Annotated in this window: 61 protein-coding genes (2 of these 61 only partly in view); 38 read left to right on the top strand and 23 right to left on the bottom strand. The window is 59.5% G+C overall.

All coding sequences use genetic code 11. From position 1 onward, the window contains the following. Both ACOZJV_RS11255 and ACOZJV_RS11260 read right to left on the bottom strand, forming a co-directional pair. A protein-coding gene (locus ACOZJV_RS11255; protein ID WP_421547652.1) for a phage integrase crosses the window boundary here: on the bottom strand, positions 1-992 show its 5' portion. 64 nt of this gene lie to the left of the window's left edge; 992 of the gene's 1056 nt are visible here — the first part of the coding sequence; the start codon lies at positions 990-992; the stop codon falls past the left edge of the window. 2 nt (positions 993-994) lie between these two features. Beyond that, positions 995-1231, bottom strand: a complete 237-nt coding sequence (locus ACOZJV_RS11260) for a helix-turn-helix domain-containing protein (protein WP_194237439.1) — start codon at positions 1229-1231, stop codon at positions 995-997. A 92-nt stretch (positions 1232-1323) separates the two neighbouring features. On the opposite strand from ACOZJV_RS11260, the gene ACOZJV_RS11265 reads away from it, so the two are divergent. From ACOZJV_RS11265 to ACOZJV_RS11300, 8 genes are all read left to right on the top strand, one after another. Continuing rightward, the gene (locus ACOZJV_RS11265; protein ID WP_421547653.1) at positions 1324-1557 is read left to right on the top strand and encodes a hypothetical protein; all 234 of its coding nucleotides are present in this window, start codon (positions 1324-1326) and stop codon (positions 1555-1557) included. 11 nt (positions 1558-1568) lie between these two features. Continuing rightward, positions 1569-4235, top strand: coding sequence for a toprim domain-containing protein (locus ACOZJV_RS11270; RefSeq protein ID WP_421547654.1), 2667 nt, complete (start codon positions 1569-1571; stop codon positions 4233-4235). A gap of 468 nt (positions 4236-4703) precedes the next feature. Then, positions 4704-4997: a hypothetical protein gene (locus tag ACOZJV_RS11275; protein WP_161758447.1), complete on the top strand. Its 294-nt coding sequence runs from the start codon at positions 4704-4706 to the stop codon at positions 4995-4997. An 11-nt stretch (positions 4998-5008) separates the two neighbouring features. Next, positions 5009-5260: a hypothetical protein gene (locus ACOZJV_RS11280; RefSeq protein WP_161758448.1), complete on the top strand. Its 252-nt coding sequence runs from the start codon at positions 5009-5011 to the stop codon at positions 5258-5260. 62 nt (positions 5261-5322) lie between these two features. Beyond that, positions 5323-5604, top strand: a complete 282-nt coding sequence (locus ACOZJV_RS11285; protein ID WP_161758449.1) for a hypothetical protein — start codon at positions 5323-5325, stop codon at positions 5602-5604. After that, entirely contained in the window at positions 5597-6013 is a 417-nt protein-coding gene (locus tag ACOZJV_RS11290) for a DUF2528 family protein (RefSeq protein WP_161758450.1), read from the top strand. Before ACOZJV_RS11285 ends, ACOZJV_RS11290 begins: the two co-directional genes overlap by 8 nt. Beyond that, positions 6010-6240, top strand: a complete 231-nt coding sequence (locus tag ACOZJV_RS11295; protein WP_161758451.1) for an Arc family DNA-binding protein — start codon at positions 6010-6012, stop codon at positions 6238-6240. Before ACOZJV_RS11290 ends, ACOZJV_RS11295 begins: the two co-directional genes overlap by 4 nt. Continuing rightward, positions 6234-6482 carry a hypothetical protein gene (locus tag ACOZJV_RS11300; RefSeq protein ID WP_421547655.1) on the top strand — a complete coding sequence of 83 codons (249 nt, stop codon included), beginning with the start codon at positions 6234-6236 and terminating at the stop codon, positions 6480-6482. Before ACOZJV_RS11295 ends, ACOZJV_RS11300 begins: the two co-directional genes overlap by 7 nt. A gap of 593 nt (positions 6483-7075) precedes the next feature. On the opposite strand, the gene ACOZJV_RS11305 is transcribed toward ACOZJV_RS11300, so the two are convergent. The 3 genes from ACOZJV_RS11305 to ACOZJV_RS11315 all read right to left on the bottom strand — a co-directional run bounded on the left by ACOZJV_RS11305 (position 7076) and on the right by ACOZJV_RS11315 (position 10244). After that, entirely contained in the window at positions 7076-7336 is a 261-nt protein-coding gene (locus ACOZJV_RS11305) for an ogr/Delta-like zinc finger family protein (protein ID WP_161758453.1), read from the bottom strand. 78 nt (positions 7337-7414) lie between these two features. Further along, positions 7415-8281 carry a phage portal protein gene (locus ACOZJV_RS11310; RefSeq protein ID WP_161758454.1) on the bottom strand — a complete coding sequence of 289 codons (867 nt, stop codon included), beginning with the start codon at positions 8279-8281 and terminating at the stop codon, positions 7415-7417. Then, the gene (locus tag ACOZJV_RS11315; protein ID WP_421547656.1) at positions 8193-10244 is read right to left on the bottom strand and encodes a terminase large subunit domain-containing protein; all 2052 of its coding nucleotides are present in this window, start codon (positions 10242-10244) and stop codon (positions 8193-8195) included. The genes ACOZJV_RS11310 and ACOZJV_RS11315 overlap by 89 nt, the downstream gene beginning before the upstream one ends. A gap of 163 nt (positions 10245-10407) precedes the next feature. Here ACOZJV_RS11315 and ACOZJV_RS11320 point away from each other — a divergent pair, with 163 nt between their 5' ends. The 24 genes from ACOZJV_RS11320 (at position 10408) to ACOZJV_RS11435 (ending at position 27737) form a co-directional block, all read left to right on the top strand. Beyond that, positions 10408-11313 (top strand): GPO family capsid scaffolding protein, encoded by a 906-nt coding sequence (locus ACOZJV_RS11320; RefSeq protein WP_421547657.1) that lies wholly within the window; start codon positions 10408-10410, stop codon positions 11311-11313. Position 11314: 1 nt separating this feature from the next. Continuing rightward, complete coding sequence (locus ACOZJV_RS11325) at positions 11315-12337, top strand: phage major capsid protein, P2 family (protein WP_421547658.1); 1023 nt, start codon at positions 11315-11317, stop codon at positions 12335-12337. Then, complete coding sequence (gene gpM / locus ACOZJV_RS11330; protein WP_421547659.1) at positions 12334-13044, top strand: phage terminase small subunit; 711 nt, start codon at positions 12334-12336, stop codon at positions 13042-13044. Before ACOZJV_RS11325 ends, gpM begins: the two co-directional genes overlap by 4 nt. 97 nt (positions 13045-13141) lie before the next feature. After that, on the top strand, positions 13142-13603 hold the full coding sequence (locus ACOZJV_RS11335; RefSeq protein WP_421547660.1) for a head completion/stabilization protein: 462 nt from the start codon (positions 13142-13144) through the stop codon (positions 13601-13603). After that, entirely contained in the window at positions 13600-14046 is a 447-nt protein-coding gene (locus ACOZJV_RS11340; RefSeq protein WP_421547661.1) for a phage tail protein, read from the top strand. Before ACOZJV_RS11335 ends, ACOZJV_RS11340 begins: the two co-directional genes overlap by 4 nt. Then, positions 14036-14716, top strand: coding sequence for a phage virion morphogenesis protein (locus ACOZJV_RS11345; RefSeq protein ID WP_161758461.1), 681 nt, complete (start codon positions 14036-14038; stop codon positions 14714-14716). Before ACOZJV_RS11340 ends, ACOZJV_RS11345 begins: the two co-directional genes overlap by 11 nt. A gap of 11 nt (positions 14717-14727) precedes the next feature. Beyond that, entirely contained in the window at positions 14728-15843 is a 1116-nt protein-coding gene (locus tag ACOZJV_RS11350; RefSeq protein WP_421547662.1) for a DUF2586 domain-containing protein, read from the top strand. A gap of 3 nt (positions 15844-15846) precedes the next feature. Further along, on the top strand, positions 15847-16296 hold the full coding sequence (locus ACOZJV_RS11355) for a phage protein (RefSeq protein ID WP_421547663.1): 450 nt from the start codon (positions 15847-15849) through the stop codon (positions 16294-16296). Beyond that, positions 16296-16505, top strand: a complete 210-nt coding sequence (locus ACOZJV_RS11360; RefSeq protein ID WP_421547664.1) for a TraR/DksA family transcriptional regulator — start codon at positions 16296-16298, stop codon at positions 16503-16505. Before ACOZJV_RS11355 ends, ACOZJV_RS11360 begins: the two co-directional genes overlap by 1 nt. Then, complete coding sequence (locus ACOZJV_RS11365) at positions 16505-16807, top strand: hypothetical protein (RefSeq protein ID WP_421547665.1); 303 nt, start codon at positions 16505-16507, stop codon at positions 16805-16807. Before ACOZJV_RS11360 ends, ACOZJV_RS11365 begins: the two co-directional genes overlap by 1 nt. Continuing rightward, a complete protein-coding gene (locus ACOZJV_RS11370; RefSeq protein ID WP_421547666.1) occupies positions 16804-17331 on the top strand; it encodes a lysozyme in 528 nt (175 codons plus the stop codon). Before ACOZJV_RS11365 ends, ACOZJV_RS11370 begins: the two co-directional genes overlap by 4 nt. Then, positions 17328-17795, top strand: a complete 468-nt coding sequence (locus tag ACOZJV_RS11375; RefSeq protein ID WP_421547667.1) for a lysis system i-spanin subunit Rz — start codon at positions 17328-17330, stop codon at positions 17793-17795. Before ACOZJV_RS11370 ends, ACOZJV_RS11375 begins: the two co-directional genes overlap by 4 nt. Positions 17796-17841: 46 nt before the next feature. Further along, a complete protein-coding gene (locus ACOZJV_RS11380; protein ID WP_421547668.1) occupies positions 17842-18132 on the top strand; it encodes a putative phage tail assembly chaperone in 291 nt (96 codons plus the stop codon). Between the two features lie 23 nt (positions 18133-18155). Next, positions 18156-18296, top strand: a complete 141-nt coding sequence (locus ACOZJV_RS11385) for a DUF6890 family protein (protein WP_421547669.1) — start codon at positions 18156-18158, stop codon at positions 18294-18296. Between the two features lie 6 nt (positions 18297-18302). Beyond that, positions 18303-20288, top strand: coding sequence for a phage tail tape measure protein (locus ACOZJV_RS11390; protein ID WP_421547670.1), 1986 nt, complete (start codon positions 18303-18305; stop codon positions 20286-20288). Further along, positions 20285-20602, top strand: a complete 318-nt coding sequence (locus tag ACOZJV_RS11395; protein WP_161758471.1) for a DUF2590 family protein — start codon at positions 20285-20287, stop codon at positions 20600-20602. Before ACOZJV_RS11390 ends, ACOZJV_RS11395 begins: the two co-directional genes overlap by 4 nt. Further along, entirely contained in the window at positions 20599-21774 is a 1176-nt protein-coding gene (locus ACOZJV_RS11400; RefSeq protein WP_421547671.1) for a baseplate J/gp47 family protein, read from the top strand. The genes ACOZJV_RS11395 and ACOZJV_RS11400 overlap by 4 nt, the downstream gene beginning before the upstream one ends. Then, positions 21767-22291 carry a phage tail protein gene (locus ACOZJV_RS11405; protein WP_161758473.1) on the top strand — a complete coding sequence of 175 codons (525 nt, stop codon included), beginning with the start codon at positions 21767-21769 and terminating at the stop codon, positions 22289-22291. The genes ACOZJV_RS11400 and ACOZJV_RS11405 overlap by 8 nt, the downstream gene beginning before the upstream one ends. Positions 22292-22299: 8 nt before the next feature. Beyond that, positions 22300-23910: a phage tail protein gene (locus tag ACOZJV_RS11410; protein ID WP_421547672.1), complete on the top strand. Its 1611-nt coding sequence runs from the start codon at positions 22300-22302 to the stop codon at positions 23908-23910. A 24-nt stretch (positions 23911-23934) separates the two neighbouring features. After that, positions 23935-24627, top strand: a complete 693-nt coding sequence (locus ACOZJV_RS11415; protein WP_421547673.1) for a phage tail protein — start codon at positions 23935-23937, stop codon at positions 24625-24627. A gap of 20 nt (positions 24628-24647) precedes the next feature. Continuing rightward, complete coding sequence (locus ACOZJV_RS11420; protein WP_421548314.1) at positions 24648-25550, top strand: hypothetical protein; 903 nt, start codon at positions 24648-24650, stop codon at positions 25548-25550. After that, positions 25547-26092, top strand: a complete 546-nt coding sequence (locus ACOZJV_RS11425; protein ID WP_421547674.1) for a DNA-binding protein — start codon at positions 25547-25549, stop codon at positions 26090-26092. Before ACOZJV_RS11420 ends, ACOZJV_RS11425 begins: the two co-directional genes overlap by 4 nt. After that, entirely contained in the window at positions 26089-26793 is a 705-nt protein-coding gene (locus ACOZJV_RS11430; RefSeq protein ID WP_421547675.1) for a hypothetical protein, read from the top strand. Before ACOZJV_RS11425 ends, ACOZJV_RS11430 begins: the two co-directional genes overlap by 4 nt. Beyond that, positions 26766-27737, top strand: coding sequence for a hypothetical protein (locus ACOZJV_RS11435; protein ID WP_421547676.1), 972 nt, complete (start codon positions 26766-26768; stop codon positions 27735-27737). Before ACOZJV_RS11430 ends, ACOZJV_RS11435 begins: the two co-directional genes overlap by 28 nt. 202 nt (positions 27738-27939) lie before the next feature. Here the strand turns inward: ACOZJV_RS11435 and ACOZJV_RS11440 are convergent, their stop codons facing one another. The 8 genes from ACOZJV_RS11440 to ACOZJV_RS11475 form a co-directional block, all read right to left on the bottom strand. Then, on the bottom strand, positions 27940-28740 hold the full coding sequence (locus tag ACOZJV_RS11440; protein WP_421547677.1) for an SIR2 family protein: 801 nt from the start codon (positions 28738-28740) through the stop codon (positions 27940-27942). 78 nt (positions 28741-28818) lie between these two features. Further along, positions 28819-29832, bottom strand: coding sequence for a ParA family protein (locus tag ACOZJV_RS11445; protein ID WP_421547678.1), 1014 nt, complete (start codon positions 29830-29832; stop codon positions 28819-28821). Between the two features lie 42 nt (positions 29833-29874). Beyond that, positions 29875-30780, bottom strand: coding sequence for a hypothetical protein (locus tag ACOZJV_RS11450; RefSeq protein ID WP_421547679.1), 906 nt, complete (start codon positions 30778-30780; stop codon positions 29875-29877). Positions 30781-31902: 1122 nt separating this feature from the next. After that, positions 31903-32670, bottom strand: a complete 768-nt coding sequence (locus ACOZJV_RS11455; RefSeq protein ID WP_421547680.1) for an amino acid ABC transporter ATP-binding protein — start codon at positions 32668-32670, stop codon at positions 31903-31905. Next, positions 32667-33326, bottom strand: coding sequence for an amino acid ABC transporter permease (locus ACOZJV_RS11460; protein ID WP_421547681.1), 660 nt, complete (start codon positions 33324-33326; stop codon positions 32667-32669). Before ACOZJV_RS11460 ends, ACOZJV_RS11455 begins: the two co-directional genes overlap by 4 nt. 9 nt (positions 33327-33335) lie before the next feature. Then, positions 33336-33983, bottom strand: a complete 648-nt coding sequence (locus ACOZJV_RS11465) for an amino acid ABC transporter permease (protein ID WP_078469335.1) — start codon at positions 33981-33983, stop codon at positions 33336-33338. A 63-nt stretch (positions 33984-34046) separates the two neighbouring features. Further along, complete coding sequence (locus ACOZJV_RS11470) at positions 34047-34835, bottom strand: ABC transporter substrate-binding protein (protein ID WP_201129011.1); 789 nt, start codon at positions 34833-34835, stop codon at positions 34047-34049. 260 nt (positions 34836-35095) lie between these two features. Continuing rightward, positions 35096-38143, bottom strand: coding sequence for an aminotransferase class III-fold pyridoxal phosphate-dependent enzyme (locus ACOZJV_RS11475; protein WP_421547682.1), 3048 nt, complete (start codon positions 38141-38143; stop codon positions 35096-35098). Positions 38144-38283: 140 nt separating this feature from the next. On the opposite strand from ACOZJV_RS11475, the gene ACOZJV_RS11480 reads away from it, so the two are divergent. From ACOZJV_RS11480 to ACOZJV_RS11505, 6 genes are all read left to right on the top strand, one after another. Continuing rightward, positions 38284-38721 (top strand): Lrp/AsnC family transcriptional regulator, encoded by a 438-nt coding sequence (locus ACOZJV_RS11480; protein ID WP_020299869.1) that lies wholly within the window; start codon positions 38284-38286, stop codon positions 38719-38721. A gap of 210 nt (positions 38722-38931) precedes the next feature. After that, positions 38932-39432 (top strand): sigma-70 family RNA polymerase sigma factor, encoded by a 501-nt coding sequence (locus ACOZJV_RS11485; RefSeq protein WP_078469332.1) that lies wholly within the window; start codon positions 38932-38934, stop codon positions 39430-39432. Beyond that, positions 39432-40379 carry a FecR domain-containing protein gene (locus ACOZJV_RS11490; RefSeq protein WP_421547683.1) on the top strand — a complete coding sequence of 316 codons (948 nt, stop codon included), beginning with the start codon at positions 39432-39434 and terminating at the stop codon, positions 40377-40379. Before ACOZJV_RS11485 ends, ACOZJV_RS11490 begins: the two co-directional genes overlap by 1 nt. 112 nt (positions 40380-40491) lie before the next feature. Then, on the top strand, positions 40492-42903 hold the full coding sequence (locus tag ACOZJV_RS11495; RefSeq protein WP_421547684.1) for a TonB-dependent siderophore receptor: 2412 nt from the start codon (positions 40492-40494) through the stop codon (positions 42901-42903). Between the two features lie 734 nt (positions 42904-43637). Further along, positions 43638-43952 carry a hypothetical protein gene (locus ACOZJV_RS11500; RefSeq protein ID WP_421547685.1) on the top strand — a complete coding sequence of 105 codons (315 nt, stop codon included), beginning with the start codon at positions 43638-43640 and terminating at the stop codon, positions 43950-43952. After that, on the top strand, positions 43952-44245 hold the full coding sequence (locus ACOZJV_RS11505) for a helix-turn-helix domain-containing protein (RefSeq protein ID WP_421547686.1): 294 nt from the start codon (positions 43952-43954) through the stop codon (positions 44243-44245). The genes ACOZJV_RS11500 and ACOZJV_RS11505 overlap by 1 nt, the downstream gene beginning before the upstream one ends. Before the next feature lie 350 nt (positions 44246-44595). On the opposite strand, the gene ACOZJV_RS11510 is transcribed toward ACOZJV_RS11505, so the two are convergent. The 10 genes from ACOZJV_RS11510 to ACOZJV_RS11555 form a co-directional block, all read right to left on the bottom strand. Further along, complete coding sequence (locus ACOZJV_RS11510) at positions 44596-46413, bottom strand: glycosyl hydrolase family 28 protein (RefSeq protein WP_421547687.1); 1818 nt, start codon at positions 46411-46413, stop codon at positions 44596-44598. A 54-nt stretch (positions 46414-46467) separates the two neighbouring features. After that, a complete protein-coding gene (locus ACOZJV_RS11515) occupies positions 46468-46836 on the bottom strand; it encodes a 5-carboxymethyl-2-hydroxymuconate Delta-isomerase (RefSeq protein WP_421547688.1) in 369 nt (122 codons plus the stop codon). Positions 46837-46866: 30 nt separating this feature from the next. After that, positions 46867-48480 carry a methyl-accepting chemotaxis protein gene (locus ACOZJV_RS11520; RefSeq protein ID WP_421547689.1) on the bottom strand — a complete coding sequence of 538 codons (1614 nt, stop codon included), beginning with the start codon at positions 48478-48480 and terminating at the stop codon, positions 46867-46869. An 85-nt stretch (positions 48481-48565) separates the two neighbouring features. Continuing rightward, positions 48566-49477: a 5-dehydro-4-deoxyglucarate dehydratase gene (kdgD, locus tag ACOZJV_RS11525; RefSeq protein ID WP_078469325.1), complete on the bottom strand. Its 912-nt coding sequence runs from the start codon at positions 49475-49477 to the stop codon at positions 48566-48568. 217 nt (positions 49478-49694) lie between these two features. Beyond that, positions 49695-50471 (bottom strand): ABC transporter ATP-binding protein, encoded by a 777-nt coding sequence (locus ACOZJV_RS11530; protein WP_043230485.1) that lies wholly within the window; start codon positions 50469-50471, stop codon positions 49695-49697. Positions 50472-50481: 10 nt separating this feature from the next. Then, on the bottom strand, positions 50482-51321 hold the full coding sequence (locus tag ACOZJV_RS11535; RefSeq protein WP_078469324.1) for an ABC transporter ATP-binding protein: 840 nt from the start codon (positions 51319-51321) through the stop codon (positions 50482-50484). An 11-nt stretch (positions 51322-51332) separates the two neighbouring features. Next, entirely contained in the window at positions 51333-52250 is a 918-nt protein-coding gene (locus ACOZJV_RS11540; protein ID WP_020299860.1) for an ABC transporter permease, read from the bottom strand. 62 nt (positions 52251-52312) lie between these two features. After that, complete coding sequence (locus ACOZJV_RS11545; protein ID WP_421547690.1) at positions 52313-53923, bottom strand: ABC transporter substrate-binding protein; 1611 nt, start codon at positions 53921-53923, stop codon at positions 52313-52315. Positions 53924-53973: 50 nt separating this feature from the next. After that, positions 53974-55011 (bottom strand): ABC transporter permease, encoded by a 1038-nt coding sequence (locus tag ACOZJV_RS11550; RefSeq protein ID WP_078469322.1) that lies wholly within the window; start codon positions 55009-55011, stop codon positions 53974-53976. Positions 55012-55075: 64 nt separating this feature from the next. Beyond that, positions 55076-55996, bottom strand: partial view of an ABC transporter substrate-binding protein gene (locus tag ACOZJV_RS11555; RefSeq protein WP_201129004.1) — the 3' portion only. 690 nt of this gene lie beyond the right edge of the window; the window shows 921 of its 1611 coding nt (coding positions 691-1611); its start codon lies beyond the right edge, outside the window; its stop codon occupies positions 55076-55078.

A 55996-nucleotide genomic window follows, 5' to 3' on the forward strand; every position in this document is an offset into this window, starting at 1 on the left:
GCAAGATGACCAGGACTGAAGTGTGCGTACTTCATAGTCATGGCCAAGGACGCGTGCCCTAAGACACGTTGCAGCGTAAGAATATCTCCGCCCTTGGTCATGTAGTGGCTGGCGAAGGTGTGCCGCAATACATGCGTCAACTGACCCGCCGGCAGCTCCAACCCCACCGCATCTATCGATTCACCAAACCGCTTATAGCAGTCGCCAAACGGCAGCGTGTCCTTGATCAGCTTCTGTAGTGTTTCAGTGATGGGCACCGTGCGGTTCTTCGAGGACTTGGTCCTGGTGTAGTGAATTAAGCCCCCTCGGACCTGCCGCGCTGTTAGGCCCTCCGCTTCAGACCATCGAGCACCTGTTGCTAGGCAGATCCTCGCAACGACACCTGCAGCTGGCGATCGAGCATCGAGATCATCGAGCAGAGGCTTGATCTGCTCCGGCTCCAGAAAGGCCATCTCGGTTTCGTCAAACTTCAAGCCCCGTACTTTGCCCAGGGGATTCTCACCCTTCCATTCACCCAAGCGGTCCAGCTCATTGAATACAGCGCGTAGATAAGCCAGTTCATGATTCAGCGTATTGGCGCTGACGGGCTTGGCATCTGCCCCCTTCTTTCGGCCACTACCCGCCGTGGCTCGCCCATGCTTGCCCGCCAGGCGCTCGGCTCGATACTGGGAAAAGTGGGTTGTATTGAAGTCCGACGCGCGAGGGTCACCCATGCGTTCAGCCATGGCGATGAGCGCTCGCTGCCGCTCTTCCCCTCGCTTGAGAGTTCGTCCATGGGACTTAAACCAGAGATCGATTAGGTCCGTCAGCTTGCGTTCATCTCGCTTTGTCTTCTTTTCAAACTCTCCCTTCGCCCCATCCCCCATGATCCGATTCTGGTAGTAAAGGGCTTCGCTTTTCGTGCGGAATTTCTTGCGTATGCGTGGGCCATCCCGGCCTTCAGGTCGGCAATCGACCTCGTAACGGCCGTCGTCCAGTTTCTTGATCGACATGCTTACACCGGACTGACTTGGCCGGACTCTGGAGCAACGTCACCAGTTGCAAGCCACAACGCATATTTCTTGAAACGCGGGTGATTTGCGACCTTCAAGAACGGAGCAAGCCCCATCTCCGTTATGCCCGCGTCGTACTTCTTCCAACTGCTGATACTGATCTCCAGTAACTCACAGAACTCAGTCTGAGTAAGGCCTTCCTTAGCTCGTATGGCTTTCATTTTCGCCGGCAGATCCACTGCTTATCACCTCTTGACAGGTTCCAATCTTGGAACCATCATGGTTCCCTACTTGGAACTTTGATCCCCAATATTCAGGAGAGGTTAGCAGAATGCAGATCACCATCGACACGCCCTACGTCACGGTAGGCGAATACGCCAAGCGATCCGGGCAGTCCGATTCCGCCATCCGCCGTGAGATCGATTTGGGCCGCTACATCATCCGGCCAAAGACCGAAGGCTCTAAGTCTGCCGTGCTGATCAATATGGTGCACATCCTGATGGAAGCAGCCGAACAGGCCGAACGCGCTCGAGGCCAGCACAGCAAAAGAGTTGTAAACAAGTAATGGGAACTCGAATGGATTTCGACGCTATCTATCGAAACGACGTGGTCGACGCGCTGCTGAATGATCGTGACCTGGACTTCAGGAAAGAGAACGAGAAGTACCTGTCAGAGGGCGTATGCCCGCGCTGCAGCAAGCGAGAGCTGTTCATCAGCAAGGCCAAGCCTTATCAACTGAAGTGCAGCCGAGAGGGCAAGTGCCAGTTCGACGAGAAGACCCGAGAGCGCTACAGCTACCTGTTTGAAAACCTGAGCCAACGCTTCCCCAAAACCGACGAGAACCCACACGCAACCGCCGACGCCTACCTACAGCGCAACCGCGGATTCGATGTGGCCAAGCTGGCCGGCTGGTACACCCAGGGCCGTCGCAAGATGAAAACTGAGGAGTGGGCCGACACTGTTCGCTTCTCGCTTTCTAACGGCCACTGGGAACGCATCATCGACGAGCGCATGGTGGCCGCGAACGAAGGTGTGAAGGCCGGCATCAAGAGCGGTATGAGCTACACCAACAGCGGCTGGATGCCACCTGGCCAAATCATCGAGCGCAGCGATAGTGTTTTCGTCGTGGAGGGGATCTTCCATGCGATCGCACTGCATCTTGCGGGCTTCAAGGTCATCGCCTCGATCAGCTGCGTCAACTTCCCCTGGGAGATCGTCGAGGCGAACAAGGGCAAGCTCGTTACCTGGGTGATTGCCCTGGACGACGATAGCGCGGGCCACAAGTACATTCCCAAATACCTCAAGATGCTGCGCGGCTTGTCAGAGATCGCCTGGGTAGCGCGCGCCGGCGAGCGCGATTGGGACGACGTGTACCGCGATGGCCACCTGGACAAGGCGTTCATGGACGAGGCCTGCTATCGCGGGCGGCTGTTCACGGCCAGCAGCACCCGGAAACTCGCCTACCTGGTGTACCTGCGGCGCCCTTCTGGCTTTTACCTGCTGGAGTTTGGCAATCAGCTCTACTCTGCGCGCGTTAACCAGGCAGAGCTGAGCAAGGCCCTAGGAGAGGAAAAGGTAGAGGGCAATCGGGAGGTCTTCTACAGCAACCTCCGTATCGATCAGATTTCCAACTGCATTCCCAACCTGGACTATCTGGAAAAGGACATTGTTACCGGGGAACAACGCTACTACTTCGACTTCAAGTTTCCAGACCGCACCCGCAGCTGCCAGGCGCCCCTGCCGTCCAGCGCGATCGCCGAGCCTCGCGGCTTCGTGCGCGCCCTGCTCGACTTCACCCCCGGCGGAAATTTCGAGGGTGGTGCCCGCGAACTGGCGATGCTCAAGCACAAATGGCTGAACGACGAGAGACGCCCTGTGCCAACCGTTCGAAGCCTGCCATTCCTGGGCTACGACGAAGAGAGCGGCACTTACTGCTACCCCAAGTTTGGATTCAACAGCGGCAGCGAGCTGGCGGTGAACACCCACGGTTACATCCAGGTGAAAGGGGCAGGCGTGAAAACCTCCTTGGTGAACACCAGGTTCGAACGCGGCGACGACTTCGACGGGGCGTGGTTTCCGGACTTCCTCGCCGTGCACAACCTGAACGGATTGACTTCGCTTGCCTGGTGGACCGCCTCTCTCTTCGTCCAACAGATCGGCACCGAGCAGGCATCGTTCCCGTTCCTGGAACTCACCGGTGACCCTGGCGCTGGTAAGTCCACCCTGCTCCGTTTCCTGTGGCGTCTCATCGGCCGCGACAACATGGAAGGCATCAAACCTAGCGGTACGGGCGCCAGTGCGGTCGGCCTGTCACGGGCCTTCGCGGAAGTGAGCAACCTGCCGGTCGTACTGATTGAGTCGGACCGTACCTATGTGGACGCCAACGGCCGCACGGTGACCGTTCAGTTCGGCTGGGACGAAGTGAAGACCCTGTTCGACTACCACGCCCCGCTTCGTGTAACGGGCGCGAAGACCACGGGCAACGAAACCAGGGTGAGTATCTGGCGTGGCGCCCTGGCTATCTCTCAGAACGAAACCGTCGACGGTTCGGAGGCAATCTTGTCGCGGATCGTGCACCTGCACTGCACCACAGAACACCACTCCCTCGCGCTCAAGCCGCTGGCCGACCGCTTGAAGGTGCTGAAAGCAAAAGAGCTGGGCGGGTACTTGCGCAAGTGCCTGGCTAACGAGCAGCAGTGGCTGGCCAGATACTTCGAAGCCTTCCCCCGCTATGAGCAGCGTCTCCAGTCAGTCGGTGCGCTTACTGAGGGGCGAATCGTCCAGTGCCATGCGCAGATCATGGCCGCTGCTTATGCCACACAGGGCCTGTTCTCACAGTGGACGGACCGCGATACCGAGAACGTGGCCAAACAGCTTGAGGCACGTGCAATCGATCGGCAGCAACGTTGCCGATCGGAGAACCCCACCGCCGCCAAGTTCTGGCAGATCTATCACTACCTGAATGAAGACGTGGTGACGACCATCGACGGTGATGGCGAGCGAGAAGAGATCCGAGAGACGTTGAACCACAGCATCGATAAGGAGCTGATCGGCATCAACATTGAGCACTTCCAACAGGCCTGCAGAAAGGCTGGCCAGGACGTGATTCCGGATACCCAACTGCGCCGCGCCCTAGCCAGTAGCACCACCCACAAGTTCATCGAAACCCGTAAAGCACGCTCCCGTTTGGAGAAGCGGTCTCTGTGGCTGTGGTTCTTCCACAAGCGCGGGGAGGCCGCTTGAAACGTATGGGTGCGAGGGGGGAAAGGGGTGTTCGTGGGCTGATGACTGCTTTTGTGCGGAGCCCAACAGAGCAGCCGGAACATCCGGAACATTTCTATTTAATCGATATAAAACCTAATAAATACAGGTAGTTAGAACACAAAAAATGTTCCGGCACTGCTGGAACATGCCGGAACGCACCGGAACAAAATCTGTTCCGGCATGTTCCGCCAATGTTCCAGTGGGGACTGACCACCGGAACATGGCTGCAGCCCTTGTATAGCGTGCCCTGTAGCCATTTTTACAAAAACCCGTGTTCCGGCATGTTCCGGTGGCACCGGAACATTTTCGCACCGCTGGAGGCCCCGTAAATCAAGGGGTCCAGCAATTCAACTTTCAGATGTTCCGGATGTTCCGGTCGTATGAAGGGACTACACACGTTTTTATTTGCGCGGGGATTCCGCGTCAGCACCAGAGAGAGGCAACACCATGCAACTACAAGTCATCACCGGCCATATGGGCACAGGCAAAACCACCAAGCTACAGGCGATTCAAACCGAGCTGGCCAGCCAAGGTATCGACGCACCGATCATCGTCGGTGCGAGCTGCACCACTCCGTTCTTTCTGAACCAGATCTCCAGCCGGGCTATGGCCGGTGCCAAACACTTTCTGGCGGACGACTGCACCAGGGCTCAAATCAAAGCGGTGCACGACCTACGTGCACGCGGCATCAATTCAGGATTACCGGAGTACTTGGTGATCCACCTGGTGCAGCAGGCTTAAAGGGGACGTCCATGAACATTCGATACAGCGCCAATGCTCTAAACGGGAGTCTGCAATTACCGAGCTACTACGTGGACCTATGCACACCCGAAGATCTTGCCGAAATAGTGACCATTGCGCACTGGCAGGACCATTCAGAAGAAACCCCAACGATCATCACCGTCGTTCACCTGCTGGAGGTCGACGGTCAAGACTTGGGATTGTTTGAAGTGCGCTGTGAGCAGCGCCCTGTATTCACGGCAAGCCAATTGCGGCAAGCCTGATAAAGACGGTGTCGAGGAGTTCGCACCTCCTCGACACCAACCACCACAAGAGGAGCAACACCATGCAAGCACAGCACCCAAGTAGCAGCGATTCGAAGGCTATCACATCACCGGCCGAAGGCATGCAGAAGGCACGTCACTTGATGGCCATCCGCATCGTTGGAACTGCACTTTTCGACTACCAGGTGCAAAAGACGGCGGCCGCCCGGATCCGCCTCGAGTCACTGGCAACCATGGCCCAAGCCCAGGGCGATTTGACCGACATTGAAGCGCTCGTGGTCGCCCAAGTTCTCGCCACTTCCAATAACCCTATCCAGCAGATGCAGGAGCGAAACCATGTCTGAGCAAACCAACATCAAGCGGTACAACGTCAAAGACACCTGGAAGGGCTATGAGGTGACCCTTGAGGTAAACCTTGACCGCCTGACAGCGGAGCGCGCTGGGCTCATCAATAGTTACTGGACCGGGGCTGAAGATCGTGGGGACGAGGAAGACGGCGACCTCATTCGCAGTGTCGTTCACCTGGCCGGGCTCGAGGTGATCTGTGAAATGCTCGAAGACGGCGGTGCCAACTTTTCCAGTGGCTGCAACGATTATCCCGCTCGTTGCGCGACTAGGACCCTTCAGGAAACAGAGGGCTGGGGAGGAGGCATTGATGGGGACGAATTCGGATGGTGTGGAATCCGCGTTGTCGCCGCTGATGTCCAGCTCCCAGACTTTGAGGACTTGGCGTTGGTCGAGGTGGCCTTATGAGCGATTCTCGTGAGCAAGATAAATTTGTGGTGCGTCTGCCGGATGGCCTACGCCCCGAGATCGCGGCCATAGCTCGAATCAACCATCGCAGCATGAATGGGGAAATCATCATCCGCCTGCAGCGCTCTCTCGTCCTGGAACAACTCCAAGCTAAGCAGGACGAACTCATTACCCAGTTGCTCAAACGCATTGATGCATTGGAATCAAAGGAGGCCTCCTCATGCTGATCGACGGACAATTCATCGCCATAAGTGAGGCGCAGTACGCTCACGCCCGCAAACAGCTGGAGCTGCCTTCAGACTTTCACCTGGTCGAAGCCACTGCCCTCCTCCACCACGACACTGGGAACGGCATTGCTCAAATCCCACTGCCTGCCGGGTTGGTCGTCGCAGCCTTTGAAAATACCGCGGGCCATCGTCAGTATGGCGTCGTGACTCTTCCCCCTTTAAAAATCAATTTTAGAGACTAAAAAATAGACTCCCAATCCATAAAGGGCGCTTCGGCGCCCTTTTTTTCCCTCTAGAACCTCAGTTCAAATCAACTAATAACAACACATCAAACATATATACTGCCTATGCCTTCGATTTCTCCAACAGCAATCGAATACATTTTTAAGCATGAGAAACCACAACAAAACTCATTGTAATTGATCACAAAATTAAAGCCTTCTAGTGAAATAAAGACTGAAATACCAAGCTAAAAATTACTTCCTCAAGTTCTACACCAGAGAGCCGCACGCCTGTAAATGATCGGTACAATATTATTTTACTATCAGTTTACAGTTCAAAAAATGTAGATCTTAGAACACTTGACGAATTAAAAAGCCACCATCTAAACTTCGCCAAATCAAGACCTGCCGAATATGGAGTTTTCAGTTATGAGTTCAGTTGTTGCGTCGAAAGAATTTCGAGAGGAGTTGCAGGATTGCCGAAATTCCGTAGCGTTTGCCCTAGAGTTACTGCCCTCTAACTCCGAGTTTTCCGAACATGCTCAAGCCGGGTTTGCGCAGTTCCGGATTGATTGTTTTAACCAGTTCAATGCCATTGTTTCGAAAGTGTGCAGTCACACTGATGGCAATACACCGAGTTGATCAAACAACTCTCGTTGCTGAGCACGGGGCAGGTCGCGGAGACGATCGAACAACAAACGATCAACCGCCTGCGCTGAAGGGCTCAGGGTGTGAGAAAAGGTGAGATTGGCCACCCAGGTGTGACCACACGAGATATCCCCGCACTGGCAGTAGAGTTTGGCAAATTTCTTCGACAGATCATCCCGTGAAGCAATCCGCCCTTTACTGCCACATTCCGCGCAATACACCCGCATCAACTGCCCTCCCCAGGGTTCCTTATTCGGCACTATTATGCCATATCTGTAGTGGCACCTTCTCTAAAGCCGCCCATATCAACTAGTTACAGTAGGGTCAGGCGCGTCCCTCCAAGCAATACGCCGATCGTCTCTTAGCGTGTCATTGAGCTGGTTGAACAGTTGGCAGATCGGCCTGATCTCGTTGCTGGTGTAAACCCGATCGATCTTTTCGATATCGCCAAAGCCACCGCTGTTTTCCGGAATGATCCCTGCCAGCGCCGGGTTCATACGCCATGCGGCGATTACATCGTTGCGGGTGATGTTCTTGACCTTCTCCAGCTCGTCCTTGGCCTGGAAGTCGCCCACGGGGATGATCTGGATTGCCTTCTCTGTTCCCCCCGGGATGTTCACGAACATCGATCTGAAGTTGCCCACGCCCTTACTGGCGCTGATCTGATCGCGCAGGTTGTCCTCGTCTTCTTCCGACAGGTTCGCGTCGTTGGTATAGAAGATGTAGCCCGCGTGGGCCCCGTTGCTGTAATAGCGCCGGCGGAACAGAGTCGCCGCCTCGTTGAGCAATAGCGACTGCAGGCCACCCAGGTAGTCGGGGATGCCATAGATGTTCTGTTCCACGTCGTAGTTCATGACGTGCTCGATCTCGTCCTGGTCGAATTCCTCTTCTTTGCCGTCTTTGCGCAGCATCACGAACCCACCGTCCACCTTTACCCGCATGTTGATCGCCGGAAGGTGCTCCAGCTCCAGCACCTGCCCGAAGGCGTTGGAGTGGCGCAGTAAATACGCCTCGCCGAACACCACGAAATCCAGGAAGGCACGGCCTGCAGTAGCGACCCCACAACCCTGCGACGGGATGAACTCACGCAGCAATAGGTTTCGCTTGAACCCTGGAATGGCGCCGTGGTGAGCGTTGGCGCGCAGCAGTTTGGCCAGGCCTTGGCGGGACACCGGCGGCGTGTAGATCCGTCCGTTGTCGCTGGCGAAGACGCCCAGGTACTGCCCGATATTCTCGGTCAGTACCTGCTCTGGTGCCCCGAACGAGAAGGCCCGCGTGGGCCGTCGTGCCGGAATTACCTGGTGCTCTTTTTTTGTGTTGGCCATTACCTGATCCGCTGAGTGCATAGCGACTGCGCCGCTGCTTGTTGGTGTTGAGGGGTTCATGGGCCAGGGCATGCATGATTGCCCAGGCCACATCGGCGTGGCCGGTGGCGTCGGTGCGCGATGCGCTATAGGTCACTTGGCCGCTGTTGGTGGTGCCGCGCTTAATTGTCAGGAACGCCTGGGCTATGTCGTTCCAGCCCGCGTCCCACTCAATCCGGCTTCCCATGATCGTGTCCTGGGCTTTGAGCACCAGCGCGTTCTTGGCCTCAAGGCTGTAGTGAATAGCCGTTGCACGCGGGTAGAAGTCGCGCACCAGGTCATACACGCCGTACCCGATACCGGTGGTATCGATGCCGATGTGTTGAACGTTGAAACGTTCGGTGAGCTTCTTGACCTGGGCCGCCTGGTACGTGAACGAATGCCCACGCCAGCTGTGCTTTTCCAAGATCCGGAACTTGGCCCCGGGCTCCAATGGCGGCGCGATGACGACACAGGTGGCGTCGTCACGGGTGCGACTGGGGTCATACCCCAGCCAGACGGGGCTGTTGCCAAAGGGCCGCTCATGGTCGGGGTCGAAGTCGGTCCACAACGACTGATCGGAGTAACAGCGTTCCAGATCCTTGAGGGTGAAGGCGCTCTGAGTGCTGTCGATGAACTTGCACATGAACAGCTGCTGAAATTTGTCCTCGTCATACTCAAGCTGCAGTTGCTCCAGGTTGAACAAATTGCAGCCGCCGGCGAGCGCATCCAGGATGGTGATGATCTTGCGCCACTGCCCATCAGGGCAGGTTGCGCCCGCTGCAATCTGGTCGTCGCTGGGCCATGGTTTTTTGGCGTCCGGGTGCTTGCCGTTGCGGAACTTCTCCCCAGTCCAGAACGGATAAGCCTGGTGCGACACGGCGCTGGGCGTCGAAAAGTAGGTTTTGCGCCATTTGAAGTGGGTGCCCATGGCACTGGCGGTATTGTTCAGCTTCTCGAAATCGCGGATCCAGAAGTATTCGTCGACGTACACATGGCCGTGGTAGCCCTGGGCGGTTGCCCCGTTTGTACTGAGAAAGCGCAGCTCGGCCCAAGGCTTGCCATTCTTGCTGAGCACTATCGGGTTTCCGGTCAGCTCCAGACCGAACCACTCCTGGGCAAAGGCAATGATGTAGCTACGGAAAATCTCAGACTGGGCGCGGCTGGCGGATAGAAAGACCTGGTTGTCCCCGGACAGCACGGCGTCCATGAACGCCTCGCCGGCGAAGTAGTAGGTCAGGCCCACCTGGCGGCTTTTGAGGATGTTCCGGATCCGCATCGTCAGCGGATTCTGTTTGGCCGCGAACAGCTCCTTCTGATAGCCGTACATCTTGCTTATGAACTTGTCGAGAAAGTCGACCTCGGTCAGCTCGCTGACGTCGTTCTTCACCTTCTTTTCGCGCTTCTTGCCACCTTTGTTGCCGCGCTCCCGGCGATCACCACGCGACCGATCGCGGCCGTCCTGTTGCTCTGCAGGTGGCTCACCGGTCGGCGCCGGCACTGGCTTTAGGCATTGCTTAGCCAGGCGCTCGCGAAGCGTTGTGAGGCGGTCCAGCTCGTTCAACTCGCCCGGGGTCAGCGTGCCCGGCTTTTCAAGCAACAAGGTTATACGGCGGCTGACGGCGGTCAGCGGCTCCTCATCCGTGAGCATGTCCTCCCAGCCGCCCTGGCGGATCCAGTAATAGACGATCCGGATGTTTGGCAGGTTGAGTTGCGCCTGAATTTCCTTGGCCTTGTGGCGGCGCAGAAATAGGCGTTTTGCGGCTTCTTTGACTTCGACTGAATAGAACATGGGCCGCAGTCTATGCGGCGAAAACGCTGGAAACGCGGGCTTAAATTCCGCCTTCTTCCTAGATCGTGAATCTAGGAGAACCGCGGATTTGAACCGTTTGTTTGGGCCGGGATCGCTCCCTATCGTGGCGGCTCATTCAACCGATTGAGCGCAGTTAACGCCCATGCCCCGTTCCCTTGTTTCGTTCTGGAAACGCGTCGCCACCAGCGGCCTGACCGCCGATGGTCGCGAGATTCTGGCCCAGGATCTGCGCGATATCGCCGAGACCTATAAGCCGTCTTTCTATACCGCTGTGATCTGGTGCGACCACGAACGCTGGCCGGGCTCCCACGGCACCGTCTATGCGGTGCGTCTGGTCGAGGAAGGCGACGATCTGCAACCAGGTGAGGTCGCGCTTGAGGCGCAATTGAAGCCCAACGACCAATTGCTCTACCTCAATGATCGCGGCCAGAAGCTGTTCACCAGCATCGAGATCACCCCGAACTTCCGAGGCACGGGCAAAGCGTACCTGACCGGCCTGGGCGTCACCGACGAACCCGCGAGCGTCGGCACCCAGGAACTGTACTTTTCGAACCGCTCCAACAAGACCGCCTATTACGCCGCTTCGGTGGCAATCGGCTCGTTCCGTGACGCCCAGCCCCAGGGTGAGATCGGCCGGCTCGCCGCCATGTTTACGCGCCTGTTCAAGCACTTCGGCCTCGAAGAAGCCCCCGCAACCCCGCAAACCCCAACCGAGAGCAAACCCCCAATGGATGAAGCTACAGCCAAGGCGCTGCAGGCACTGCTGGAGCAGCTGTTGCTTGTTGCTGCCGGCATTCAAGCAGTGATCGAGCCGGCCACCGCCGAGATCGAACAGCCCGATCAAGCTCCAATCGACGATGTTGAAGCCGCAGTCGCCGGCATTGTTGAACAGGCCGAGGCCGATCGTGAGTTCGCCCGAAGAGGCAACACCGACAGGCGCCTGGCCAACATCGAAAGCCTGCTGACCAAGGCCTTCAGCACCGTCAAAACCCGTCAGGTGTCTCGCACCACCGGCCCCGCCGGCCCTGCCAAGACGCGGGTGCTCTGACATGGCCCAGAATCTGAGCGCCTACGGCGCGAAAATGTTCGCAGATCTGCAGGTTGCTCTGGCAGACACCTATGGCGTCACGCTGGTTACCAAACAGTTCAGCGTTGAACCGTCGATCGCCCAAGAGCTGAACGATGCGATCACCGCCAAGGCGGATTTCCTGGAACGAATCAACATCGTTCCGGTGAGCCAGATCAAGGGCGAAAAAGTCTTTCTCGGCACCAACGGGCCGGTGACTGGCCGCACCAACACCAAGAAGAAAGATCGCGAGGCCAAGGACGCTTCAGGCCTCACTGACGACCAATACGAGCTGTTCAATACTGAATCCGATGTTGGCTTGCCCTACGCAAAAATCGATGCCTGGGCCAAGTTTCCAGACTTCCATCAGCGCTACTCCGCAGCTGTTCAGCGGCAAATCGCCCTGGACCGGATTATGGTCGGTTTTCATGGCACCCACGCTGCTGAGCAGACCGATTTTGACCAGTTCCCGATGCTCGAGGACGTCAACAAGGGCTGGCTACAGCAGCTCCGCGAAAAAGCTCCGCATCAGGTACTCAAGGAAGGCGTAGCCGGGTCTGGAAAGGTCACGCTTGGCAAAAACGGCGACTACGCAAACCTTGATGCCCTGGTGCACGACACCTTGCAACTGGTGGATGAACGGGTGCGTGGAGGCGGTGATTTGATCGTAATCATCGGCTCAGACCTGCTCGCCGGCGATAAGGCCAAGCTCTACAGCAACCAGGCTGGCACCCCGACCGAGAAAGAACGCATCGAGCTGGCCCAGGTTATTTCGACCTACGGCAGCCTGTCCGCTTATAGCGTCCCGCACTTTCCGGTGAATGCTGTTCTGGTAACCAGCTTCGACAACCTGTCGATCTACTACCAGGACTCCAGCTGGCGTAAGCAGAGCGTCGACAACCCGAAGCGCTCCCGTGTTGAGGATTACAACAGCCGCAACGAGGGCTATGTGATCGAGCAACTGGAGAAGGCCGGTTTCACTGAAAACGTGGAGCTGTTGGCGTGAGCCTGGCCCTGGCGCACAAGCGCCGCATTTTGGCGTTGGGGCCAGAGTTAGCCGCCGCTCAACTGGCGGTGGCTTACTCCCCCGACACCGCCCTGGCCAGCCCTGCGAACGCTCAAAAACACCTGCAGTTGATGTTGTCGGCACTGGCCGGAGATCTGGAGCGCATCAGCGCGATCAACAGCCGCGACGACCGCCAGAAACTCAAGCGCGACGAGCTGCTACCCAAGTACCTGGAGTACGTGACGCGCTACCGCGACAGCGGCCTGAACTACCCCAACCCGGTGGTGATGCAGGTCCTGGTGTGGTTGTTCGACACCGTCCAGTTCGAACAGGGCCTGGAGCTGGCGAACTTCGCCATTGAGCAAGGCCAGGCCATGCCGGAGCGCTTCAACCGCGACGTGCCGACCTTCGTTGCAGACGAGCTGATCGACTGGGCCGAGGCCGAACACAAAGCAGGCCGCAGCCCTGAGCCTTATGTCTCCGACCTACTGACGTGGGTCGACGGTCGCTGGGATCTGTTCGAACGCATCCCGGCTCGCTACCACAAGTTGCTCGGCATCTTGGCCATTGAGGCCAAGGACTGGGCGAAGGCAATCACCCACTTTGAGCGTGCCACCGAGCTTTACAAGGAGATCGGCGTAGGGACACGCCTGGACGGCGCACGCAAGGCACTTGCCAAACAACTGGCCCAACCGGCCACCGAGTAACCGACTACCCCCCCAGCGGGGAACTGTGGACGTGAGTCGGCCATTTATGGCCCGCCCTACGAGAAACAGTTTCCCCGCCCTATTCGAGCGACCAGCAATGAGCTTTTCGGGTAACCCCACCACCTTTGTGGAACTGCAGATCGAGAACGACGGTTTCTGGCCGAACCTCTCGCTGTCGCAGTTTCAGAAGGCCTATCGCCTTCCTGGGGAGTACCTGGTGGAAACGCTGGTCGATGGTTTGACCACTGCCATGGCCGAGGTGAATACCGACCTGGCCAAGTGCAAAGCCAAATGGCAGGACGCTGGCATCGACAGTGTGAGCACCGCTGATTCGCGCCTGCTGCGCGAGCGCACTTTCAAGGTTGCGACCTATCACCGTGCCGTCTACTGCCGTGCAAAAGCCAACCTGCTGACCCAGTTCGCCACGATTACGCGGCGTGATATCGCCGAGAACCTGGGCAAGGAATTGCCCGAGCGCGGCGAAACCTTCCTGGAGTTCAGTCAGCAGGCTGTGCGCTCCCTGCAGGGCCGTGGCCGTATTACGGCGGTGTTGCTGTGAACAAACTGCGCGCCCTGACCAAGTTCCTGATAGACCGACAACTCGCGCTGCAGGAACAGATCGACAGCTTCGCCGAGCAGGTGAACCTGGAGCTGATCTGGAAGAACGGCCCCCAGGGCCTGCACTTGGGCGATATGCGCTATCGCGCTGTCCTGGTGATCGAGCGCTTCGCGGCAAGCCCCGCGTTGCTGATGGCCATCGTGGGCAGTTGGCTGGAAACCCAGGATCCGGATCGAGACGACGACTTGCCGGCGCCGGTATTCACGATCGAGCAGTTGGACAACGACCTGGCCGACGTGGAACTGACCCTGGAGTTCATCGAGCCCCAGCACCTGGCCGAAGACCCCAACGGCCTGATCGATGCCTTCGGCAAGAAGTGGGGCCTGGTCGCCTTCGACCTGTGGACGGCCGAACAAGGCGAGGTGCGCAGCCATGGCGCGTAGCACCTTTGAACTGGATGTTCGGGGCCACCTGGGCGTGCGTGAGCAACTGGCCCTGCTGAGCCTGCCGCCGCAGTTGCGCCGGCGCCTGCTGAACAACGTCACCAAGCGCATACGGACGATGAGCCGTAAGCGGATCCGCGAGCAGCAGAACCTGGATGGCTCGCCCTTCGAAGCGCGCAAGGGCGACAGCAAGGGCAAAAAGAAGATGGAAGCCGGCCTGGGCAAGCTGCTGCAGGTGACCCGGGTCAGTCCGGATGAAGCCGTCCTGGGCTGGCGCAACGGGCTGACCAGTTGGGTCGCTGCCCAGCAGCACAACGGCACGTCGGAGCGCCGTACCGCTGCCCAGATGCGCCGGTGGAACAAGGTTCCCGAAGGCCTGGCCGCGACCGACAAACAGGCCAAGCGGCTGCGCCGGCTGGGCTTCAAGGTACGCCAGAAGGGCAAAAAGAGCCTGACCCGGCCCGCAGTGGCGTGGATCCAGGAACACGTCGGGTACGCACAGGCGGGCCTGCTGATTCGCATTCTTTCCGATGAAAAAGCCGAAGGCACCGGTGCGCAAAGCTGGGAAATCACCCTGCCCAAACGCCAGTTCCTGGGCGTCAGCACCGATCGGGACACCAGCTTGCTGGTGAACCAGGTGCTGGAACAAATCCTCAATTCACCCCGCTAACGAGGCACTGCATGGCACTCGGCAAAGTCAGCGTCAACAATCTCAACCTCGGCCAGGGCGCCGTGACCGAGATCGAGCGCTATTTCCTGATCATCGGTCCCGGCGCCAAGAACGTCGGCCAGTTGATCCCCTTGAACACCGACAGCGACCTGGAAGCCCAGCTGGGCATTCCGGACAGTGACCTGAAAGCCCAGGTCAAGGCCGCACGCCAGAACGGCGGCGACCGCTGGGCCTGTGTCGCGGCTCCGATCGCCGCCGACGGTGACTGGACCGGCGCCCTGGAAAAGGCCCAGCAGCAAGGCTTTTCAGTCGAAGCGGTGCTACTGACCAAACCGGTCAGCACCGGCGCCGAACTGCTGGCCATGCATGACGCGGCCGAGGCCGTCGCCAACACCCACGGGCGCCGCCTGTTCGTGATGGCCGCTGCCCCTGGCATCACCGTACAGCAGACCTGGAACGAGTACCTGGTCGAGCGCAAAGCGCTGGCCAAGGACGTATTGGCGCCGCGCGTCCTCCTGGTTCCCCAGCTGCATGGCAACGACCTGGGCGTGCTCGCCGGCCGCCTGGCCAACGCTGCCGTAAGCATCGCTGACAGTCCGATGCGCGTGGCCACGGGGTCGTTGCTGGGCCTGGGCCCGACGCCAGTGGACAAGGAAGGCGTCCCGCTGCCTACCGCCGTCCTCGCCGAGCTGGACACGGCCCGTTACTCGGTCTCTCAGACCTACCCGGACTATCCCGGGGTGTATTGGGGCGACGGCAACATGCTCGACGCGCCGGCCAGCGACTACCAGGTGATCGAACACCTGCGTCTCGCTGACAAGGCCGCTCGCCAGGTCCGACCGCTGCTGATTCGTCGTGTCGCGGATCGGCGCCTGAACAACTCACCGGCGAGCATGGCCGCCGCTGTCAGCGCGTTTATGAAACCCCTGCGCGTCATGGCCAAGTCCACCACCTTTGCCGGCCAAGTGTTCCCAGGCGAGATCGAGTCGCCCAAAGACGGTGACATCCAGCTGGTCTGGCACACCAAAACCAAGGTCGAGGTGTACATCAGTATCAAGCCCCTCAACAGCCCGAAAGACCTCAAGGCGAACATCGCCTTGGACCTTTCCAACGACGATTCGGAGTAACCCATGTCGCGTATTGGTGGCAAAAACTTCGACATTGCCCTGGGGGATCTCCAGGCCCACGTCGAGAGCTGCACCCTGGATATCACCGACAACACCGCCGTGGCGCAGTCCCGGGGCGTTCCGGACGGCTTCGTCGATGGCGACGTGGCGGCCAGCGGTGAATTCGAGTTCGACAGCAACAACTTCAATCTGCTGATCGAGGCCGCACGCACTGCCGGCAGCTTCCGCCAGCTGGAGCCCTTCGACGTGGTGTTTTTTGCCCAGGCGGGCCAGGAGGAACTGCGCATTGAGGCCTTCGGCTGCAAGTTGAAGGTTTCCAGCCTGCTCAGCGTGGACCCCAAGGGCGGCGAAAAGACCAAGCACAAGGTGCCGTTTGACGTCACCAGTCCGGACTTTATCCGTGTGAACGGCGTGCCGTACCTGGCTGCAGCCGAGATCGAGGGCCTGCGCTGATGGTGTGCCCGTTCGATCGCGCCCAGGAGCTGGAGCAACGCCAGCGTGACCAGGCGATCACCGCTCAGCTTGCCCTGTCGCGTCCGAACGGGCCGAGCCTGACCCATTGCGAGGACTGCGATAAGCCGATCCCCGAGCAGCGCCGAGCGCTGGGGGGAATGACCCGCTGCGTCCCATGCCAGACCCTTTTTGAGCAAGGAGTGCGCTGATGACAGATTCAGTCGCCAACGATCCGGTGCGCCTGCTGGAGCGCGATATGGCGGTGTTTAAACACCGCCTGGTCAGCTTGGAAAGGCGCCAAGAGTCGGTCCCGACCCGTGTCACAAAGCTGGAACAGCAGTTCGAACACATGTCTGGCCAGCTGTCCGAACTCAATGAGGGCCAGCAAAAGCTGACCAGCGTCGTTTCCGACATTGGCAAGAAAATCACTTGGGCTCTGGCCATCGCCAGCACCCTATGGGCGATCCTGCAGATGGTCGGCCCTACCCTCTTGCGGGCGGTGTTTCCATGAGCATTCGCAACAAGATCGCCGCCGGCGTCATCGTTCTGGCCAGCGCGCCACTGCTCGCGTTCCTGGGCAAGTGGGAGGGCAATGGCCAGAACATCGTCTACGCCGATCGGCTTGCTCGCGGATTGGCCACGGTGTGCAAGGGCATCACCCGCCATACCAGCCCATACCCGCTGGTCATTGGTGATTACTGGTCACCGGAGCGCTGCGCCGAAGTGGAGCAACTGGTGGTCGAGAAGGGCCAACTGGCGCTTGCGGACTGCCTCAGTAATCAGCAGGTCGGCCAGAACACTTTCGACGCGCTGACCAGCCACAGCCACAACTTTGGCGTGCCGAGCACATGCGCCAGTCGTGCAGTGGGCCTGATCAACGCCGGGCGCATCGCCGAAGGCTGTAAAGCGTTGGCCTGGGCCCCGGATGGCAAAACACCGGTATGGGCTTCTGTAACCGATGCCCTGGGCCGCAAACAGTTCGTGCGAGGGCTCCATGCGCGCCGGTTGGCAGAAGTGGAGCTGTGCACGCGATGACCATCACCCCGTTTCGTTTCCTGCTTGCCGTGGCACTGACGGGGCTTATTCCTCTGTTTTGGTTCGTGCAAGTCGTTCAAGACCGCGACACCGCACGCACTGAGCGTGACACCGCCCAGGGCGAAGCCGCGAGCTTGCGTGAAGCGGCCCGCGTCAGTGCCGAAACGCTCGCCGCTCGCGATGAAATCGACCTTGCCCGTACCCAGGAGCTGAATCGTGCACGTACTGAAAACCTCGACCTGCGCCGTGCTGTTGACGCTGGCCGTCAGCGGTTGCGCATCGCCGCAACCTGCAGCGCCGCAGTGCCCACCAACGCCGGCGCCGGCGGCCTGGCTGATGCAGGAACCGCCGAACTCGCAGCAGACGCTCGATCGGATTATTTCACCCTCAGAGATCAGCTTGCCCTGAGCAAGCAAATGATCCTGGGCCTGCAGGACCACACACGCCGGGTTTGCCTGCGCTGATTGGCACCACGGCCACCACCCTCAACCTTTGAAAGGAGCAATACCCATGAGTATCAACAGCCGCGAAATCACCCTGGAAATCGGCGAAACCGACTTCAGATTCACCCTGTCGCCCCAGGACGTGACCAAGTACTTCAACGCCATGACAGCGACCAACAAGGTCGCACCGTCGCACAATTTGCTGAGCACCACCGTCAACCAGGAGCAGCGCGCAGGCCTGCGTGAGCTGCTGGCCAACCCGGTGATGACCATGCAGATCGCCGGCGCGCTGCTCGAGGAGTACGCGCCTGACGTCGAGATCATCGTAAAAAAGCCCTCGAACGCGCTGACCGCCTGACCGAAGACGGCCTGGGCCAGTTGATGGCCATGACAAACCGCTGGCTGCCTGGCGCTGAGCCCTCAATCGAGAACATGGGCACAGCGCAGTGGCTGGAAAACGAGCACTGGAGACGCATGGAGATTGCCGTGGCAAACGGCATCGCCCATGCGTTGAACGGATAAAAAAGCATGGCTGACCGCAGCGCCCGCCTGGACTTCATCCTGGCCCTGACCGACAAGGTCACCGCACCGTTGGGCAAGGTAAAAACAGGGTTTTCCAACCTGGCCGAACAGAGCGAGAAGAACATCAAGACGATGGGGCTTGGCCTGGCAGGCATGACGGGCGCTTTTGTCGGCATCAAAGAATCGCTGCAGCCCGCCCTGGAGATGAACCGCGCCCTGGGCGAGGTCCGATCGCTGGGCGTGGCTGAGGACGCGTTGACCTCGCTCAATCAGAAAGCCCTGGAGTTCTCGGTGAACTACGGCGAGAACGCCCGGGACTTTGTGGCCTCGGCGTACAGCATCGAGGGCGCTATCAAGGGCCTGACCGGCAGCCAGCTGGCGACGTTCACCAATGCCAGCAACCTGTTGGCCAAGGCCACCAAATCGGACGCAGACACCATGGGGGCCTACGTCGGCACCATGTACAACCTGTTCAAGGGCCAGGCCGATGCCATGGGGAAGGCTGAATGGGTCGAGAAAATGAGCGGCCAGACGGCCCTTGCGGTGCAGCTGTTCCGCACGGACGGCGCGCAGCTCAAGGACGCTTTCAAGGAAGTCGGGGCGATCGCCACCGCCGGCGGCGTCGACATTGCCGAGCAGTTCGCGGTGATCGGCTCGCTCAGCAGCACCATGGAAGGCGGCGACGCCGGCGGCAGGTACAAGGCGTTCTTTGAAAACCTCGGCGCCGCGTCTGAAAAGATGGGCATGAAGTTCACCGACAACCAGGGCAAGGCCCTGCCCATGCTCGACATCATGGCCAAACTGGAAGGCAAGCTGGGCGACCTGACCAGCGCATCGGCCGGCACCAAACTCATGGAAGCCTTCGGCGGCGAAGGCGCCCAGGTGATCGGGGCGCTGGCTAAGGACTCGGACCGCCTGCGCAACAGCATGGACAAGCTGGGCAAGGTGCGCGGCCTGGAAGAGGCCGAGAAGATGGCCCAGGCCATGGTCGACCCTTGGCAACAGTTCGCGGCCGCGATCGAGGCGCTACGCGTCGCCTTCGGCCAGGCACTGATTCCGATCCTGACACCCTTGATGGCCAAGCTGACCAGCATCGCCGGCACGCTGACCCGCTGGACTCAGCTTTTCCCGAACATCACCCGGGTGATCGGCATCACCACGCTGACCATCTTGGCGATCATCGCCACTGTTTCCTTTCTGACCTTCGCTGTCGGGGCCTGCCGCATGGCTTGGATGGCCCTGGTGACGATCTGGAAAGTGGTCCAACTGATCAACCTGCGCACCGTGGCGGGTTTCCTCCTGCAGGCGGCGGTGATCGCCGTCTATGTGGCGGGTCTGACGGTGCTCTATACCACCATGGGCATCATCCGTGTGGCCATGATGCTGTGGCAGGGCGTGATCTGGCTGGTCAACGTGGCATTGACGGCGAACCCGATCGGCGTGGTGGTGATGGGCATTGCCGCCCTGGTCGCGATCGTGATCGCCGCCGTCTACTACTGGGACGAGTGGACCGCGGCCTTGACCAACAGCGAGGCATTCAAGTGGGTGCTCGAGCAGCTGCAGGCGCTTTCTAACTGGTTCGACTCAATGGGCGGTTGGGCCGGCATGGCCAAGGGCGCGTGGGACGGGATCGTGGGCATCTTTCAGAAGGCCATCAACGGCCTAATCGAGATGATCAACAAGATCCCGGGCGTGAACATCGAAGCCCGCCTGGGCGATATGCCGCAGATCCCCGGCGCCGAGCAGGCAGTGAACGCCGCAGAGGTGGCCAGCGCTTCGCAGAAAGCCCAGCAAACCATCAGCGGAGCCATTCCAAGCCTGTCGCCGGCGCGGCCTAACGCTGTGCCCCCGGGCGGCCTGCTGACCAGCATCCAGAACAACAACAGCAGCCAGAACAGCGGCACCCGCGTTGAGAACGTGAACATCCACACCGGGAAGGCCATGACCCCGCTGGAGCTTGAAAACATGATGGCCATGTCGGTGGGCGGATGAGCGAATACATAGACCTTTGGATCGTCGACAACGACCTGGTGCTGGATCCGTCCCGCCAGCCCTTGCTGATCGAGGACCGGGCCAGCATCGCCCAGGACATCGCCCACATGATCCGCGACAGCGGCCTGTTGGTGACCCTGGTCGCCGAGCGTGATCGCCTCCGGCAGCGTGACTGTATCCAGCAACTGGAGCTGCTGGTGGAGTCGGACGAACGCCTGGTACCGGGCACCGCGCTTATCACCCAGCTGCAGCCAGGTCAGTACCTGGTCACGGCTACCACCCTGCAATTTGGCAATATCGAGGTGACGTTGTGAGCGACGTAGATTTCAAGCGGGCATTGAGTGATGCCGGCATTCCCACCACCGAGGCCGGCCTGCGCCTGGCCTGGGAAGCCGAGGTCGCCGCCCAGGGCAGCAAACTCAGCAACACCAGCAGCTACTCCCCGTTCTGGCGCGTGGTCACCGCCCTGGTGACCAAGCCGGTTATGTGGATCCTCGACTTCTTTGTCAGCACGGTTCTGCCTAACTTTTTCGTCAAGACCGCCGGCGGCGCCTGGCTGGATATGCTGGCCTGGGCGGTTAACGTCGCACGCAAAGGCGCGACAAAGGCAGAGGGCGTGCTGCTGTTCACCCGCGTGACCGCCGGCGGCGCCCTGGTCGTACCCGCCGGAACCCTGATCCAGTCTGCAGCGATCAATGGCCACGTTTACCAACTGGTCACCACCGTGGCCGGCGCCTTTACTGATGGTCTGATGCAGCTGGAGATCCCGGTGAAGGCCACCGACGCCGGATCCGGCTACAACTTGGCCCCGGGTTATTACGCGATCCTGCCAGTCCCGGTACCGGGAATTGCCCAGGTGGTGAACAACGACGGTTGGCTGATCGCACCAGGTGCAGATCCAGAACCCAACGACGAGCTGCGTTTGCGGGTGCGCAACCAGTTCTCGGCGGTCAACCAATGGCACACCGACGCGGTATACCGGGCCATGATCTCGACCTTCCCGGGCGTACGGCCGGACGGGGTCTATTTCGAGCATGGCGCGCCACGCGGCCCGGGCAGTGCCAACGCCTTTGTGTTGTTCGAAGCCGGTGTGCCGGCGGCGACGTACCTGGAGCAGATCAACGCCCATATCCGCGACCAGGGCAACCATGGCCACGGGGATGACCTGCTGGTGATGGTGATGCCCGAAACCTTCCACGCGCTGCAGGTAGAAATCTGGCCCCGTTCAACCGTGACCGTCGAGCAGCGGCAAAAGCTGCAGGACGAGGCCGAGCAGTTCATCAGGGCCGCATTCCGCGAGAGTACCGCCAGCGACTACCAGCCGACCCTGACTTATCCACAGTCGCGCTTCTCCTTTAGCCGCCTGGCCGAGGAGCTGCACCAGCAGTTCGCCGGCATCGAGTCGCTGCACTTTGCCACCGACGACATTCTGGCCGAGCTGAACATACCCCGGATCCAGAGCCTGCAGGTGGTGCTGCGTGATTAAGATCAACCTCAAGTTCTGGCTGGCCGGCACTGAGCTTACAAAGCTCAAACAGGCCGCACAGGCCTGGTGGGAAAAGGTCGAGGGCTGGCTGCGCTGGCCCTTGCTGCAGATGGACGCCGACACCTGTCACCTGGTGGTGCTCGACCTGTTGGCCTGGCAGCGCGACATCAGCCGCTTTAAGGGCGAGCCCGAAAGCTTGTACCGGCTACGGGTCAAGTACGCATTCATCAACGCAGTGGACGCCGGCAGCACGGCCGGGATGAAACGCATCCTGGAGCGCCTGGGCGTGGGCTACGTCGAGATCGAGGAGCGCGAGCCGGATCGGGATTGGGATGTGGTGCTGTTGCGCTTCTCCGACTCGCAATTGTCGCAGAACCCCGAGCTGCTGCGTGTGCTGATCCAGCAATACGGGCGCACCTGCAGGCGATACGACTTCTCGACCATCACCCCGGTGCGCCTGTCGGCCACCATCGTTCACTTCCACGACGATCAGCAAACGCTGGTCGCCAGCCTGTAGGAGCCCCCATGGGAGCCAGCATTACCCTTGCAGGTGAAAGCCTGATCGCCCAAAAACTTGCCGACCGCGCCGGTTTGCAGATCGCCCGGTTCGTTTTTGCCAACGTCCCAGGACTGGACCCGACCGGTCCTGTGGACCGCTCAGCCGCCAAACCTGATGCCGCGCACATCGTCCATACCCAGCCGATCGGCGCCGACCAGGCCGGCTATGTGAATCCTAACCAGGTCGTGTACAGCGCTCAGATGGGATCGGACGTCGGCGATTGGGACTTCAACTGGATCGGCCTGGAAAGCGCCGAGGACGTGCTTTTTGCCGTGGCTCATGTGCCGCTTCAACAAAAGCGCCGCAACATCCCGCCGTTGCAGGTTGGAAACAACCTGACCCGCAACTTCCTGGTGGTGTTCGACGGCGCCCAGGCGCTGACCGGAATCACCATTGATGCGAACACCTGGCAGCATGACTTCACCGTCCGCCTGGCCGGCATCGATGAGCGCGAGCGGCTGAGCAATCGCGAGGTGTTCGGTCGGGCGTGCTTCTTTGGCAGCGCGCTGCAGCTCGAAAAGGTTGGCCCCCTGTTCTACGTCAAGGCAGGTACAGCGTATGTGGAGGGCATACGACTGGAGATCCCCGTATCTCAGAAACTCCCGCGTAAAGGCCTTCCGACAACGGCCTGGCTCGACGTGTCGCTACAGCGTGAACTGAGCGATACGGTGGCCAGCTGGAAAGTGGTCTACGCGGACGAGTGCCCGGACTACACCGACAGCGCTGGCGTGCGGCATTACTGCGTGGCCTTGGCCAATATGATTTCCGTGAACAACGTTGTCGACCTGCGCCCTGTTGAAGCGATCGATGGGCCGCTGGTGCAGCACTTCGCCGCCCGAACTGGTGATTACCCCCTCCTGCGCGCCCGGGGCACCACCAAGGACGATGTAGACCTGGGCAATCTGCCCAACGCCAAATCCGACGATCCAACCGTCAATGACAGCGAGATCCTGGCCACCACGGCGGCGGTTAACGCTGCAATGGTCCAGGTGGTCTATCCATTGGCCGGCATGGTGGCTTCCTTTGCCAGAAAGACAGCACCTGCTGGCTGGTTGAAAGCCAACGGCGCCGCGATCAGCCGGACCACGTTTGCGGGGTTGTTCGAAGCGATCGGCACCACCTTCGGCGCCGGCGACGGCGTGACCACCTTCAACATCCCCGACATGCGGGGCGAGTTCATTCGAGGCCTGGACGACGGCCGGGGCATTGATCCCGGGCGCCTGCTGGGCAGCGGGCAAGCCTCCATGCTCGAGGCGCACAACCACGAGGCAACGACCAGCGCTGACGGCGGGCACGTCCATAACGCCACCGCCACGATCGACGCTGCAGGCGAGCACACCCACATCTCCCCCCGAGCAGCGAACAGCAGCGTGGGCAACGGTGCTCCGAACTTAACGACGGCAAACGGCTGGAACGGCACCACCGCCGCCAGCTTGCCGGCGGGGGACCACACCCACACCGCGACCGTAACCATGGACGTCGCGCCCAGCCACACGCACACCGTCACTGTGAACAAGACCGGTGGCACCGAAACACGCTCGCGAAACGTGGCCCTCCTTTTCTGCATCAAGTATTGAGCCGAGAACATGACGACAAAAACTGTGTATCAGACCGACCACCTGGGCATTTTGATTGGCGCCGCGAACGCGGACCCTTGCCCTATAAACCCGGGTGAATGGCTGATCCCCGGCGGCTGTGTGGAGGTGCCACCACCCGCACCAGGTGAACACCAGGTGCCGCGCTGGAATGGCAAAAGCTGGGAGTTGATCGTCTCTTATCAAGGGCTCACGGTGTACAAGACCCGCACCGGCGAAACGCTGGTGATCGATCGGCTGGGCGAGCGGCCCGCCGGCTACACGCTCAGCGCCCCGGGCCCAGGCCAGGTATGGTCCAACGGCGAATGGGTCGACGACATTCCGGCCACCCTGGTTCGCCTGCATCAAGAGCAAACCCAGCGGATCAACAGCGCCTGTAAAACCGCTATTACAGGCGGTTTTACTTCGGAAGCCTTGGGTTCACCCTACCGGTACGGCAGCGAACTCGACGACCAGTTAAACCTGATCAGCGTAATCATGGCGGGCCGGGAAACCCTCTATGCCTGCGGCGACAAGCCGGGCGTAAATGACTTCAAACCACACACCTTTGCGCAGATCCGCCAGGTGGGTGACGACTTTACCGCGTTCAAACTGCAGCTGCTGCAGAAGGCAAATCAGCTCAAGCAGGCGCTGGACAAAGGCCTGGCCGATGGTGATCTGGCGGCGATCGAGGCGGCGACCTGGGAGAGTGTTCAGTGAACACCTGGGCACCGGTGACCATGCGCTGGCCTGAGCAGGCCACCCAGTGGATGGGCGAGTTGTCTGCAGCCAAGGACCTGGCCGGCGGCGAGTTGGCCAGCACCGCGCAACGCCTGGCGGGCCTGGACGGCATGGCCAGCACCAACCCGGGGCCGGTCGGCGCCGCTGCTGCAGGCGCGATCGCCGCCGGTCGCGCCGCACTGGCCAGCCAGATGGGCGACGCGCCGGCGTGCCTGGCGGTGACCCCGTTTCAAAACGGGATCGGCCAGGGCCGAGGGCATCAGCGTTTTCTGTCCGCGCCCAACTTGCTGCAGCAGCTGGCCGACAAACTGACCGACGCCGGCGACGGCGGTTTGCCGGTCGGGCCGCAATACGCGCTGTCGATCCTGTTCCTGGGCACGCGCTACGACCAGTTGGCCGACACCCTGGCGCGCTTCAATGCGCTGTTGCCGATTCCTGACCTGGTGCGCACTGAGCGACGTGCTCGCCACCTGGCCCAGCTGGAGACTGAAAAGTGGGTAATGCCCCAAGCCGGCCCGCTACCCCGTTGGCAATCGTTGCCCCTGGAGCGCTGCACGGTGGTCAAAGCGGCCAAGCAATCCATGGCCGGCCAGATCGCTGTCCTGGAGAGCTACGCGGCCGACAGCTCGCCGATGGGTGACCTGGCCGCACTGGCGGGCCGCAAGGCCGCTCAGCAGCAGGGCCGCGACCAGCAGCTGAACGACTTGAAAGCGTTGCTCGCTGGCGGCAATGCAGACCACAGCATGCGCGCGCGGATCCTGGGCCCCGGCAACACCACCGAGCTGCGTCGGTCCATGCTCGAGGGCGAGGCCCCGGGGCATGAATGGGTGCTGTCTGCCGGTGTGCTGCTGGTTGGGTCGCACCAGGGCCTGAGTTTTGTTCGTGAACTGGTGGGCCTATGACGCTTCTACTCGACGGCCAGCAGGTGCGGGGCAAGCGGCTTAAGGTCACCGCCAACCTGCGTATTGAAAGCGACGACCTGTCGGGCCAAACCAGCAACACCGAGACGGCCCACAAGGGCTTCAAGCCCAAGACCCTGGCGGTCACGCTGATGATTCCATTTGTTGACCAGGTGCAGTTGCGCGACCTGATGCGCCTGGCCGAGGCCACCGCCGGCGGTGGCCAGCTCAAGATGTACCGCATAGTCAACGACACGGCCGCAGCCTTTGGCATCCGCGAGGTGCAGTTTTCCGAGGGGGTCAGCGCCCGACAAGATGACTCGCTGAACGCCTGGCTGGTCCAGTTCACCCTGTCCGAAAAGCTGTCGAACCCGGAAAAGGTCGAGAAGCGCCGCGCCGGCAACGCGGTCAGCGCGCAATCGGCACCCGGGCAGGGCGTGGGTGGCGAAGGTGGCAGCGGTACCGGCGAGGCTGGCCAGGAGCTGAGCGGCTTTGAATCGGTCCTGAAAAAGGTGGATGACTACCTGGGCGGCGGCAAGGCATGAAACTGCACAAGGTGCTGACAATCGGTGGCCAGGCCTATGTCCTGGTCAAGGACGACGTGCGGCTGGACAGCAAAAGCCCCGGCCGGGCGACATTCACCATTCAGGCCGGGGCCCCGGTCAAAGGCCTGGTAACGCTGGATATCGGCTACAACGAGCGCACGCTGCAGCGCCATTTCATCGGCTACGTCGAGCGATCGACCGCGGTTAATGCGATGCAGCAGATCCTGGTGTGCCGCGAACTGGCGGCGATCCTGGCCAACCCGCTGCCGCTCAACCTGCGGCATGTCGACCTGCAAGCGGTGCTGGCCGAGATCAGCACCAAAACCGGTCTGCGCTTTCGGGTGCCTGATCAGCCATACGCCACGGTCAAGGCGCCGTTCTTCTACAGCCTGGCCACCGGCTACCTGGCCATGGACAGCCTGGCCCAGGTGTTCAACATCCCCGACTTTATCTGGCAACAGCAGGGCGACGGCGAAGTCTTCGTGGGCAGTTGGGCCGACAGCTTCTTCGGCACCCGGGCACCGCTGCAGCTGCCCACCGGGCTGTTTGACAGCTACCAGGGTAATCAGAGCGCTGTGGTTGCGGTCCTTCCAGGACTTCGCCCGGGCGCTACCTTCAACCAGGGCGAGAGAATCACCAGCGTGACCCTTGCCGGCAACCAAATGGCGATCAAATGGACGACGCAATCCGTCGCAGCGTAGAGCGGCAATTCCCCGAACTCACTGGCGGTTACCACCTGCCACGCTTTGGCCGGGTGGTGGCCGTTCCGGATGCGCCGGCGGCGCCCGGGCTGTGCGACGACTTCCGGCCGCGCTTTGGCGTCGACGTCGAAGTGCTGCTGCCCGACGGCGAACCAGATCCAGCGCTGCCGATCCTGAGCGGCCTGCCGCTGCCGGCGCCGATGGGCGGACAAGAAGCCGGCATGTTCGGCTTCCCCGAGGAAGGCACCACGGTTGTGGTCAGTTTCGCCTATGGCCTGCCGAACAAGCCCTTTATTACCCAGATCCTGCCGCACGGCCTGAGCCTGCCCCGGGTGCCGAAAGGCGACCAGGTCTGGCAGCATAGCGAGGCCTGCCAGCAGCGCGTCGACGCCGACGGCAACTGGCTGCGCCAAACCGATGGCAAGATCCAGGACAAGGCGATCGAGCGCGAAGTGGAAGCCCTGGAGAACACCGAGAGCTTCCAGAACCACACCAGGACGGTCGACGACCATTCGAAAGAGTCAGTGGGTGGGATCAAGACGATCGAGGCGCTGGGCGCGCTCAAGCTGTTGTCGGGTGGATCCGCAAGCCTGGCGGCAGTGGATGACCTGCACCAGGCCACCGGCCGCGACCTGAACCTGGTGGTGGGCCAGAAGCACAACGCGACTGTGGGCGGCGATATGCAGGAGCAGATCCAGGGACTGCGCAAAAGCGTGGTGGGGATCAGTCAGCGTCTGCAGGCCCCCAAGACCTGGTTGGGGTCGGAATCGGTCAACGTGCTGCAGGTGCTGTGTGATTTGCTAATTCTAGTGCAGCAGATGAACAACCAGCTGGCCAGTCACACGCACGGTCCGACACCGGTTCCAGGGAATTCCGGCGATTTTTTTAGCAATTCGGGTGTTGCAACCAAGCTGTGTAAAAGTCTAGAAAAAATCACTCTCTGATTAGCTCATTAGTTCTGTTGTCGCTAGTTTCATTCGTGGATTGTGCCTACCTTCGCCTGTTGTCTAAATACGATAAAATTGCCGATTTAATCGGATTTAAGCATCATGTTTTTTAGCGAGCATGAGTATGTTTTTCGTCATACTGCCTTCGGAGAAAGGCAGCAATGAGCGATAGCTGGTGCAGCGAGTTTGTTTGCGTTAACTACCATGCTTGATTTTTACTTAATTCAATTCTTTCTAGCTCTACTAGTTCCTTCAGTGATTCTAGTTCTTTTGAAAGATTAGAATGGTCTTTGGTAGCTGCATATTCTATAAAGTTTATTTTTAGAGAATCGCTCAATACGGATTGAACCTCAGGGCCGAAATTTTTCGAAGCAGTTACGAAGTAATGGCTCTGCCCAAAAGGATGCCTGTATCTGTAGTTTTCTAATAGAGACCTAATGTCAGGATCGCTAACTCCACAGCCAATGAAAATAAATGTATGAGTGCGGAGAAGTGCGTCTAATAATTCATAGAACTGGCTATTGGAATTTCTAGCTTTTGCGTAGTCGGTTCTTGTGAAAATCAATTTATTAGGTGACGAAATTGTTCCGTGACTTTTTATCAGGACTCGTTCATGTCTGCGCAGGCAGTCCGCGATATCATCATCGTGATAGATTTTTGTGGTTAGCGCGCCAGCTCCACGCTCTCCTGCTGCAGTCTCATAGATGCTATCAAAGTTTGGTGTGATTGCAATTCGCAAGTCAAGATTGAAAAGCGTTTTATGTATTGGGGCTGCTTTGAAGTCCGGAGTATGGAAGCGAGCTTTCACTAGGTTTGTGAATTTTTCCTGTTTGATTTCGTTCCGAATTACTTCGGCCGCAGTTAAAAAGTCTCCTGCTTTAATAAGTGCATGTATTTCCTTTACGATCTTTCTCCTTGGGGGAACTATTTGGTTCGCTGCCTCAGTCAAAAAATCTGACCAGCTGGGAGGTCTGACGCCTTCATTTCCAGAAGAATTCATAGAGACTCCTGCGCCAAAAAAAAGGACGCAGCGCCTGCAAGCAATTGAGTGAATTAACTCCTTTGGCCAAATTGACATTCAGTTTATCTCGTTAATGTTCGCGCTGAGGCTTGCAGCGATATCTGAAATAACCTTTTCAAACTGTTTTACTTTATCGAAGTGTGCGCCTACCACCCCATCTGCGGATTTCAGCATGAATATAGGCTTGGTTGATGTTTGAGCCATGGGTACCAAGCTGCTGAAGTAAGGTATTTCACCAAGTTTGTATTCTAGAATTTTCCCATGGTTTATCTTCTCTATTAGGCTTTTTTTAATGGCCGGCCCAATGCGTTTAATTATTTTTTCATAAGCGTCAACTGGTTGTTTTTTTCCAGCAACAGTTTTAGCTGTATATTGCTGAGTGACATAGCCGAGGAACTTGATGCCTTGAGGATTGCGTTGGTGTAGTCCATCAAAAAGAAAATCTTCGTTGTTGTCCTCTTTGTAACTCGTAAGGCCGCGTTCTAAGCCTTTAGTCCAGCTGGTGATCGCAACTTCAATGTTCTGAAGTCCACGCAAACTGAAAATGTCGGATGACATAGGTAGAATGAAATAATCGCATGACAAGAGAACAGTGCGATTTATTGCGCCGAGAGAAGGGCCAATATCAAAGAAGACATAATCGTATTTCTTTTTGGATGCCCATTCGAGTAGTGCCCTAAAAAGGAAGGTGGTTTTTAAGCCTCGCTCTTGTCCGCTAGTGGCATCGACCCAATCTTTTGCCAAAAAGTCCTCGGCCAGAGAGAAACGAGGATCACCGGGTACAACATCTACGCCGAATGATTCGCTTTTTTTAATCGGAATATCGGAGTACCCCTTTGATTTCTTTAAAGAGGTGACTAGCTGATTTATAGTTTCCCCATCTTTAGATAATGAGTATAAATCATCAAGTACTTTTTCTTTAAACATGTATGCGGTGGCGTTGCATTGCGGGTCGGCATCAACAACAAGCACCTTTTTGTTTCCCCGTAAAGCATAGTGCGCCGCTAAGTTGCACAGGAGAGTGGTTTTTCCTACGCCACCTTTATTATTGAAAACACAGAAAGCTTTCATTTCACATCCTTTAATGAAGAGATCGATTACGTTTGGTCATGTTTATGTTCGTAAAAGTTGACGGATTTTTCCTATCCATCTTTTGTCATGAATTACTCTTGAATGTTCGTGCTCGCCATTTATAATTTCTTCTTTCGATAGGCCTGAAAGCTCCTCCCAATTGTCGCCAAAAATATATGTGGCATTATTGAGATGTATACTTTCTAAGAAATGAAGATTTTTAGATGTGAATCCATAAACAAAATATCCTGAATAGCCACCGCGACCTGTTGCTAAAAAATCGGGTTCGTATTTAGAGATCTCTCGCATTCTATGCTCAATCACCCCTTTTTCAGATTGGCTGAGCTTTGATAGAAATGGAGTTACAAACTCTGACGCTTTATTCCAAGGGTACTTGCCTGGAGGTAGTACTTCCCATTGAAGCTGACGAGTAGGTATGTTCGAGATTCTATGTTTTGACAAGTCAAATATTTCAAGCTCGCCAAAGTACTCAAGTAGTAAGTTGGCTAAATGTATGACTGGGACTGGATCACCCGAAATATCTATTAAGCGAGTGGAGATGTAAGGTACGCCATCGATGTCTTTGAGTGATAGTTTTTCAGAGGGGGGAGAGATAAAATCTATAGGGTAGACATCCATAGTTCGATGCTGGATGCCATCATGTTCCCGTCCGTGCCAATCCTTCCAAGTACGATACTGAGGTATCGTCTTTTTTATCAATGGGAGATCTTTTCGTTTGATCTCTTTACCGCTGACATTAAAGCTTGAAACTTTCCCAACGTCTGATGCGAGTATTGAATCTCCGTCGTGATGGAGGAAATGAATACCAGTTTCTTTTTGTCGATCTAACGTTATAGAGTCCCGACGAACTACAAACATCACGTTTTTCGCACCTTTTGCCTCAGCTATAAGGCGCGTAACACTATTGATTGACTGTCCTTTGATCATTGCTACCTCCTAGAGTGATGTTGCTCAATATGAAGGTAGCATCTTGACATCACGCTTGGAACCCCGCGCAAAGTGGAGTGTCAGCAAGCCGACCTGAAATAGGGCGTTTCCAGGCAAAATTCTATTTAGGGGCCGTTCTTGGCCGGTCATCGTCTCAAAACTCAAGCGAATCTCTAACTGAAACACTTCGATAAGAAAAAACCACATCAAAAAAGCACTTATCCCCCTCCCGCCGACGGGCTTTGCGTCCCTTTTTTTTGCAAAGCCATGTGGTGGTGCAAACCATGCGCCAGCCTAGGCCCGCTGCGGGGTCTGGACGGCACGTAGCGATTGCACTGGGTGCAAGGTTATGCAGAGAAATGTCACGCGCTTACACGGCACGCTGTAGCACCGCAGGTAACACGGCAACTATGAAAGCCCAGGCCGGCTTGGGTGAAAACTTAGAAAACACAGGAGAACCCCTGTTTTCAAATTCGGAACTGCTCTTGGAACAGCTCACCTGGCCACATGCGCTCAAGTGAAGCCGGAACGCCGAAAGCTAGGTGGGCTGTGGCTTTCGGCCAGACGCTTAGGTCATCGGAGATTGCACAGCACTTCAGCCACTGGCAATGGTTGCACATTGGCGAAGAACGTCCACAAAACGTCCACACCTGGCGAATAAGTCCGCCTTCTATTTCCCTAATATCCCCATGAAATAAGCAGCTCCAAAAGACTCCCTGTGTTTATTGGACAATCTGTTGGACTTGTAATCAGTAGGTCCCGGGTTCGACTCCTGGTGCCGGCACCATATAGAACAACGAAAAAGGCTCACCGAAAGGTGGGCCTTTTTTGTTTTTCATCCCTGAAAGTCAAAACTTTCCCTGTTCGCTCCCCGTTTCTCGATTGGATGTCGCGGGTGGAGTGCGTGTCTGGTGCCTGCATGGTGGAGTTGCTGACGGTTCTTCTGGCTCTGGCCATGCGACTTGGGCGGGCGCCGGGCGGCGCTGGAAGGCTGGGAGTTCTGGCCCGGATTTCGGCGGTGGCCGATTCCGAGGTTTTCACAGTAACCGCGTGGCTGGCCTGCCCGCAGCTTCTGCTTCAATTGCCCGATCGATACGCCACACCCCTTGTATCCGGCGCGACTTATCTATCGTGCAGATGCTTTTTCAAGAACGACCGGGTTCGTTCGTGAACAGGGTTTTTCAGGATCTCTCCCGGCGCGCCCTCCTCCACCACTACGCCACCGTCCATAAAGATGATCCGGTCTGCCACTTCGCCCGCAAAGCGCATTTCATGGGTGACGATCAACATGGTCATGTGCTCTGCAGCAAGTTGCTTCATGACCAAGTTGACCTCTTCGACAAGCTCGGGATCCAGCGCCGATGTGGCCTCATCGAACAGCATGACTTTGGGTTGCATCGCCAGTGCCCGTGCAATGGCAACGCGCTGCTTCTGCCCACCCGATAGCCGAGAGGGGTACTCATCGAACTTGTTGGCCAGTCCAACTTTTGACAAGTACTCCATCGCCAACTCACGCGATGCTTTTTTACTAAACCCTTTGAGCTTTATCGGACCCAGGGCAATGTTTTCATACACGGTCAGATGCGGGAACAGATTGAAGTGTTGAAACACCATGCCCATTTGCTGGCGCACTGCATTGATATGCAGTTCAAACGCGCGGCCTTTCAAGGGGCGATTGACCTGTTCACCCTCTAGCCAAATCTCACCGTCGTTCAGCACTTCAAGTTGATTGATTGAACGTAACAACGTGCTTTTGCCCGAGCCACTGGGGCCGATAATGGCGATGATTTGTCCGCGAGAGACGGAAAGATCGATGCCTTTGAGAACTTCAATGGCGCCATAGGATTTGCGAGCGCCTTTAACCTCAATCATGGACTTTTCTGTGATCATCGTGACATCTCTACCTTATTTTCGAGAAGGTGCAGACCGGCTTCCAGAACAAGATTGACCGCATAATAAATAACCCCAACGGTCAGATAAAACTCAAAGGGGCTGTATGTCTCGCTGACTGCACGCTGAGCGCTATAGACCAACTCTGCAATACCGATGATGGACACCAGGGAGGTGTCCTTTAACAGCACGATCAGGTTGTTTCCAAGGGGCGCAATGGTGCTGCGAAGTGCTTGCGGCACAATCACGTAACGCTGGGCCTGACCGCGGCTGAGACCAATGGATCTGGCGCCTTCAATCTGGCCAGGGTCCACGGACATTACCCCGGCACGAATCACGTCGGCATTGTAGACAGCGAAGTGCAGGCTCAGGCCTATGATGCCTGCCACCAAGGCCGGGATATCGATCCCCACTTGCACCAGGCCGTAATAAATCACGTACAGCTGTAGAAGGAGCGGCGTGCCCATCAGCAGCCAGGTGATAAAGCGCACCGGAAGAGCAGCGACCCTGGGCGCATAAAGAACGATAAGTGCAAACACCACTCCCAACATCAGGCTTAACACGCTGGAGCTTAGAAACAATACAACGGTCCACCACAAGCCTGTCGCCAGCAGTTCAGAGTAGGGTGCAACTATGCTTAGATCGAGGCTTTGCATTGAAGAGTCTCACCTTGCCGCGAAGCGATTATCGAGGTAGTCAACAATCAATCTGACCGTGTAGACCATCGCAATATAAAGAACTGCCGACACCGCAAAAATTTCAAAAGGTTTGTAGGTTGAGCTGATAAAGCGCTGCGCGGTATAGGAGAGTTCAACCACGGATATGGTTGACACTAATGCGGAGCCTTTTATAAGCGCGACCGCATTTACGCCCAGCGGCCTTATCATCAACTTTGCCGTTTGAGGCAAGGTGACCAGCCATAAGGTCTGGCCTTTGCCGAAGCCGATCGAACGCGCAGCTTCTACCTGACCCGGATCGACGTTGACGATGGCACCTCGAATCGATTCCGCCATGTACGCCGCGATGTTCAGGCCCAGGCCGATCACCCCCGCCGAAAACGGCTCCAATTCGAGTCCGATCTGGGGTCCGCCAAAGTAGATGATGAACAGCTGAACCAGGCAGGGCGTCCCGCGAAAGATGCTTATGTAGACTCTTGCCAGGCATCGAGCTATGAAAACGCCGGACAACCTCATGGCCACCAGCACGATTGCGATCAGGAACCCCAATAGAAGTGCAAGTACGGAGATTTGCACCGTAGTCCAGGCCGCTTCCAGAAAGAATGGGAGTGTGCGCTGTATGAGTGTCAGATCCATGGGAACGCTCGGAAAAGTCAGGTTGACTGACCCGCGAATAAGCCGGGCCAGACTGAAGATGAATCAGCGGATATCTTTGCCAATCCACTTCATCGAGATCTTTTCGTAGCTGCCATCGGCGAGCATGTCGTCAAGCGCCTTCTGTACTGTCGCCTTGAGCTCGGGGTTATTTTTGCGTAGCGCAATGCCCATGCCTTCAATGCCGCCATCGCTTTCCGGAGGCGTGATGATGCGCACTTTCTGCCCTGTTTCCTTGACCGCGACCAGCACTGGAACGCTGTCCATCACCAGCGCGTTGATACGCCCGGCTTCCAGGTCGACCAGCATTTCCGGAAGGCCTTTATAGGTTCTCACCTTCAGGTTGCCGCGCGCCCTGGCCCATTTGTCGTGAGCGTCCCCCAGCGTGACGCCAACAGTTACATCTTTCAGATCATCCAGGCTTTGGATCGCCGAATCCTCCTTCACCACGATCGTGCGGCCGGCGTGGTAGTAGGGCCCCGCGAAATCCACTGCCCTCAGGCGCTCCGGGGTGATGGTCATGGAGGCGATGATGGCGTCATATTTTTTTGCCAGGAGGCCGGCAATTATTCCGTCGAACGGGGTGGTGATGATCGTCACTTTCACGCCCATCCGCTCAGCCAGGGCCTCACTGATGGAGGCGTCGAATCCGACAATCTGGTTCTGCTCGTTGGCAAAGCTGAAGGGGGAATATTGACCGCTCATTGCAATGCGAATCTCTTTGGATTCCTGGATCGACTTCAAGTCGTCCGCGTGAGCAGCGGTGAAGGAAAGTAGCGCTGCGGCCGCCACGGTGGATGCGACAATCAGACCCTTGAGCGTTCTGGTTAGCATTGGATGGCACCTCTGAAGAATTATTATTTATTTTTTTGGGGCTCTTCACCCAGCCTTCAGGAAAAGCTTTGCATAGGCAATTGTGGAAAGCACCAGGCAAGGTGTCAGCCTGCCGGACACATTGCCGGAGTTGGCCGACACTATGCCGGCCAGGCACGGCGCTTGTCCTGCGTGCTGCGCCAAAGCGCGGACAGTGTGCGACAAAACCCAGCAGGCCATTCCGCCTCCGCCTCTTGCCACACGCCCACCGGGTCCACGACTTACTGGAGCGCGGCCTTGAAGCTTTCGTCCAGGACCTCAAGCAAAAAGTCCGCATTTTTCTGACTGAAAATCATCGATGGGCGCATTTTCAGCACATTGTCATGGGGGCCTTCAGTGCCGATCAAAATGCCTCGCTCCCGGGCACCATCGGCGACTTTCCTGGCCAGTTGCGTGGCTGGAAATTTGCTTTTGCGATCCGTGACAAGCTCAATCCCCAGGAACAGGCCCAGGCCGCGTACGTCGCCAATGGCGTCGTATCGCTGTTGCAGTTTGCGAAAGCCATCAAGCAAATAATTGCCAACTGTCAGGGCGTTGAGTTTCAAGTTATCGCGCTCAATCACATCGAGCACGCTGAGTCCTACGGCACATGAAACCGGGCTGCCGGCAAAGGTATTGAAGTACTCCATGCCGTTGTTGAAGCTGTCTGCAATCTCGCGTGTGGTGACCACCGCCGACATGGGGTGCCCATTGCCAATGGGTTTGCCCATGGACACTGCATCGGGCACGACGCCCTGGGTTTCAAAGGCCCACCAGTGGCTGCCCACTCGACCAAAGCCAACCTGGACTTCGTCAGCCAGGCAAAGACCGCCTTCTGCACGAACCATTGCATAGACTTCTTTCAAGTAGTTTTCCGGGAAGAACAGTTGCCCGGCGACACTGGGAATGGACTCTGCCAGAAAGAACGCCGGGGACCTGCCCTGCTTGCGCATGGTCTCGATCTGCTGCGCCACACTTTCAGCGAAACGCTTGCCAAGCTCCTCGAACGGCCAGTGTTCGACGCCACGGTAGGTGTCCGGGACGGTCGCCTCAAACACATGTTCTGCACGGCCTTTACCGGCTTTGCGTTTGTATTTGTAGGGGCTGAGATCAATCAGCTCCTGTGTGGTGCCGTGGTAAGCCCAGTCCAGCACGATGGCGTCGTTGCGGCCCGTGTGATTGCGCGCCATGCGCAGCATGAGGCTGTTTGCTTCACTGCCGGAACACCCGAAGGAGGCAACTGCCAAGCCTTCAGGCAGGGTCGCGGTGAGCCGTTCGGCGTACTCCACAATGGTGTCGTGGAGGTAACGCGTGTTGGTATTCAGTTGTGCAGCCTGACGCGAAAGTGCCTGCACCACATCGGGATGAGAGTGGCCGAGATGGCAGACATTGTTGAAGCAATCCAGATACGCCCGGCCAAAGTTGTCGATCAACCAGACCCCATCACCGCGCACGAACTTGATCGGGTCCGAATAGGAAATCGACAAGTTGGGAAGCAACAATTCCTTACGCTTCGCCACAATCTCGGCCTTGGTCCGTCCCTCCTGGCTGTAGGTTTCCGGAGGAATCCCGGCCAGAACCGATGCATCGGGAAAAACGTCGGCCCATACATCAAGGTAAGCCCGCTCGCCTACGCCAATGAACTCGCTCGCCTTGAGCTGGGTGTCGGTGGACATCTGGAAATGCACATGGGGGATCCAGCCGCCATTCTCCGTATCCGCCCCCATGTATCCAACCAGCGCGCCGGCCTCAAGACAGTCCCCGGGCTTCAGCCGCGCCATGGCTTCGTGCGCCATGTGCCCCCACAAGGTCAGGAACGGCGGACAGCCTTCAGGCGCGTGTTCGAGCATGATCAAACCGCCGTAGCCAAGCGGCTCAAGCTCGACCTCGACGCTTTGCACCACGCCGGCGACGGGGGTATACAGAGGCGTTCCAGCCGGCATGATCAAGTCGACACCTACGTGAATGATCCGCCGCTGCCCTTCGATAAATCGCGATTCAAACGCCGTGTCGGTGTAGATGGTCCGCTCTTCGCCCCATGGCCCGATACCCAGCGGCACCTTGTGCTCGGCAGAGAAATCATTCCACCACTGGGTGGCCTCCGCTGGGCGCTGCTCGGCTGAAGCGATGGTCATCACGTGGGAGGCATCTGCGAACGGAACAATCACCTTGTTCAGGGTCGCCGCCGATGGGCGCACGATATCCGCGAATGACTGCCTGTTTTCGGCCACCCAGCGGCGAACCGCCCCAGCACCTTCGATCGCGTCAAACCCGCAGGCCTTGCGCAGGATCGCCGTCGCCAGTCGCGGGTTCATGCGGTCCATTTTTTCCAGCAGGCGCCAGGCCGGCGCTTCGCTGATGGCAAGGTAGGGATTGTCTTGGGTCCGGTCGTAGCGTGAGGCCGACAAGGTGACGCTTGTGACCAGGCGCATGGCAATGAGAGTGAAGAGGACGTCCAGCTCCTGCGCCTGAAGCGGGTACGTCTCATGGAAGCCGGCAGTGAGCGCGGCGGCCGCGCCGATCGGATCTTCCATGTCGAGAATGGAATAGGCGCAGGTGATGGCTACTTCGGCAATCAGCACCGTATGGACCGCATCGCCAAAATCGATGATGCCGGAGACTGTCTGATGGTCCTGGGGATCGACGAGGACATTCCAGTCATTGCCATCGTTGTGAATGACCTGGGTGCGCAATCGCGAAAGCCTGGGTTGAACGGTGTTTTCGAACCGGTCAATGAAGCGTTCCAGAATCGCCCTTCTGCCAGGGTCTTCCACGAAATGCAGGCGTGATCTGGACCGTGCGGCGTGACGCAAGTCCCAGTCGAGATCACGTATCGCGCCCGGGTGCATGAAACCCTGAAGGGCCCGATCCATATCACCGAACGATCGACCCAGGCTGCGCATCAGCTCGAACGTGCGCGTGACCTCGGCCAGCGGTGTTCCGTGCAACCAACTGACCAGGCGCACCGCATGGGTTTCGCCAGAGGGTGCCACTGCCGAGGCCAGGAAATCCCCTGTGAGGCTTTTCTTGAGCAAGGGCACCGCAAGCTCGGGGCTGTTACTGGCGAGATGACTGAGAATGGCCGTCTGCAGTTCGCTTTCAACCCGTGGCTCGGTCGAATTGACGACTTTCAGAATCCACCCCGCATCGCTGCCTGTCTTCAGCCGATAGTTGCGGTCTCGCTCACCGTCCAGAGGCGATGCCGTAGCAGTAACGTTGTAAAGCTGTTCAGCCAGCGCTTCGGCATCCCTCATCGAGAACTGAGGGGCGGGGTGGGAAAGGTTCGTCATAGTAATTGTTTTCCAAGCCATTTTTTTCAGATAGCTTGGCATGCGAAATAGGGGAGGACAGTAAGTATGCGGTCGGCTTTGGCCTGCATATTGTCGGAATCGACCGGCACAAATTCGGTAGCACAACGGGGGGAGTTCTCATGCGCGACCTGGACACGAAAGATCGCGAAATACTCGAAATTCTGTCCAAAGAGGCGCGCATTGCGCTGAAGGCTCTGGCAGCCAGAATCGGGCTTTCAAGAAGCGCTACCAGCGAGCGGGTGATCAACCTTGAACGCAATGGCGTGATCAGAGGCTACCGAGCGGATATCGGCGAAATCGATGCCAATGTGATTCGCGCCATCCTCCTTGTGAGCCTCAAACGCACCCCTGCCATGGGCCTGCTGGACCTGCTGGCGCAGAACTCCCAGGTGCGGCGCATTTCTTCGGTCAGTGGCCAGCTCGACCTGGTGATTGAGGTCGAATCACGCACCATCGATGACCTGAATCGAGTCAGGGATGCCGTAGCCAGTCACGAGTCCGTTGAGGACATCACCACCGCGGTCGTTCTGCGGCGCGATATTGATCGACAGTCCTGACTCACGGCAAAAGCCGCAACCGCGCTTTTTCGAACGCCACCGCAGCCCGCCAACACCGCCTTCACATGATGAGCGCCGGGCACGTCGCCGCCACGTGCCCTGAGCTGGCGTTGGTCCACCCATCGTCGGCTGCCCGAACGCCCCCTTGCATAAATACCCTCCCATCACGACAATGCGAGCGATTACCATTTACGCACTGGTGAAACCCTCATGTCGGCGCTTGATCATTCAGCTCTTCATCGGCTGTACAGCGAACACAACAGTTGGCTGAAAAGCTGGCTGCGCGTACGGCTGGGCAATGCTGCCGATGCTTCGGACCTGGCGCAGGACACCTTCCTGCGGGTGATGACGGCCCGCAACGACGCGCCGATCCGCGAGCCGCGCAGTTACCTCAGCGCCATTGCCCGTTCGCTGCTGATCGACAAGTCCCGTCGCCGCACCATTGAGCAGGCGTATCTGTACGCACTGGCCCAGAGGCCGGAGCCGGTTGACGTGTCGCCGGAGGTTCGCCTGTCGATCATCGAGATGCTGGTGGCGGTTGATAGCCTGCTCGATGAACTGGGCACCCGTACCCGGGAGATTTTCCTCGCGGTGCAGCTTGAGGGGCTGACCTACATTGCCGCCGCTGAGCGTTTTGGGGTGTCGGTGACCACGGTCAAAAATCACCTGATACGTGCCATGACCCGCTGCCTGCTGCTGGTCGAAAACTGATGCCTGCTGCCCCGGACCTCAAGACCCTTGAAGCCGCCGCCACCTGGTATGTGCAGCTCAATGACGGCACGGTCAACGAGGCACGAACCCGGGCCTGGCAGCTCTGGTTGCAATCCAGCCCGCAGCACGCGGCGGCTTGGGCGCGCGTCGAAACACTGCAACAGCAATGGTCGATGATGCCCAGACAGGCAGCACTCTCCAGCCTTGGTGCGGCCGGGGCGCAACGCCGGGACGTGTTGAAAATGCTCGGCATGTTGCTGGCCGTCGGCGGGTGCAGCTGGCTGGCAGTCGAACAGGTGCCGTATCGCTCGATGCTCGCTCAGCAACGCACCGGCCTGGGTGAGCGTCGTTCGCTGCGCCTGGACGATGGCTCGCAGCTGGAGCTGAACGCCGACACTGCAATCGATATCCGCTTCGACCCAGAGCAGCGGTTGATCCAGCTGCACCGTGGCGAAATCCTGGTGCAGACCGCCAAGGACCCCGCCCAACGGCCCTTTATCGTGCAGACCGCTGAAGGTCGCATCCGCGCACTTGGCACCCAGTTCAGCGTGCGCCAACTGGACGAGCAGACGCGAGTCGGCGTATTGCAGGCGGCGGTGGAAGTGGGGCCGCGTCAGCATGTCGAGCGCGCTCTGCGCCTGGAGGCTGGGCAGCAGGTCACGTTCGATCGTGATCACGTCCAGGCGCCTGACCTTTTACCCCCGGCCTCCACCGCCTGGGTCCAGGGCATGCTGAGCGTGAACGACTGGCGCCTGGGGGATTTTATCCAGGAGCTGAGCCGCTATCGCCCGGGCGTATTGCGCTGCGCGGCATCGGTTCAGGGCCTGCGCATTTCCGGAGCCTTCCGCATCGACGACACCGATACCGTGCTGCAAAACCTGAGCAAGACCCTGCCGGTAAAAGTGCGCTACCTGACCCGTTACTGGGCCAGTATCGAGCCGCCCTGAGAGCCATTTGAAAATATCCGGCGGGCGACCTTGCTGATTTCGATTCTCATCCGTCCATGACACAAGCCGCGATTACAGCGCCTTTCTGCCATGACAACGGAAGGATCATTTAATGTCCCAGTTTCCCCTCTACGCCCGGACCTCGCTGCCTCGCGCAGTGCGCCTGGCCCTCTTTGGCCTGAGCTTCGCGAGCCTGTCCGGACTGGCGCTGACGCCTGTTCCCGCCCTGGCCCAGAGCCAGGCCGCGTACCAGATCGCCGCCGGCCCGCTGGGTGAGGCCCTGACTCAATTTGGCGTGCAGGCAGGGGTGACCATTTCCTTCGACACCGAACAGGCCCGCCACCTCAACACCGCCGGCCTCAAAGGCTCGTACAGCGTCGACGACGGTCTGCAGCGCCTGCTTGCCAACAGCGGATTGCAGGCCCAACGGCAGAGCAACGGCGGCTATGTGCTGGTCGCGATCAAGACCGAGGGCGCTCTGGAGCTGGGCTCCACCGAGGTTATCGCCAACCAGTTGGGCACCGTGACCGAAGGCACCGGGTCCTACACCCCGGGCACCATCGCCACCGCCACGCGCCTGGTGTTGACCCCACGGGAAACCCCGCAATCGATTTCGGTGGTGACCCGCCAGGTCATGGATGATTTCGGGCTCAATGCCATTGATGACGTGATGCGCCACACCCCGGGCATCACCGTCTCGACCTACGACTCCGAGCGCACCAACTACTATTCCCGCGGTTTCTCCATCGTCAACTTTCAGTACGATGGCATTCCAACCCTGCGTGACACCCAGTACTCGGCGGGCCAGACCCTCACCGACATGGCCATTTATGACCGCGTCGAAGTGCTCAAGGGCGCCACCGGCTTGCTCACCGGCGCGGGTGGCGCCGGCGGCACCATCAACCTGATTCGCAAGAAGCCGACCGCCGAGTTCCAGGGCAACATCGAACTCGGTGCCGGCACCTGGGACAACTACCGCACCCAGATCGACGTCAGCGGTCCCTTGACCGAAACCGGTAACGTACGCGGCCGGGCAGTGGCGGCCTACCAGGACAAGAAATCCTTCCTCGACCACTACTCACGCAAGACCGGCGTGTACTACGGCATCCTCGAAGTCGACCTGGACGAAGACACCCTGCTGACCCTGGGCGCCGACTATCAGGACAGCGATCCGAAAGGCTCCAGCTGGACCGGCTCCCGCACCGTCTACGATGCCGTTGGCAATCGCCTGGACCTGCCGCGCTCATTCAACAACGGCCCGAAATGGAGCTCATGGGCCCAATACAGCCGCACCGCCTTCGCCACCCTCGAACACAGCTTTGCCAACGGCTGGGTGACCAAGGGCCAGTACAACCATCAGATCAACGGCTACGACTCGCCTCTGGGCTACATTTCCCAGGACAGCGCCACCGAAAGTTCGATCTGGGCGCAGAAGTACACCGGCGAAACCACCGCCGACAGCCTGGATGTCTATGCCTCGGGGCCCTTCGAATTGCTCGGCCGCGAGCACCAGTTGGTGGTAGGCCAGTCGCTGTCCATTTCCAAGTGGAAGGGCAAGGACTACGGCAGGCCGACCTTCATCGACAACGCCTACGACTTCTACCAATGGCACGGCGAAGCCATCGAACCCCTGTGGAACCAGCCGACCAAGATCAATGACCTGACCACACGCCAGACCGGCTCATACATCACCGGGCGCTTCAGCCTGATGGATGAGCTGCACCTGTTGCTCGGCGCGCGGATCGCCAACTACCAGGTCACCGGCACACGTGACAGCCAGGAAAGCGGCAAGGTGATCCCCTATGCCGGCCTGGTGTACGACCTCAACGACAACTTCTCCACCTATGCCAGCTACACCGAGATCTTCCAGCCCCATACCGAATACGAGGACCGTAACGGCAAGATGCTGGAGCCCAACGAAGGCAAGAACTATGAGTTTGGCCTCAAGGGCGAGTTCTTCGACGGCCGCCTGAATACCAGCCTCGCCTATTTCGAAGTGCATGAAAAAAATCGACCGCTGGCCGACACGCTGTTCAACTCGATTCCGGGCAACGACCGCGCCTATGTGGGCACCGAGACCAAGACCAAAGGCTATGAAGCGGAAATCTCCGGCGAACTCAACCCCGGTTGGCAGTTGCAGGCGGGCTACACCCACAAGATCGCCCGCGACGCCGAGAACGAAAAGGTCTCGACCTGGGAGCCGGAAGACCAGGTCAGCTTCTACACCAGCTACAAGCTCAAGGGCAGCCTGGACAAACTCACCCTCGGCGGCGGCGCACGCTGGCAGAGCGCTGGCTGGCAGACGCTCTACAACAGCGGCAAGCGACGCTCCGAAGAGTTCACCCAGGACCCGTACTGGCTGGTGGACCTGATGGCCCGCTACCAGCTCACGGAAAACCTGTCGGCGACCCTCAACGTCAACAACCTGTTCGACAAGGTGTACTACACCAACATCGGCTTCTACACCTCGGCCTACTACGGCGACCCGCGCAATGTGATGGTCACTACCCGCTGGGATTTCTAAGGGCCGCGATGGGCCAGGCAGTGGGTTGAGCATTGCCTGGTTCATTACCAGTGAGGTGCGTAGGCCGTGTCGTGATTTAAATCATCACCGCCATTACTGGATTGCGCGCGCTATTCACCAGGGTGACGCCGCGCAATGTAAACCCGATGGCATCACGCCATTTTTATTTGGCTCCGTCACCCTGCATCGAGCTGAAAAGCACCTCGCCGGGGGCTTCGAAAAGCACAGCCCGTTTTCTTGACTGTGCGTGTGCGCTTCATGATTCGATGCCAAATGAACCTCACAACCCGCCACAGAAACACCCCAGTTGTTACTTCACTTTGCCCAAGGTTGCGTCCCTCCATACCCCAAGCTAGCCTCGACCTCGCGGCTCATCCTTCGTCTGCCGCTGTTCCACGCCAGCAGGAAAATCCCGACCTGCGAAGCCCTCGCTCATGCATCGACTGGCTGCATATCGCCAGGACGCAGACCGAGAATGCGGCGATAGCGAAAGGCCGAGTTCGATCAAACGACGTCAGGGAGCAGACCGTAAACCTGAGTAACAAGTTGCGTCTGATAAAGGCTGGTGGCTGGTTTTTGGGGCCGCTATGCGGCTCAGCGGTAGCACGCTTCCTCGCCACGAGGAGAGTCATAGGCCAAGTTACGGGCTTTTTGCATTTTGATCGGCAAAGTGTTGCGCAACAGAGAGTGCATCTCTAATCTTTGTATGCGCCAATGGCGGATAGATTATCAAGATGATCTTCATTGAATCTCCCATTTTTACAGAAGATCTTGGCGAGCTTCTAAACGATGAAATCTACGGCGAATTTCAAGAGTTCCTGGCCGAGTTTCCAACGGCTGGTGATGTGATCCCGGGTACCAATGGGCTAAGAAAGGTCCGCTGGACTGCTCAGGGCAAAGGCAAGAGCGGTAGGGTCAGGGTGATCTACTACCACCTCTCGGCGGCCTACCAGATCCGGCTGATTCTGATCTACCGCAAGGGCATCAAAGACGATCTCTCCCCAGCTGAAAAGAAAGTCCTGAGCGCGTTAAACAAAGGGTGGAAATAATGGAAAAGAACCTATTCAACCGCCTGGTCGAAAGCATGACCCAGATGGATGAAATTGATCGGGGTGAGCGTCCGCCATCACGTGAATTTCACGTTGACGCAGTGAAGGTCAAAATGATTCGCCAAGCCACGGGGCTTTCCCAGGCGCGCTTTGCCAAAGCGATCGACGTTGCCGTGGGCACGCTGCAGAACTGGGAGCAAGGCCGACGGGCGCCAGAAGGTCCGGCACGGGCACTGCTGCGGGCCATCCACAATGATCCGATACATGTCTTGGCGGCTCTTGAGCAACGCTAGGTCCGTTGCATCGAGGTGAAAAGCGCCTCGACAGAGGCTTCGAAAAGCACAGCCAGCTTTCCTGACTGTGCGTGTGCGCTTCATGATTCGATGCCAAACGCCCAACAAAAAAACCGCCCCCAAAAGCGAACGCTGATCAGGTAAGAACGAACACTTAACCTGTGGCGAGGGCGCTTGCTCCCGCTCGGGCGGCCGGCGTCCGCAAACCATGACAGAGCGCGGTGGCTGGGTCTGGGGCCGCTGCGCGGCCCAGCGGGAGCAAGCTCCCTCGCCACAGGTTAGTGGGTGCCCGCTCTATCGCTTAAGTGATCTTTCACAGGCGGTTTTTTTATGGGTGGGTGATTTGAGCGTTACAAGGGAGCCGGCTCCACATCCTTGAAGGTCAAGCCCGGGCTGTCGCTGATTTGCCAAGGGTTGGCGCCACCGGTCTGGGTGAAGCGCAGGGTGTCGAAGCGGGAGTCCTTGAGGCCATCGATCTTGGCTTTGGCGGTGCCGCTGAAGCGTACGCGCTCGAAGGTCAGGCCTTGGTGGTAGGCGTTGTTCTTGCCTTCGCCCTTGACTTCGATGGCGGCCAGTTTGGCGTTCTCGACGCTGACGTCGCTGACCCGAATGTCTTTGAACTGCCCGGGCACGGTGGATTTGGTGTAGTCGAGTTTGGCGTTGGGGTCGTTGTAGTCGAGGGTGAAGATAAAGGCTTGCTTGACCGTGTTGCGGATCGCCGAATCGCGGAAGACCACGTTGCGCGCGCCACCGTCCATGAAGTTGGTGCTCTTCATGCGCAGGCCGGCATCGGTGCCGTCGGAGACGTTGTCTTCAGCCAGGATGTTCTGGATCCAGGCACCGGTATGGCTGCCGGCGACCACCATGCCGTGGCCCTTGCGGAAGAAGTTGTTGAAGATCCACGCATCTTCCTGGGGCTTTTGCTTCACCGCTTCGGCCCCGGTGCCGGCGGCGAAGTTGACGCAGTCATCGCCGGTGTCGAAGAAGTTGTTGAACACCATCGCCCCCTTGCTGTTGGCGAATTCGATGCCGTCGCCGTTATTGGCGTCGTAGGTCTTGTGGGTGGTGTTGGCCATGACCACGTTTTCGGTTTCCAGGTTCATGATCCCGTGGTACGCCGGGTTGAGCACGGTGAAGCCGCCGTAGAACACATTCTTCACGTTGCGCAGGGTGATTAGCGACGAGCGCATCTGGCCGTAGGCGTCCTTGACGTTCAGGCCCCGGGCCACGGCTTGCTCGACCTGGGCCTTGGCCAGGATGCCGTCCTGCATGTAGCGGGTGTTGTCGCTGGGCAGGTAGAACGGCAGCGGCCGGCCCAGTTCGTCCTTGACGTCGGCCTGGCGCTTCCAGCCGTTGCCGTCGATGGTGCCCTTGCCGACGATACGGATGTTTTCGAAGGTCTGGTGCTGTTTCGGATCACGCGGCAAGGCATTGATCAGCGAGGCCGGGCGCACGGTGGTCGAGTACGGATACTGGATGTAACCCGCCAGCGGATAGTCTTCGGCACGCTCGGAGCCAAGCAGGGTCGCGCCCTCGGCGATTTCCAGGGTCATGTTGCTCTTGAGGTAGAGCGCGCCGCTTTTGTAGGTGCCCTTGGGCAGCAGCACTTTGCAGCCGGCCGTGCAGGCGTCGATGGCGTTCTGGATTGCCAGGGTGTCGAGGCTGCTGCCATCGCCCTTGGCGCCGTATTTTTTGACATCGAACAGGGCCGGGACTGGGCTGGTGCGCTGCACCACGGCCGGGCTGTCGGCGGACTCCTTGCCATGGCCGTCGACCGAACGCACGGTGAAACGGTACTGGGTGTCGGGCTTCAGGCCCTGGGCGGTGAAGCTGTGGATGGCGATGCGGTAGTGGAAGTTGGCCGGGTCCTGCTCGTAGAAGCGGTCGATGTAGGGCTTGGCCGGCGATACGCTGTCGTTGTTGCCATTGGCGCTGCCCAGCAGGGTGCCATTGACGTAGACCCGGTAATCCTTGATCGCGGCGTGGTCCGCGGGCTTTTCCCAGACCAGGATGATCTGCTGGTCATCAAAGGCCAGGGTCGGCACTTGCACCTTGCTCGGTGCTTGCAGGGCCCACAGCGGCAGGCTGCAGCCCAGCGTGAGGGCAGCGACGACAGCGCGTGCCAGGGGGCGTTTGGGCAGAGCGACAGCAGGGTTTTGATACGGCATGTTGTTTTCCTTGTTTTTGCCAGTCATCACACCGGGGTGGCTGAACCTGTCGGTTCAGGCCGAGCGCCCGGCTTCTTCGAGGTATTGGCTGCGGTTGACGAACGTCTCGCGCGGCATTTCCCTCACATCCATGGACAGCGCCTCGACCTCGGGCAGCAAGGCTACCAGGGCGGCCAGGGTCGCCGAGGCGAGGCTGCGTTGTTGCTCGGCGCTGCGCCCGGCGAACAGGTACAGCGCCACGTGCACGAAGTCGTCCTGGGTCGCGCCGCAGCGGTAATGGCTGAAGCCGTTGAGGCGCACCTTGATGTCCCCAGGCTTGAATACGCCGAAGGCATCGAGGGCGTCATGCACGGCGGCCAGCAGCGTCTGCTCGCCGACGCGCTGGGCCAGGGCAACCGGGCAGTCGATGATGCAATGGGGCATGGCGGATCTCCTTTCAGGGGTCAGGGGGTGTCAAAGCCGAAAGCGCGCCACGGATTCGCGCAGTTCATCCGCCAGGCGTTCCAGGGAATGCACGTTGCCGTGGGCCGCGCGCACCGACGCCGCCGAGTCTTCGACGCGGTTGGCGATGCTCTCGATGTTCTGCGCCACGCTGGCGCTGGCCTGGCTTTGTTCGGCGGTGGAGCTGGCCACTTCGCGCACCTGGACCAGGGTCAGCGAGGCCCCGCGATTGATCTCGCGCAGAGCGTTGGCGGCCTGCTCGGCCAGGGCCACGCCAATCGCCACCTGGGGCGTGACGGCGGTCATGCCCTCGACCACCGAGCCGGTGTCGACCTGGATCGAATTGATCATGCGGGTGATGTCCTGGGTCGCCAGCGCGGTGCGCTGGGCCAGGTGCCGCACTTCATCGGCCACCACCGCAAAGCCCCGGCCCTGCTCTCCGGCCCGCGCCGCCTCGATGGCGGCATTCAGCGCCAGCAGGTTGGTCTGGCTGGCGATGTCGCTGATGGCGCTGGCGATGCCGTCGATCTCATGGGTGCGCTTGACCAGCCCGGCGATGCGCACCGAGGCGTCCTCGACCTGGGCCGACACTTGCTGGATCGCCCCCGCCGCCTGGTGCACCAGTTGCTCGCCGTCGGCCGCCAGTTGCGCCGAACGCGCGGAGTTGGCTTCGGTCTCGCGGGCACTCGAGGAAATATGATCGATGGTGACCGACATCTGCTCGATGGCCGCCGCCGTGGCGGTGGTGGCTTCCGAGGTCTGCTGGGAGGCGCCGTCGATCTGGCGCATCTGCCCGGTCAGGCCACTGGCCGCTTCGCCCAGCAGGCCGGAGCCGTTGTGGATGCCGACGATCATTTCCCGCAGGCTGGTCTGCATGGTCGCCACCGCCGCCAGCAGGCTCTGCGGGCCGAAGCGCCCGCTGACCGCGCGGCTCAGGTCACCGGCCGCGATCGCCCGCGCCACATCGGTGGCATAGGTCGGCTCGCCGCCAAGGCTGCGATAAATGCCTCGGGACATGCTCAAGGCCAACGCCGTGGTCACCAGCACCACCAATAGGCCGACCCCGAGAAACTGCCAGGCCAGGCGCCAGAATGCGGCATCGATGTCGTCGACAAAAATGCCGAAACCCACCAGCCAGTTCCAGCCGTCGATTTTGATGATGCCGTTGATTTTTGGCACCGCTTGTTCGGCGCCCGGGTATTTGGCCAGGTCGTCGAAGTAGGCGAACCGGGTGTTTTTCAAACCGTCCAGATAGCCCTGCCACTTGGTTCTACCGTCGACCAGAGTCACGCCGACGTCGACCTTGCCGATCACCTCGGGGTTGGGATGGACCAGGCCCAGGGCGTCCACGGTGCGGGCCCAGAGGTAGGTCTTCTTGCCATCGCGCAGGCTCGACAGGGCTTCGATGGCCTTGGCTTGCGCGGCGTCGCGGCTGAGGATGCCGCGTTGTTCCTGCTCCTGGTAATACGCCACTTGCTGCGCGGCCAGATTGAGCACGGTGTAAATTTCGCTGCGTTTGTTTTCCAGCATGTTCGAGCGCAGGGCGCTCAAGCCGAACCCGGCAATCAACAGCAGGCCGAGCACGGTGCAGATGACCATAAGCGTGAGTCGATGATGCAGCTTCATAACGCGTCCCTGTTGCGTTGTACCCGGCTCACCCGGTGCTTGATCGAGGTCCTGCGGCGCCCCGACAGCGCCGCAGGCAACCGCCTTATTGGGCGCCGAGTTTCTGGATCAGCGCGCCCAGTTGCTCCACTTCGTCCGGCAGCAGGTCGGTCAGCGGTGCGCGCACCGGGCCCGCGTCATGCCCGACCAGGCGTGCGCCGGCCTTGACGATGCTCACGCCATAGCCTTCGCAACGGTTGCGAATGGCCAGGTACGGCAGGAAGAAATCATCGATCAGGCGGCCCACGGTTTGGTGGTCGTCAGCGGCCACCGCCTTGTAGAAGTCCATGGCGGTTTTCGGGATGAAGTTGAACACCGCCGAGGAATACACCGGCACGCCCAGGGCCTTGTAGGCCGCGGCATAGACCTCTGCGGTCGGCAGGCCGCCAAGGTAGGTCAGGCGCTCGCCCAGGCGGCGGCGGATCGAGACCATCGACTCGACTTCGCCGATGCCGTCCTTGAAACCGATCAGGTTCGGGCAACGCTCTGCGAGGATTTCCAGGCTTTCGGCGTTGAGCCGGCACAGGTTGCGGTTGTAGACCACGACACCGAAGTCCACCGAGTTGCAGACCTGCTCAACGTGAGCCACCAGGCCCTTCTGGCTGGCTTCGGTGAGGTAGTGCGGCATCAGCAGGATGCCGGCCGCGCCCAGGCGCTCGGCTTCCTGGGCATAGGCGATGGCCTGGCGAGTCGGGCCGCCGGCGCCGGCGAGGATCGGCACCTGGCCTCTGCAGGTGTCGACTGCGGTTTTGATGATCTGGGTGTACTCGGTGGGTTCCAGGGAGAAGAACTCACCGGTGCCGCCCGCGGCGAACAGAGCACTGGCACCGTACGGGGCCAGCCACTCCAGGCGGCGGGCGTAGGTGTCGGCGCGGAAGTCGCCTTTCGCGTCGAAGTCAGTGATGGGGAACGACAGCAAGCCGGAAGACAGGACGGATTTTAGTTCTTGTGGAGTCATGGTTCGCAAACCTCGAGCCGGAAAGTGAATGAAATACCTTAAGAGGTACGTCATCGTACAACTAAAATTTGAAAAGGACCACGACAAAAACGTCCTGGCTATGTAACCGCAAGTAAAAACCCTATAGATAAAGGGCCTTACCCCGTAAAACCCATGGGATAGCGGAGCAGAGCCCTTTTATAGTTGTACGATAACAATAACGCTGTCAGCGCCCTCCTCAACCGGCGAGTTGCCGTTCGGATTCGCGGCTGAAATCGCGACTGGCCTGCACCAGCATCCGCGTATAGGCATGGCTTGCCAGGTCCTGGCTCAGGGCCTGGCTGTCGAGCAGTTCAACGATCTTGCCCTGCTGCATCACCGCCACCCGATCACACAGGTGGGTCACCACCCCCAGGTCGTGGGTCACCATCAGGTAAGTGAGTTTCTCGCGCTGACGCAGGTCCGCCAGCAGGTTGAGGATTTCTGCCTGCACCGACACATCCAGGGCCGAGGTTGGCTCATCCAGCAACAGCACCCGGGGTTCGAGAATCAGCGCCCGGGCAATCGCCACGCGCTGGCGCTGGCCACCGGACAACTGGTGCGGATAGCGATAGCGAAAGCTTTCGTTGAGGCCGACCTTGAGCAGAATTTCATTGATCCGATCGTCCTTGTCGGCGATGCCATGGATGATCAGCGGCTCACGCAACGCGGTGTCGATGGTGTGGCGCGGGTGCAGGGAACCGTAGGGGTCCTGGAACACCATCTGCACCTTGCGAAAGTGCTCCTTGGGGATCTTGTGCTGCAACGGCGCGCCGGCAATGCTCAGCTCGCCGCTCCAGTGCCGGTACTGACCGGCCAGGCAGCGCAGGACGGTGGTCTTGCCGGAGCCGGACTCCCCCACCAGGCCGAAGGATTCACCATCGGCGACGCTGAGGTTGACGTCATGCAGCACCTGGTTGAGGGCCGGGCCGGCGCCAAAACTGAGGTTCAGCGAATGGGCTTGGATCATGGGCATGGTCGGTTCCTCAAGAAGTCAGCCAGAGCGGATCGCGCTGCAGCACCGGCAGGCGCTCGCGGCGGTTGTCCATGCTCGGCAGGGCAGCCAGCAGGCCACGGGTATAGGGATGCTCGGCGTACTGCAGGTCGCAGGCCGCCAGGGACTCGACCACGCGCCCGGCGTACATCACCAGCACCCGGTCACAGTAATTGCGCACCAGGTTCAGGTCGTGGCTGACGAAAATCAGCCCCAGCTCCTGCTGCTCCACCAGCTCTTCGAGCACGCTGAGCACCTGCTGGCGCACCGAGACATCGAGGGCCGAGGTCGGCTCGTCAGCGATGATCACCTCGGGCCGGGTGATGACCATCATCGCGATCATGATGCGCTGCCCCATGCCGCCGGAGACTTCATGGGGGTACAGGTTGTAGACCCGCTTCGGGTCGCGGATATGGACCTTTTCCAGCATCTCCATCACCCGCTCGCGAGCATCGCTGCGGCTGGCCTTGTGGTGGGCCAGGTAGGCCTCGGCAATCTGGTCGCCGACCTTGACCACCGGGTTGAGCGAGTATTTGGGGTCTTGCATGATCATCGAGATGCGCTGGCCGCGGATCTTCTGCATGGCCTTTTCACTGGCCGAAAGCAGGTCGACATCGCCAAAGCGCAGGGTCTGGGCGGTGATTTTGGCGCTTGCCGGGTGCAGCTTGAGCAGGCTGCGGCCGACGGTGGATTTACCCGAGCCGGACTCGCCGACGATGGCCAGTTTTTCCCGGCCCAGGGTGAAGGACACATCACGCACGGCGTGCATTTCTTTCTTGCCACTGACGAAGCGCACATTGAGCCCTTCGACGTTCAGTTTGATGTCGGACATGGAGCCTCCGGTTACTCGCTACGCGGATCGAGGATGTCCCGCAGGCCATCGCCCAACAGGTTGAATGCCAGGCTGACCAGCATGATCGCCGCACCCGGTACAGCCACCAGCCACCAGCACTCGAGCATGTAGCGCCGACCCGTGGAAATCATCGCGCCCCACTCCGGCGACGGCGCCTGGGCACCCAAGCCGAGAAAGCCCAGGGCGGCGGCGGTCAGGATGATCCCGGCCATGTTCATGGTCAGGCGGATGATCACCGACGACATGCACATCGGCACGATGTGCCGCAGGATGATGCGCGACGACGAAGCGCCTTGCAGCTCCACCGCCACCACAAAATCGGCGTTGCGCAGGGACAGGGTTTCCGCCCGCGCCAGGCGTGCAATCGGTGGCCAGGAGGTCAGGGCAATCGCCACCACCGCATGCTCCAGGCCAGGGCCCAGGGCGGCGATAAAGGCCAGCGCCAGCACCAGGCTGGGGAAGGAAATGAAGATGTCGGTCAGGCGCATGAACACCGTGTCCACCACGCCGCCGTAGTAGCCCGAGACGGTACCGATAAACAGCCCGATCGGGCCGACGATCACAGTCACCAGGGTGATGATGTACAGCGTGATGCGCGAGCCATAGACCAGCCGGCTGAAGATATCCCGACCGTACTCATCGGTGCCGAACCAGTGGGCGGCGCCCGGTGCCTGCAGGGCGCTGGCCAGGTTCTGCGCGACCGGGTCATGGGTGGCGATCCAGGGGGCGAAGGCCGCGACCACGATCAGCAGCAGTGCGACCAGCAAACCGGCCAGGGTCATGGGGTTGCGCAGCAGGTGGCGCAGGACCCGCAGGCCGCTTTTGCACAAGGCATCGAAGCTGGACCCGGGGGCTCGCTCGCTCTGGCGTTTGGCGGTGGAATCGGTAGAAGACATGTTGGCAATCATCGGCATGTTCTCGGTTCGAAATCAGGATCACCCGATGCGCCCGCAGGCGCCCCGGGTGGCACTCAGCGTTGCTTGTAGACACCCAGGTAACGGGTGGCTTCGGCGTCATCGCCGTCGAAGCCCTTGACGTCGGAAGCGCTGACCACGGTGTCGGTCATCTGGGAAATCATCATGATCGGGCCCACCTGCTGGTCGTAGAGCTTCTGCGCCTGGTGGTACAGGCTCAGGCGCTGGGCACCGTCGCGCTCGATACCCACCTTGTCGATCAGGCTGTTGAGCTCCGGGCTGAAGAACGAGGCACGCCAGCCCTGGAAGTTGGGCAGGCCGGCGTCATCGCTGTTGTTGGGGTTGTAGGCAAAGGTGCGCAGGCTGAAATACGGGTGCGGGTAACGCTCGGCACCGCGGGCGACGATGATTTCGAAGTTGCGCGCGCGCATCGCGCCATACACCTGGTTGCCGGTGCCGGTAACGATGCTGGCCTTGATCCCGCCTTCGGCCAGGGTCGCCTGCAGGCGCGCGGCGATGTCGATGAAGGGCGGCTCGGACAAGGTGCGGATGGTGGTGCTGAAGCCTTCGGGGTAACCGGCTTCGGCCAGCAGTTTCTTGGCCTTGGCCACGTCCATGTGGTAACCCGGATCCGGCAGGCGGGCCTCCAGGCTCAGTTGCATCGGCTGCTGGTTGAGCTTGCCGTAGTAAGGCATCACCTGTTCGTCCAGGCCCTTGTAGTCGATCAGGTTGCGCACCGCTTCGCGCACCTTGGGCTTGGCGAACTCGGGCTGCTTCATGCTCATGGCCACGTAGTACATGGTGCCGCGCTGCAGGGACTGGACCTGGATTTTCTCCGAGCCATCGATGGCGCGGATGTCCGGCGCGGCCATGCCATAGGCCAGGTCGAGGTCGCCGCGCTCAAGCATCAGGCGCAGCGATTGGGACTCGGTCATGTGCCGCACCACCACGCGCTTGAGCTTGGCCGCGCCATTCCAGTAACCGTCGAAACGGGTCAGCAGCAGCGAGTCGTTGGCACTCCATTTGGTGAGCACGAACGGGCCGCTGCCGGCCTCGTTGGTCACCAGCCAGCCGGCGCCCAGGTCGCCGTTTTTCTCGTGGGCCAGGGCAGTCTTGCGATCCACCACCACAGCGCTTGGGGAAATCGCCAGGGAGTCGATCAGCAACAGTGGGTCCATGACTTGCGGCAGGTCGATGACCAGGGTGTGGGCATCGCTGGCACGGATCAGCGACTGAATATTGTCGACGCTGTAGCCGTAGGCCTTCCAGGTGGTGGCCAGGCCGAAGTTGAGCTTCATCACCCGGTACAGCGACCAGGCCACGTCTTCAGCGGTCAACGGGTTGCCGGAGTGGAACTTCACGTCCTGGCGCAGGTGGAACGTCACCTGCTTGCCGTCTTCGCTGATGTCCCAGCGCTCGGCCAGTTGCGGCAGGTGTTTTTCCGGGTTGCCGTGGTCGCGCTTGACCAGGGTGTCGTAGAGGTTGGCGTTGACTCCAGAGGCATCCAGGCCCGGGGCATTGGCCGGGTCGATGGAGAACAGGTTGACCATGCTCATGCCGACGATCAGTTGGTCGTTCGGCGTCTTGGCGTTCACCGCGGCCATCGGCCCCAGGGCCAGGACCGCCGCCAGCAGGCCCAAGTGCAGTTTGGAAAATGCAGTTTTCATTCAAGGATCCTTCTTCTTATATTTTTATCGGTTCGCAACGGCAAAACGGCTCAGCGGGTACGCGGGTCGAACACCTTGTACAAGGCGTCGCTGATCAGGTTCAGGGCGACGAAGATCAGGCCGATCACCAGCACACAGCCCATCACCGCGTTCATGTCGCCGAGCATCAGGCTGCTGGTCAGGTACTGGCCGAAACCGGGCCAGGCAAACACGGTCTCGATCAGCACCGCGCCTTCGAGCAGCGAGCCGTAGGCCAGCGCGACCACCGTCAGCAGTTGCACGAGGATGTTGCGAAAGGCATGGCCCCAGACCACCTGGCGGCGGGACAACCCCTTGACCCGGGCGGTGATGATGTATTCCTGGGACAACTGCTCAAGCATGAAACTGCGGGTCATGCGGCTGATGTAGGCCACCGAGTTCAGGCCCAGGATCAGCGACGGCAGGATGATATGGCGCAGGGCGCTGGCAAAGGCGTCCCAGTCCCGGGCCAGGGTCGAGTCGATCAGCAGCAGGCCGGTCACTTCCGGCACCATGCCGTCGTAGGCCAGGTCGATGCGTCCGGCGCCGCCGGCCCACCCGAGCCAGGCGTAGAACACCAGCAGGCCCATCATGCCCAGCCAGAAAATCGGTGTGGAGTAACCGAACAGGGTGATGACCCGGGCGATATGGTCCCCCAGGCGCCCCTGGTTGCTGGCGGCGCACACACCCAGCGGCAGGCCGATCAGGACCCCGAACAGAATCGCCAGGGTCGCCAGTTCGATGGTCGCCGGGAATACCCGCTTGATGTCTTCCAGCACCGGGTGGCCGGTCAACAGGGCGTTGCCGAAATCACCGTGGAGCAGGTCGTTGAGGTACAGCCCGAACTGGGTCCAGATCGGCTTGTCCAGGCCCATGGCCCGGTACACCTGGTCGTAGGTGGAACTGTCGGCGTCTGGCCCGACCACCGCCAGCACGGGATCCAGCGGCATGACCCGACCAATGATAAAGGTCAGCGCCAGCAGGCCGAGCAAGGTCACCAGGACCGTGCTGACACGCCGGGCGGTATTGGAAGCGCGAGCCCCCAACACGGAGGCAGTCGAAACAAACATAGTGAGCTCCTGATAAAACAGTCACCGGTACACCAAGGGCGCAGGGCCAGGCCCCGCGCCACACTCAGCGATTCTTGTAGACGTCTTTGTAGCGAGTGGTCGCGGCCGTGTGGCCTTGATAGTCGGCAACGTCGCCGTAGATCAGCACCGTATCGGTCATTTGCGAGACCGGCAGAATGGCGCCCACCTGCTGGTCGAGTTGCTCCTGGATCTGTCGGTACTGGGCCAGTTGTTTGCTGGCGTCAGGCTCGACCTCGGCGCTCTCGATCAGTTGGTTCAGCTCGGGGCTGTAGAACGAAGTGCGCCAGCCCTGGAAGTTGCTCAGCTTGGCTTCATCGCGGTTGTCCGGGTTGTACACCAGGGTCCGCAGGCTGGAATGCGGATGCCGCTCGGCACCGCCGCCGCCACGGCCGACGATGATGTCGAAGTTGCGCTCGCGCATCGCACCGTAGATCTGGTTACCGGTGCCGGTGATGATGCTGGCCTGGATCCCGGCCTGGGCCAGGGTCGATTGCAGGTTGGAGGCAATGTTGATGAAGGGCGGATCGGTCAGCACCCGGATGCTGGTCTTGAAGCCATTGGGGTAGCCGGCTTCGGCCAGGAGCTTTTTCGCTTCCTCGACATTCAGCCGGTAGCCCGGATCCGGCAGGCGCGCCGCCAGGCCCAGTGGCAACGGCCGCTGGTTGATCAGGCCGTAGTGCGGCATCACGGTCTGGTTGATGCCCTGGTAATCGATCAGCGAACGCACCGCCTTGCGCACCCGGGCATCGGCAAACATCGGCTGCTTCACGCTCAGGGCGACGTAGTACAGGGTGCCGCGCTGCAGGGTCTGGGTGCGCACCTTGTCACTGCCTTGCAGGGCTTCGATATCCGGTGCCGACATGCCCTTGGCGATGTCCAGGTCGCCGCGCTCGATCATCAGGCGCAGAGACTGGGACTCGGTCATGTTGCGCATGACGATGCGCTTGAGCTTGGCCGGTCCACC

The organism is Pseudomonas sp. QD4, assembly GCF_049199125.1.
In the GTDB taxonomy this organism is placed as follows: Bacteria; Pseudomonadota; Gammaproteobacteria; order Pseudomonadales; family Pseudomonadaceae; genus Aquipseudomonas.

Coding starts and splice junctions, on each gene's coding strand:
- ACOZJV_RS11360 (WP_421547664.1), top strand. CDS start 16,296: ATGGTGTGCCCGTTCGATCGCGCCCAGGAGCTGGAGCAACGCCAGCGT.
- ACOZJV_RS11520 (WP_421547689.1), bottom strand. CDS start 48,480: ATGAAGCTGCATCATCGACTCACGCTTATGGTCATCTGCACCGTGCTC.
- ACOZJV_RS11290 (WP_161758450.1), top strand. CDS start 5,597: ATGTCTGAGCAAACCAACATCAAGCGGTACAACGTCAAAGACACCTGG.
- ACOZJV_RS11385 (WP_421547669.1), top strand. CDS start 18,156: ATGGCCATGACAAACCGCTGGCTGCCTGGCGCTGAGCCCTCAATCGAG.
- ACOZJV_RS11490 (WP_421547683.1), top strand. CDS start 39,432: ATGCCTGCTGCCCCGGACCTCAAGACCCTTGAAGCCGCCGCCACCTGG.
- ACOZJV_RS11450 (WP_421547679.1), bottom strand. CDS start 30,780: ATGATCAAAGGACAGTCAATCAATAGTGTTACGCGCCTTATAGCTGAG.
- ACOZJV_RS11530 (WP_043230485.1), bottom strand. CDS start 50,471: ATGCCCATGATCCAAGCCCATTCGCTGAACCTCAGTTTTGGCGCCGGC.
- ACOZJV_RS11320 (WP_421547657.1), top strand. CDS start 10,408: ATGCCCCGTTCCCTTGTTTCGTTCTGGAAACGCGTCGCCACCAGCGGC.
- ACOZJV_RS11540 (WP_020299860.1), bottom strand. CDS start 52,250: ATGATTGCCAACATGTCTTCTACCGATTCCACCGCCAAACGCCAGAGC.
- ACOZJV_RS11375 (WP_421547667.1), top strand. CDS start 17,328: ATGACCATCACCCCGTTTCGTTTCCTGCTTGCCGTGGCACTGACGGGG.
- ACOZJV_RS11300 (WP_421547655.1), top strand. CDS start 6,234: ATGCTGATCGACGGACAATTCATCGCCATAAGTGAGGCGCAGTACGCT.
- ACOZJV_RS11275 (WP_161758447.1), top strand. CDS start 4,704: ATGCAACTACAAGTCATCACCGGCCATATGGGCACAGGCAAAACCACC.
- ACOZJV_RS11470 (WP_201129011.1), bottom strand. CDS start 34,835: ATGCTAACCAGAACGCTCAAGGGTCTGATTGTCGCATCCACCGTGGCG.
- ACOZJV_RS11365 (WP_421547665.1), top strand. CDS start 16,505: ATGACAGATTCAGTCGCCAACGATCCGGTGCGCCTGCTGGAGCGCGAT.
- ACOZJV_RS11280 (WP_161758448.1), top strand. CDS start 5,009: ATGAACATTCGATACAGCGCCAATGCTCTAAACGGGAGTCTGCAATTA.
- ACOZJV_RS11295 (WP_161758451.1), top strand. CDS start 6,010: ATGAGCGATTCTCGTGAGCAAGATAAATTTGTGGTGCGTCTGCCGGAT.
- ACOZJV_RS11380 (WP_421547668.1), top strand. CDS start 17,842: ATGAGTATCAACAGCCGCGAAATCACCCTGGAAATCGGCGAAACCGAC.
- ACOZJV_RS11445 (WP_421547678.1), bottom strand. CDS start 29,832: ATGAAAGCTTTCTGTGTTTTCAATAATAAAGGTGGCGTAGGAAAAACC.
- ACOZJV_RS11500 (WP_421547685.1), top strand. CDS start 43,638: ATGATCTTCATTGAATCTCCCATTTTTACAGAAGATCTTGGCGAGCTT.
- ACOZJV_RS11270 (WP_421547654.1), top strand. CDS start 1,569: ATGGATTTCGACGCTATCTATCGAAACGACGTGGTCGACGCGCTGCTG.
- ACOZJV_RS11305 (WP_161758453.1), bottom strand. CDS start 7,336: ATGCGGGTGTATTGCGCGGAATGTGGCAGTAAAGGGCGGATTGCTTCA.
- ACOZJV_RS11480 (WP_020299869.1), top strand. CDS start 38,284: ATGCGCGACCTGGACACGAAAGATCGCGAAATACTCGAAATTCTGTCC.
- ACOZJV_RS11460 (WP_421547681.1), bottom strand. CDS start 33,326: ATGCAAAGCCTCGATCTAAGCATAGTTGCACCCTACTCTGAACTGCTG.
- ACOZJV_RS11335 (WP_421547660.1), top strand. CDS start 13,142: ATGAGCTTTTCGGGTAACCCCACCACCTTTGTGGAACTGCAGATCGAG.
- ACOZJV_RS11435 (WP_421547676.1), top strand. CDS start 26,766: ATGGACGACGCAATCCGTCGCAGCGTAGAGCGGCAATTCCCCGAACTC.
- ACOZJV_RS11510 (WP_421547687.1), bottom strand. CDS start 46,413: ATGCCGTATCAAAACCCTGCTGTCGCTCTGCCCAAACGCCCCCTGGCA.
- kdgD (WP_078469325.1), bottom strand. CDS start 49,477: ATGACTCCACAAGAACTAAAATCCGTCCTGTCTTCCGGCTTGCTGTCG.
- ACOZJV_RS11465 (WP_078469335.1), bottom strand. CDS start 33,983: ATGGATCTGACACTCATACAGCGCACACTCCCATTCTTTCTGGAAGCG.
- ACOZJV_RS11325 (WP_421547658.1), top strand. CDS start 11,315: ATGGCCCAGAATCTGAGCGCCTACGGCGCGAAAATGTTCGCAGATCTG.
- ACOZJV_RS11265 (WP_421547653.1), top strand. CDS start 1,324: ATGCAGATCACCATCGACACGCCCTACGTCACGGTAGGCGAATACGCC.
- ACOZJV_RS11505 (WP_421547686.1), top strand. CDS start 43,952: ATGGAAAAGAACCTATTCAACCGCCTGGTCGAAAGCATGACCCAGATG.
- ACOZJV_RS11355 (WP_421547663.1), top strand. CDS start 15,847: ATGTCGCGTATTGGTGGCAAAAACTTCGACATTGCCCTGGGGGATCTC.
- ACOZJV_RS11455 (WP_421547680.1), bottom strand. CDS start 32,670: ATGATCACAGAAAAGTCCATGATTGAGGTTAAAGGCGCTCGCAAATCC.
- ACOZJV_RS11425 (WP_421547674.1), top strand. CDS start 25,547: ATGACGCTTCTACTCGACGGCCAGCAGGTGCGGGGCAAGCGGCTTAAG.
- ACOZJV_RS11350 (WP_421547662.1), top strand. CDS start 14,728: ATGGCACTCGGCAAAGTCAGCGTCAACAATCTCAACCTCGGCCAGGGC.
- ACOZJV_RS11515 (WP_421547688.1), bottom strand. CDS start 46,836: ATGCCCCATTGCATCATCGACTGCCCGGTTGCCCTGGCCCAGCGCGTC.
- ACOZJV_RS11285 (WP_161758449.1), top strand. CDS start 5,323: ATGCAAGCACAGCACCCAAGTAGCAGCGATTCGAAGGCTATCACATCA.
- ACOZJV_RS11545 (WP_421547690.1), bottom strand. CDS start 53,923: ATGAAAACTGCATTTTCCAAACTGCACTTGGGCCTGCTGGCGGCGGTC.
- ACOZJV_RS11495 (WP_421547684.1), top strand. CDS start 40,492: ATGTCCCAGTTTCCCCTCTACGCCCGGACCTCGCTGCCTCGCGCAGTG.
- ACOZJV_RS11395 (WP_161758471.1), top strand. CDS start 20,285: ATGAGCGAATACATAGACCTTTGGATCGTCGACAACGACCTGGTGCTG.
- ACOZJV_RS11475 (WP_421547682.1), bottom strand. CDS start 38,143: ATGACGAACCTTTCCCACCCCGCCCCTCAGTTCTCGATGAGGGATGCC.
- ACOZJV_RS11370 (WP_421547666.1), top strand. CDS start 16,804: ATGAGCATTCGCAACAAGATCGCCGCCGGCGTCATCGTTCTGGCCAGC.
- ACOZJV_RS11550 (WP_078469322.1), bottom strand. CDS start 55,011: ATGTTTGTTTCGACTGCCTCCGTGTTGGGGGCTCGCGCTTCCAATACC.
- ACOZJV_RS11420 (WP_421548314.1), top strand. CDS start 24,648: ATGCGCTGGCCTGAGCAGGCCACCCAGTGGATGGGCGAGTTGTCTGCA.
- ACOZJV_RS11440 (WP_421547677.1), bottom strand. CDS start 28,740: ATGAATTCTTCTGGAAATGAAGGCGTCAGACCTCCCAGCTGGTCAGAT.
- ACOZJV_RS11315 (WP_421547656.1), bottom strand. CDS start 10,244: ATGTTCTATTCAGTCGAAGTCAAAGAAGCCGCAAAACGCCTATTTCTG.
- ACOZJV_RS11410 (WP_421547672.1), top strand. CDS start 22,300: ATGGGAGCCAGCATTACCCTTGCAGGTGAAAGCCTGATCGCCCAAAAA.
- ACOZJV_RS11390 (WP_421547670.1), top strand. CDS start 18,303: ATGGCTGACCGCAGCGCCCGCCTGGACTTCATCCTGGCCCTGACCGAC.
- ACOZJV_RS11345 (WP_161758461.1), top strand. CDS start 14,036: ATGGCGCGTAGCACCTTTGAACTGGATGTTCGGGGCCACCTGGGCGTG.
- ACOZJV_RS11485 (WP_078469332.1), top strand. CDS start 38,932: ATGTCGGCGCTTGATCATTCAGCTCTTCATCGGCTGTACAGCGAACAC.
- ACOZJV_RS11430 (WP_421547675.1), top strand. CDS start 26,089: ATGAAACTGCACAAGGTGCTGACAATCGGTGGCCAGGCCTATGTCCTG.
- ACOZJV_RS11535 (WP_078469324.1), bottom strand. CDS start 51,321: ATGTCCGACATCAAACTGAACGTCGAAGGGCTCAATGTGCGCTTCGTC.